This is a genomic window from Gordonia sp. ALPHA1B1, from assembly GCF_005502615.1.
Classification (GTDB): Bacteria; Actinomycetota; Actinomycetes; order Mycobacteriales; family Mycobacteriaceae; genus Gordonia; species Gordonia hongkongensis.
Genome location: NZ_SCOC01000002.1, coordinates 114,145 through 171,405 on the forward strand (window position 1 = coordinate 114,145; position 57,261 = coordinate 171,405).

Sequence of the window (57,261 nt, forward strand, 5' to 3'; positions counted from 1 at the left end):
CGACGGCACCGGCGTGCGCGACTACATCCACGTCGACGACCTGGCCGCCGGCCACGTCGCGGCCCTCGACCGCATCAGCACCGGCGAGACCGGCATGTCGACCTGGAATCTCGGTACGGGGCAAGGTGTTTCCGTCTTGGAGGTCGTGCACGCGTTCGAGAAGGCCAGTGGGCGCCCCATCCCCTACGAGGTCGCCCCGCGGCGGGCCGGCGACATCGCCGCGTCCTACGCCGATCCGACCCGGGCGAACGACGACCTGAACTGGCACGCCGCCAAGACAATCGACGACATGTGCGCCGACACCTGGCGCTGGCAGTCGGGCAACCCGAAGGGCTACCCGGACGCCTGACTCGAACCGGCAGGTCCTCGGGCCGGCGCGTGCGGATCGTCGGGATCGACGATCGAGTCGGTGACCCAGCCGATGTAGCGCCGCGCCGAACTGTCCACCACGTCCCGGGCGTTCTCGGCCACGACGACACCGAACGCGTCGTAGAGCCGGTCGAACCGAAGTTCGTTCACCCGGTCGACGATGTGGCGGACGAGCCGCGGTGACAGCGGGATCATGTTCGGGTAGCTGCGCATGAAGGTCACCATGCCGGGTTGCATCACGCCCTTGATGGTGTCGCCGGTCAGCACCGCACCCCGGCCGTCGGCGGCGTCGGGAAGGTGTAGCACCGCGCTGCCGGGGAAATGACCGCCGCACTGGACGAGTCGCACCCCGCCGAGGACTTCGGTGGTGTCCGACCAGAAGCGCACGACGGGGTCGGGTCGGGTGACCCATCGCCGGTCGGAGTCGTTGTAGTACACCGGAACTCGACCGAATCGATGACTGAGCGAGACGCTCGCGCCCACCAGATGGGGGTGACTCGCGGCGATGGCGGCGACCCCGCCGTGCTGCTCCAGCCAGTCGACGAGGGACGGCCCGAGGAAACCCGGCGGTTCCCAGAGGATGTTCCCGTCGGGAGTCGTGACGAGCAGGGCACGCTGCCCGATCCCGACGGAGGGCTGCACCGACAGCGCGGTCAGACCGGGCTCCAGTTCGTGGGCGGTCAGCGCGTTGTCGGCGGTCTCGTCGAGGCGGGTCCAGCTGGGCCCGCTGACCGGAAGCCACTGCCGGTCGTCGTCGCAGATCGGGCACATCGCGGGCGGCGTCTCGCCCGGCGGGAACTCGTTGGCGCAGAACACACACATCCAGGGCCGCATGTCCCGACGCTAGCCCGTGCCCGTGCGTCGAACGGGGTGAATCGCCGCTCCGCTCCGTAAGGAGCGAGACGCGGCCCCACTGCTCCCGAGGAGCGAGACGCGGCCCCACTGCTCCCTAATCCTAAAGAAGCGACCCCATTGCTCCCTGAGGTGTGAGGAGCGATAGCGACGAGCCACGAAGGGCCTGGTGAGACACGTTGCGGAGCCCTTCGTGGCTCGCTTCGCTCGCACCTCAGGGAGCATGAGTTCAGTCGCCCAGGATTGGTCTTTCGTGGCCCACGACGGCCGCCGGGCCGGAATTACTGACGAGCGGAGGCACTCAGGGCGCGGGCGGCGGCGGGTAGACGAGGTCGTTGACGCGGTAGACCACCGCGTCGCCGCGGCGGAAGACCTCGGTCAATCCGGGAGCGCCGTTCTGACGCAACGCCAGGAAGGGGTCGCCCTGGTGACCGCGGGCGGGGTCGGGCATGCCGCGCTGGAACTCCCAGTAACTCGGCGGCGAGTCGATCACGTAGTGCACGTTCATGTCTCGCACGATCTGGTCGATGGCCGGGTCGGCGCCGATCTCCGACACCCCCCAGAACAGGTCGCGCTGCCGCTCGGAGAACTCGTTGGCTCGGTAGAAGGGGAACATCGGGGTGACCCCGGTGACCGGGTACAGCCAGCCAGTGCCCTGGTCGAGGTTGTTGAGGACCAGGACGTCCTGGGCGTCGGGCTGCGCGGCGAGCCACTCGTAGGCGGCGAGATCGTCGGGCCCGACATACTTGCCGCCCCGCTCCTTCGACGCGATCTGCGCGTTCGGCGGATAACGCACGACGGCGGCTCCGGCGATCAGACCCAGCAACACCACGTATGTCGCGGCCACCACCCAGCGCGCCTTCCCCGAAGTCGCCTCGGCCGGTTTCTGACCGTCGGCCGGTTCCGATGCCACGCGGCGTCGGACCAGACCCGCGACGCCGAGCGCGAGAACCCCGATCGCGACGCCGGCCGCCGCGGCCGAGAGGATCGCGACCACGAACGTGAGCCGGTGGGGTGAGTTGTAGAAGTAGCCGCCGATCGCCCCGAGCGGGTACGACAGCGGCCCTAGGGACACCATCGCGTTGGCGGTCACCAGGGCGAACACGAACCATGCGACCAGTCCGGCCCAGCATCGCAGCCGTACGAGCGCGATCAGCCCGAGCAGGGTGACGACGATCAGCGGCCACACCGGGAAGTGGTCGAGCTCAAGCGGGATCGTCCCGTTGAACGCGCCCTTGACGAGCCCGTCGAGGACGCCGATCGTCTCCTCACGGAAGTCGAAGAACGGGAGTTCGTTGGTGTCGGCGACCCGGATGGTGCCCAGGATGACGGGTGCGATGAGGACCAGCGTCACCACCGCCGTGACGGCCAGCGTCGCGAGATCGCGCAGGCGACCGGCGACCGGACGCCACAGACCCTCGCACAGCCACCAGAGGCCGACGATCACGCCGACGACGATCAGGCCGGAGGGGTGGGTGGCGGTCACACCGGCCACGGCCAGCGCGGCCGGCAGCACACGCGATCTGTCCGACACCACGCTCATCACGAGGACGGCGGCGACCGGCGCCAGGCTCACGCCGACCGCGTTCGGCACCGAGGTCAGCTGGACCTCGACGTAGGGCAGGGACGGGAACAGCGCGCTCAGCGCACCCGCGGTACCGGCGATGAGAGCCGACGAGTCGACGTCGTAGCGGTGCCGCGCGAACCAGTAGGCCAGCGACGCGACACCGAGCGGAACGGTGATCGCCAGCACGGCGGGCGAATACGTGTTGTAGAGCTCGACCGGGTCGGCACCGGTCAGCGGGAACAGCAACGCACCCAGCGCATGCCAGGTGTTCGGGTAGTAGTTGAACCCCTGGGTGTCGTAGTTCATCAGCTCGCCCATCCTCATGGCCGAGCCGACGCCCGTCTCGTGGATCCAGCGCAGCGAACTGGCGTGCCACAACGAATCCCACACCTGCGAGATGTTGCCGAGACCGGCGAATGCGGTCGTCGCGATCGGCCGGATACAGGTGACGGCGATGACGAGTCCACCGAGTCCGAGCCCGGCGGCGACGCGCACCATCGCGGTCCGTCCCACGCGGGATTCGCCGTCGGCGTCGGGTACCGGCGCCAGCCGCTGACCCCACCGGGTGAGCAGCAGTGCCGAGTAGACCCAGGCACCGCCGACCGCGAAGACCAGACCCACCAGGGCCGAGACGGCATTCCACTCGAAGCCGACGACGGAGTACAGCACCGTCAGGATCGAGACCAGGGCGAACGTGATGGGTGGACCGGCGGCCAGCGCGACCGGCCACGGGAGGTTCATCCGTCGGCCGACGAACGAGCCGGGCAGGATGAGCACGAGCGCGGTCACGACGACGACCCATGCTCCCAGCATCATCGTCTGCGCCTTTCCACACTCACCCGCTGCACTCCCCGTCGCACCGCGGTGTCACTGCGCGGTGCCTGATCAAACTCTCAGCAGGTTACCGGGTGGTCGATCGACGACGCGTCACCGTGTGCGGGCGGCCCTGGGAGGCCGAGCCCGCCATCGCGGCGGTACCGGGTTCGTCGACGGGCGCACCGTGGCGACGATGTCCGAGGAGAGCGACGATCAGGCTCATCATTGCGGCGACGGCGCCGAAGCCGAACATGACCGGGTAGGTGATCGCCGGCCAGCTCTCCGAGATCCAGGCCAGAACCGCCGGAACCCCGAAGCCGAGGTAGGTCACGCCGTAGAACACGGCGGTGAGACCGGCGAGGTCATCGGGTCCGGCGATGCGCTGCACCTCCAGCAGGCCGACGATCATCGCCATGCCGTATCCGCAGCCGAGCAGCGTCGACGCCAGGAGCGCAACCCATACGGTCAGCACGTGTGCCGCCACGGCTGCGAGGACCATTCCGACCACGAGCACCACGAAGGCGACGATGACACCGCGGAGACTCCCGGGCCGGTCGATCCGCCGACCCAACGACTGGATGCCGAAACCGGCGGACAGGCCGAGGACGCAGCACAGGCCGGCGAACGCGATCGGCGCTCCCGCGGTACGGGCGGACATGAGGGCGGGGACGATCGCGTAACCCGATGCGGCGGCACCGAAAATCCAGGGCGCCAGTGGCAGCACGACGAACAGGAAACGACGATGGCCCGCGGACGGGATGCGCAGGTCGTCACGCAGACGCCCCGGCGAGTCTTGTCTGGGACGCGTCTCCGGCACCAGCACGATCAGGTTCGCCGCGACGACCGCGACGGCGATGTTGATCAGGTACGGCAGCACATGCGGCCACGGCCCCCACTGCGCGAGCACCCCGGCCACCCCGGCGCCGACGCCGAAGCCGGCGGTGAGACTCATGGCCGCGCGACCGGCGCCGGCACCCGTCCGCGCACCGTCGCGGTCCGAGAGTTCCTTGATCCAGCTCCCGCCCACGGCCATCGAGAGACCCAGCGCGATGCCGCTGCACACCCGCCCGGCGGTCAGCAGTGCCACCGACTCCGAGCCCGCGGCCAGCAGTCCCGAGCCGACCGCCGCGAACAGCGGGGCGGGCAGCATGAGTGGCCGTCGGCCCAGCCGATCCGACAACGGGCCGCCGATCAGCAGGGCGGGCACGATGCCCAGGACGTAGGCGAAGAGCAACGCGTCGACGACGACCGGCGACATGTCGGTGATCTGCCGGTACATGACCAGCAGCGGCGTGAATTCGTTGCCGCCCCACGCGGTGGCGAACACGGCGAGCGCGACGGCGGGCCATCCGAAGCGCGCGCGGTCGGCGCTCATGCCGGTGCCCCGGGGAGGTCGTGCCCGGGTAGATCGTGAACCGCGACGAGGTGGCCGGCGAGCAGGGTGTCGAAACGTTCGGCGTCGGCGGACTCGATCGCGTCGAGGAGCGCGCGGTGGTCGTCGAGGATTCGTGCCGCGACACTCGCGTCCCGGTGCACCGACGCCGTCGTCATCCGTCGATGCCGCTCCCCGAGCGTGGTGTAGAAGCCGGACAGCAATGCGTTGTCGCCGGCGGCGGCGATGAGCTGATGGAACTCGGCGTCGATGCGGGAGAACTCCCGGATGTCCGAGGCGTCGGACCGACGATGGGCGTCGAGGTTGGCGCGCAGACTCCGCACGAGTCCGGCCACCGCGCCCGGCCGGCCGACGACCGCACGCACCGCGTGCCGTTCGAGGAGCAGGCGTGCGTCCACGACGTCGCGGATCTCGCGCTCACCGATGGGGACCACGAGGGCTCCCCGTTTCGGGTAGAGACGCATCCAGCCTTCGGTCTCCAACCGCAGGAACGCCTCGCGCACCGGAGTACGGCTCACCGAGCACTTCGCGGCGATCTCACCCTCGCTGATCAGCTCACCGCCGGCGATCGCGTTTGTGAGAATTTGCTCCTTGACCTCGACATATACCCGCTCAGCAGCGGATTCGGACGTCGCATGCAACATAGACACAAGTTGTACCTTATCAATGATCATTGGACACTTCACCTGGGCCGACCCACCTTCCGGAACGATCCCAGACGGTGAGACACTTAATCCGGCCGTAACGAGCGTCACCCCGCTCACACGAGCCCGGCCCGCGTCCGCTGAGCTCACCTGCTCGCGTCGATGCGGATCACTTCTAGCTCGCGGGCAGCGTGGCCGGCGAGACGATGCAACCCGCATTTTCGCGGCTTTTCAGGAGGACCCGTGACGAGCACGGAGGACACACGTATGGGTGAGACCCCCTACACCGAACCCACGATCGCCGACCACCCCATCACCGACGAAGAGATCTTCTTGGCCCACGTCGGCGGCAAGCTCTCGGTGGAGCTGCGCGCACCCATCGACACCCAGCGCGACCTGTCGATCGCCTACACCCCGGGTGTGGCCCAGGTGTCGCGTGCGATCGACACCGATGCGACCCTGGTGAACAAGTACACCTGGACCGATCGCCTGGTCGCCGTGGTGAGCGACGGATCGGCGGTCCTCGGACTCGGCGACATCGGCCCCCGCGCCTCGCTGCCGGTCATGGAGGGCAAGTCCGCACTGTTCCGCAGCTTCGCCGGACTCAACTCGATCCCCATCGTTCTCGACACCCAGGATCCCGACGAGATCGTCGAGACCCTCATCCGACTCCGCCCGAGCTTCGGCGCCGTGAACCTCGAGGACATCTCCGCGCCGCGCTGCTTCGAGATCGAGCGCCGCGTCATCGAGGCGCTCGACTGCCCGGTCATGCACGACGACCAGCACGGCACCGCGATCGTCGTCCTCGCCGCCCTGAAGGGCGCGACGACCCACCTCGGCCGCGATCTCGCCGGCCTGAAGGTCGTGATCTCCGGCGCCGGTGCCGCGGGTGTCGCGTGCGCGAACATCCTTCTGGCAGTGGGCATCTCCGATGTCGTCGTGTTGGATTCCAAGGGCATCGTGTCCGCGGGACGTGACGGCCTGAACGAGTCGAAGAGCGAACTGGCGTCACGCACCAACCCGCGCGGGCTGACCGGTGGCGCGGTCGAGGCGCTCGCCGGCGCCGACGTCTTCATCGGTGTGTCGGCAGGTCTGATCCCCGAAGAGCTCATCGCGTCGATGAACGACGATTCGATCGTCTTCGCCCTGTCGAACCCCGACCCGGAGATCCATCCGGAGGCCGCCGCGAAGTACGCGGCGATCGTCGCGACCGGGCGCAGCGACTTCCCGAACCAGATCAACAACGTCCTCGCCTTCCCCGGCGTCTTCAAGGGTGCGCTCGACGCCGGTGCACGACGCATCAGCGAGGGCATGAAAATCGCTGCGGCCGAAGCCATCTTCTCGGTCGTCGCCGATGACTTGCGCGCCGACCGCATCGTGCCCAGCCCGCTCGACGACCGGGTCGCCCCGGCGGTGACAGCCGCCGTCGCCGACGTCGCCCGCGCCGAGGGGCACTGCTCCTAGGCGCTTTGCCCACCCGCGACTGAAAACCACCCTCTGGCGGGCTACTGACAGCTATCTGTCGGTGGTTCGCCTCTGGAGGGTGGTTTTCGGTACCTCGGCGTCGCTCACCACCCCATGAGTTCCGCCGACTCCTCGGCGATGGCCGGGCCGAGGGTCATCCCGCGGCCTCCGGGGCCGGTGACCGCCCACACCCCGTCCCCGATGGACTCGCGGCACACGATGCGATGGGGCTCGGTGCACTGGCTGTAGACGCCGGCCCAGCGGCGCTGGATCTTTGGCAGCGGCCGCCCGAGCAGCCCCTCCGTCACCTCGACGAGGTGGGCGTAGGGATCCTCCTCGACGTCGAAGGTGAACGGTTCGACGTACTCGTGGGTGTCGCCGATGGTCAGCCCACCGTGCAGGCGCTGCACGCACAGCAGCTGCATCCCGTGGTCGGCGGCGACCGGTCGCTGCGGTTCGGTGCGCCGAAGTTCCTCGAGGGCGGGGCCCGCGAAGCCCGGGTAGTAGCGGAGGCTGTCGCCGTCGGCGATCGAAGTGGTGAGACGTTGCCCGAGTGGTGCCGTCTGCATCATCTGCAATCGGACCCGACGGACCGGCAGCTCGCCGAAGATCTCGCGGAGCAGTCCGCGATGAGTTGCGCCGGGGCACAACACGACACAGTCGCCTGCGTGAACGGCCCCGGTGTCGTCACGAACCGAGGTGCCGGTGATCGCGCGCGCCTCGACGCCCGGAACGAAGGTGTATCGACCCGATCGCTCCAAGCGGAATCGCAAGGCGGGCATCGCCTGTCGGGACTCCACAGCGGCGTCGGACGCGCAGTACAGTCCGGCGAGGTAGTTCCCCTGTAGCGCAGGGTTCTTCTCCGCGACCTCGATCCGGCGCAACAGGGAGAATCCCTGACGCTGCGCGTCGTCGCGGGCGAGCACCTCTTCGGCGACGGCGAGTTCAGCCTCGGTACGTAACAGGGTGATCGAGCCGTTCGCCCGGAAGCCGACCTTCGGGACCTGGGTGCCGATCTGCTCCCAGAGGATGCGGGAGCGCAGCGCGATCTCCAGTTCGGGAGCGGATCGCCCCGAGACCCACACCAATCCGAAGTTGCGGACGGTGGCGCCCCGCGCGCCGAGTTCACGATCCAGATGGATCACCTCGTGTCCACGTTCGACGGCCATCCAGGCGTGTGCGGTTCCGATGATCCCAGCACCGACGATGATCACGCGCATGCGTTCACTTCTCCTCTGTCGAAAGATGGTGTCATTCAGGGCGCGACCGCGACGCGCAGAGCGGCCCCCGGGGCCGGTTGCAACGCACCCTTGATCTGGTCCAGTGGCAGCGGGATGGTCACCAGCTCCGACCACGAGTGACGGTCGACGGTCCGCGCCAGGAAGTCGACGGCCTGCTGTAGATGACGTGGCTCGTAGTTGTGGACCCCGGTGATCGTCCACCAGCGTCGGACCACCTGCTCCGGATCGATGTCCAGCACCGGGCCCGGGGTCACCGAACCGGCCAGCACGAGCGTCCCGGCGACGTCCAGCCGGGTGAGTCCCCGACGGATGAAGTCCGACGAGCCGGTGAAATCGAGTACGACGTCGACGTTCTCGCCGTCGTCGGGCCGCGCCCCGAATCCGGTGGCCTGCTCCACGCGCGCCCGGTCCCGGTCGGCGATCAGGACGTCGGCGCCGCGGTCGGCACACACCGCCGCCGCGGTCGTCCCCAGCATTCCCGCTCCACCGACGAGGACGCGGTGCCCGGACACCTCCCCGGCACGCTCGGCGACCGCCATCACGGTGGCGGTGGCGCAGGCCGCTGGGGCGGCCACTACATCGTCGAGAGCGTCGGGAATACCGACCGACGTGGTGCCAGCCGGCAGCAGAATGTGCGTGGCGTATCCCCCGGACAGCGGCCAATCACCGTCGAACGGTTCATGTCCGACCTTGCGCACCCGCCGGCACTTGGCGGTGACGCCGCGTCGGCACCGATCGCACTCACCGCACGAGACGGTGACTGACCAGACGACGCGATCCCCTGTGCGGGCGGTCGCTCCCGCGCCGGCGTCGACCACCTCACCCACCGCCTCGTGTCCGAGTACGGAGGGGCAGGGCGATTCTCGACGCCCGGTCACGGTGTGCAGGTCACTGCCGCACACCGTGGCCAGGCGCACCCGGACGAGAACCTCGCCGGGACCAACTGCAGGAAAGGGCATTTCGACGATGTCGATCCGATCGCCCCTCCAGACGGCGGCACGGGTCAGACGAGTCGTGAGCGTATCCAACCGGACAACCTCTCGATGGTGTAGACGATGACGAGGATGATGAGCACGATGGCCCCGGCGACCTCGAAGTCGAGGGTGCGGATCGATTCGAAGAGCAGGAAGCCGATACCGCCGGCGCCGACGATGCCGAGCACCGTGGATGTGCGGATGTTGACGTCGAGCAGGTACAAACCAGAGCCGACGATGGACGGCATGGCCTGCGGGATCACCGCAGCGAACAGGGTTCTCCACCACCCGCAACCAACCGCGCGGGCGGCCTCGACGGGCCCCGGGTCGATCTCCTCCACGGAGTCGGCGACGAGCTTGGCGAGGAAGCCGATCGAACCGATTGCCAGGGCGCAGGTTCCGGCCACCGGACCCAGCCCCAGCGCGGCGACGAACACCACCGCGAGAATGAGCTCCGGCACAGCCCGAACGACGAGGATCCAGGCCCGCGCACCCCAGTACACCGCCGTATGCGGAGTGACGTTGCGAGCAGCGAGGATTCCGACCGGGATCGACAGCACCGCACCTATCGCGGTGGACACGACGCCGATCGCGACCGTCTGGAACGCGGCGTCGAACAGGTCGGCGCCCAGAGTGCTGAAGTCGGGCGGGATCATCCGGCCGAACACCTCGACGGCCGGGGGTATCCACGCGATCAGCGCCCACGGCGTGATCTCCAGGACCACCATCGCGGCAACCGTCGCAGCGACCACCAGCAGCCCGAAACCCGTCCGGACGGCGCGTTCCAGACCGGGCCGCATGGGCGACGGCGTCAGCAGCACGCGGCGGATTCCGATGGCCAGCAACTCCATCGCGGCGATGATCACGAGGATAACGAGCACGATGCCGAGGGCTCGCGGATAGATCAGACCACGGAGCGCGTCCTGCAGTGCGAAGCCGATTCCGCCCGCGCCGACGAACCCGAGCACGACCGACATCCGGAGGTTGATGTCGATGCGGTAGACGAACGCCCCGATCCACGCCGGGACACATTGCGGTACGACCGCATTGACCATCTCGCGGACATAGCCGACGCCCGTGCTGCGCACAGCTTCGCGCGGCCCCTCGTCGACCTGCTCGATCGCGTCCGCGAACAGCTTGCCGAGCATGCCGATCGAATGCAACGCCAGGGCCAGGATGCCCGGCAGCACACCGATACCCAGAGCACGGACGAACAAGACCGCGAACAGGAGGTCGGGCATCGCTCGGCAGAACGTGATGATGGCCCGCGCCACCGCCTGGACCGCAGGATGCGGACTGGTGTTGCGAGCGGCCAGGAACGCCAGCGGCACCGACGCGATCGCGGCGAGCACGGTGCCCAGCACCGCCATCAGCAGAGTCTCCAACGCCAGCAAGCTGATCCGGCCGGGATCACCGAGCCGAGGTGGCAGCATCCGCTCGATGAGCGCGACGATGTCCTCGATCCCGTAGATCAGTGTTCCCGGCGCGAAGTCGATCCACCACGCGCAGATCAGCGTGGCGACAAGGCCTCCGACCGCGATGCCGGGCAGGACCGCGCGGTTCCACCCGGGTCGCTTCCGCGCAGACGGGTCCGCCCGCGGTCGATCGAGCAGCGGGGTGTTCATCGGCGTCGCGCCGCGTTCGTCGACGCCGACACCGGGTCGACCCGTCGGTAGACGTCCATCACCTCGTCGCGGTCCAGTCCGACCGTGGAGCGATCCAGAACCTTCTGCCCACTGCGCAATCCGACGATGCGGTGCGCCCATCCGAGGGCCAGGTCCACCTGGTGCAGGGTGCAGAGGATGGTGAGCTTCTCCTCGACGCACACCTGGAACAGCAGATCCATGACGACGCCGGCGTTCTCCGGGTCGAGGGAGGCCACCGGTTCGTCGGCGAGCAGGAGCGTCGGTTTCTGCATCAGCGTGCGTGCGATGGCGACGCGCTGCTGCTGCCCGCCGGAGAGGGTGTCGGCGCGACGGTCGGCGAGGTCGGCGAGACCGACACGGTCGAGGTGCTCGAAGGCCTCCTGGCGCATGTGCTTCGGGTACGTGAGCGCACCGTAGCGCGGGCACCGGAGTCGGCCGAGCCCGCCGAGCAGGACGTTCTCGAGACAGCTGATCCGGCCGACGAGGTTGAAGTGCTGGAAGACGAACCCGACGTCGCGTCGTAGAGCTCGCATCTCGGCGCGCCCGGCGCGATCGACCCGGTGCCCCACGACGTCGACGACGCCGGACGTCGCGGGATGCAGTCCGTTCAGGCAGCGGAGGAAGGTGGACTTCCCGGACCCGGAAAGGCCGAGGAGCACAACCAGTTCGCTGCGATGGACGTCGAGCGACACGTCGTCGACCGCCAGGGTGTTCCCGAATCGCTTGGTCAGACCATCGACGTGGACGACGAGGTCGTCGCCTGCGACCTGCGGATGGACGGCCATCTCAGCTCGCACACTTTTCCGACTTGGTGACGTCACAGACGTGCCGCACACCGGCGTAGTCCTCGTCGGAGGCAGGCACGACGCCCCAGGCGCGCTCGTCGGTGATCAGGCACTCGTCTCCGGAGCAGAATCCCGCCGCTTCCATCGACTCCTTGTTGACCTGCTCGGTGAACACCTTGGTGAGCGTGTCGATGGCTTCCGGGCCCAGCGAATTGTTCGCCGCGAACACCGATCCCGCGATCATCTCCGACTTCCAGACCGTCTTCAGCTGTCCTTGCTGGAGGTCACCCTTCTCGATGAGGGTCTTGTCGACCATCGAGTCGAAGGCGAATCCGGCTTCGCAGTCACCGGAGGCCACCGACAGCGCCGACGCGTCGTGTCCGCCTGCGTAGATCGGGGTGACGCCGGCGGCGAGGTCGGTCTCGGTGCCGGACTTGATCACCCCGGCTTCGATGAGACCGGCGCTCGGGTAGAGGAAGCCGGAGGTGGACCCGGGGTCGACGAAACAGACCGTCTTGCCGGCGAAGTCATCGATGCTGTTGACGGACGCGTTGTCGGCCTTGGCGATTCCGTAGAACTGGTATCCCGGTTCCGCGCCCTTCTCCGACACCACGGCTCCGATCGGGGTGATGTCGGCCCCGTTGAGGCCGGCGACGACGTAGGCGAAGGGACCGAAGAAGGCGAGGTCGACGTTGTCGGCGATCATCCCCTCGACAACGCCGGCATAGTCGGATGCCTGCACGAACTCGACCTTCGACCCGGTTTCCTGTTCGATCACCTTGATGACCGGGTCGTAGCTGGCCTTGAGATCGGAGGAGTTCTCGGCCGGGATCGCGGCGAGGGTGAGGGTCTCGGGAAAACCATTGTCGTTGACCGCTTCCGAATCGCCGCCGGAACATCCGGCGAGGACGAGGGCGGTGGTGGCGAGGGCGGCGGTGATCGCGAGCGGAGATTTACGGATCATCATCGGGGGTCAGCCTTTCGGGACGTTGCGGGGTCGGTTCGAGGAGCGGGTCAGGGGGCGGTGATCAGAGCGGGGAGATCGGCGACCGACGCGAGCACCCGATCGGCACCCGCGGCGCGCAGGGTGTGCTCGTCGTGGGCGCCGGTGAGCACGCCCACGGCCAGGCCGGCGCGGGCGCGCCGTGCGGTGTCGATGTCGCTCGACGTGTCGCCGACGACGACGACGTTGGCCATGTCGTCGACCTGCGCGGTGAGAGCGGCGGCGAGTACGAGGTCCGGGTACGGGCGACCGCGCAGTCCGGCGGTGGGAGCGAGGACCTGGTCGACGACCTCGGCCCACCCCAGTGAGTCGAGAATCCGCTGCTGGGTGGCCGGGCTGAACCCGGTGGTGAACGCGGTAGTGATCCCGCGCGATCGCAGGTCCGCGAAGGTCTCCGCCGCTCCCGGGATCGGCTCGACACCGTCGTCGATCAGTTCTCCGTAGGCCTCTTCGAACGCTTCGTTGGCCCGGCGGGCCGCGTCGTCGGAGCCGAGAAGCGCGCGGAACACCGCGATCTTGGACTGTCCCATCGTGTCGAGGACGTAGGTGCGGGCGCGGTCGCGTTCCACGCCCTCGGCCGGGATGCCGACCGCGGTCGCGGCGATCTCGAACGCCTGGGTGACGAGCCCGTCGTCGACAATCGTCGTGCCGGCCATGTCGAAGACGACGAGTTGGACGGACGAGGTGCCGTCGTGTGAGGTGGTTGTCCCCGCAGGTTCCGAAGCGGGCTCGGTGAAGTCATCGGTTGTACGCATGCGCCCAATGTCGCGTTTGGTATAGACCAATTCGGGTGTCTTACCCCAACGCAAGGTGAACACTCCGTTGCCATTTGGTCTAGACCATTTTTTGCTATGTTGGTCGCATGACCCTGTCCGAGCAACCGCGCGTTCTCAAGCACCAGGTGGTCAGGTCCCGGCTGGAGGAACTTCTGGACGACCTCGTCGAGGGTGATCCCTTTCCCGCGGAACGTGAACTCGCCGAGAGCTTCTCGGTCTCACGCGAGACCATCCGACAAGCACTTCGAGAGCTGTTGCTCGACGGCCGGATCGAGCGCCGCGGCCGGATGACCGTGGTGGCGGGACCCAAGATCCGGCAACCGTTGTCGATCGGCTCCTACACAGAGGCAGCCCGCGAGCGCGGGATGGAGACCAGTCGCATCCTGGTGGGATGGACGAATCTGACGGCCGACGCGGTGCTCGCCGAGCACCTGGCGATCGCCGTCGGCGACCCGGTCATCCAGCTCGAGCGTGTCTTCACGACCGACAAGGTACGGGTGGCACTGGAACGGACACGCCTGCCGGCCTTCCGGTACCCCGACCTCGAACGCGACTTCGAGGTGACGTCGTCGTTGTATGCCGAATTCCGTAGGCGCGGGGTGCGTTTCGGGCGTACCGAGGACACCATCGAGACGACGTTGCCCGACGCGCGTGAGGCCGCTCTGCTCAACGTCGACGCTCGTACGCCGATGTTCTTGCTGAACCGCTTGTCCTACGACAAGGACGACGTCCCCATCGAGTATCGGCGTTCGCTGTACCGGGGCGACCGGATGGCGTTCACGCAGACGATGTACGCCGACTGATCAGTAGTTCTGGTCCTGCCAGGTGCACAGGCACACCTCGTTGCCCTCGGCGTCGGCGAGAACCCAGGAGGCCGGGGCGTACTCGTCGGTGAGGAGTTGGCCGCCGGCGGTGATGGCCGACTGCAGCCGCTCGTGAAGTTCGTCGGTCGGGATCCACAGGTCGACGTGCATCCTGCTCCGTTGGGGGCGAGGTTCGTCCATCTGCTGGAACCAAACGCTGGGTAGGCGCCCGGCCGGATCGACGAGGTCGACGGGTTCGCGATCGGCCGCGTCGCCGTAGCCCAGGACTGCTTTCCAGAAGGGCCTGATGGCCGGGATGTCGAGGGCGTCGATGGCGAGGTTGAACTGGGTGACGGGCGCGGACACCGGCTCGAGGCCGAGGTCGGCGGCGATGCCGGTGATCCGGTTCGCCAGGGCGACATCGGCTTCCGTGAGCTGGTGCGCGCTGTGCGTGGTGAGCACGAGATGCACCGTGCCGTAACGCAGGTCGATGTCGGGGTGGTGGTTCGCCTCTTCGGCGGCGTCGATGATCTTGGCGACGAATTCACCGCCCCGCACCATCGATCCGGTGTTGTAGGCGGCGGCGAGTCTGTCGGCGATGACACGCCAGGGATCGGCGACCATCTCGGCGGCCTCGGCGGTGGTGAGCGGTGAGCGAGTGGACCCGGTCATGTCGCCCCATGCTGCCCCGTTCCGGTGGATTGCGAAAGGGGGCGCGCCTCAGTGCCTGTTGGTGGTCGCCGCCGCCAGTGTCGCGATCGCCTGGTGCGTCGCCGGGAGGAGCCCGCGGCGCGCCTCCTGGTCCAGGGCGGTGCCGGCCCCGATGACCGGGTCGTAGTCGAGCCCGATGACTCCGCCGACCGCACCGAACACCACGTTCACCAGCATGTCGGCGAGTCCATCCTGATGGGTGGCCGCTAGTTGGGCGGAGATCACGACGATCGTCTTCTCCAGCACCCCGGCCCGGTCCCATTCGGTGAAGACGACCCGGGCGCGGTTGAGCAGGTCGGGTCGTGCCGCGACGACGAGTACCGGAGTGAGGTTCGGGAGGTCGTCTTCGGCGAGTTCGGGCAGCAGCGTGAGCGGATGCGCGCCGGCGTCGACGACGGGAACCGCGCCCTGCCGCCACGTCTCGACGACGGCGTCGGTGACCGTCGCCTCCTCGGGCGGAAGCCACAGACCCGTGCCCGACGCCGTGCGCAACAGTTCGGGGTTACCCGACCCGCAGAGCCGCAGCTCGATGTCGCAGTCGTTCCCCGACGCATCCACCCACCACGAGAGAAGGCCGAGCGTCGACGACGCCCGATGCTCCGCGAGCAGCGCCGAAACAACCGACGTGCCAACGCCTCCCGCTGTCCCGCACACGACGACGGCCCGCTCGGCCCAGGCCTGCGGGTCGCCGTCGCGTGGTGTGGTCGGGTTGGTCATGTGGATTCAGGGAACGAGCATGTAGATGGTCGAACCGTAGCCGGAAGGGACTCGAACAGGACTATTGGGCGAAAACCCACCGAACCCAAGGCTGACTGGACCTGAGCCGGTGTTGATCTCCCAAACCTTCTTCTCGCCCGGACGCGGGCCGAACGTTGCGGTAACCCACTTTTCCAGGTTGTAACCCCGCACGCTGGTGTAGTAGTTCCCAAACAGCACTCGGCAATTCGGATTACGCTTCCAACTCGCCCCAGCCCCGGTGAACCCGTGCGACCGCACCGTGACCCTGACTACACCCCGCTTACCCTTCGGCGCATCCACAGTCGCGTTAACCGCACCCCGGCAGTAGGAGTGGTCGCCAAATATCCCGAAGTTGTAGCCGGTGGTCGAAACCTGGGGAATCGGAGCCGCAGACGCCTGACTGACGCCCGCCATGCACAACGCGCCAACGATAAGGCCGACAAACATAGTCGCGAGTAATCGTTTCACTTGATCCCTCCTTACCTTCTGCGGGCGCTCAGTTACGGGACCAACAGGTAGAAACCCGCCCCGTACGACTGGGGTGAGGCGATCGGGCTGTTAGTCGAGTAGGCAGTTACGCCGAATACGACTACACCCGAACCCGTATGGACGTCCCAAGTCTTGCTCTCACCGTGTCGCGGCCCGAAGCCAGCTCTCACCCACTTCTGAATGTTGAGTCCTCGACCGCTTGTGTACGTTGTCGCGAAGAGGACTCGACACCTCGGATTCTTCCTCCATCCCGGGCCGTCGCCTGTGAACCCGTGCGACCGTGCAGTTACTCGAACCACGCCGGGCTTCCCTGCCGGCGCATCGAGACCGATGTTGACAGCTCCGCGGCAGAAGGAGTGGTCACCAAAGGTGCCAAAATTGTTCCCGGTCGTTGATAGCTGGGGAATGGGGGCTGCGGTTGCGTGACCACCGCCAGCAACCGTAGCGAAGCTTGCCAAGACAAGCGCGACCACAAAGATCAAGAGCTTTTTCATTCAGATCCTTCGTGCAACAGATCGACGCCTACGGCACCGTCATGAAGAAGGAGGGTCCAGCAGGGGATTGCAGGACGCGAACGGCACTGTTGACGGCATATGTAGTGATGCCCATCCAAGCGGGGCCGGAGCCGGTCACGACGTGCCACGTCTGCTTCTGCCCTGGTTTCGGCCCGAAAGAACCAACCGTCCACTTCTCTATATCGATCCCTCGGACACTTGTGACAGCGGAGCGAAATAGGAAGCGGCAATTCGGATTCCGATTCCATGAAGGACCCTGACCCGAGAATCCGTGTGAAGTCGCGGTGACCTTGACAACGCCACGTTTCTTAGCCACGGCGTCGACTCTGTATGTAATAGCACCGCGGCAGAAAGAATGGTTACCAAACGTACCGAATGTCGTGCCGTTTGTACTGAAGTTCTGCAACGGCGCAGCAGACGCCTGGCCCGCGCCGACAATGACACCTAAAGTAGCGATTACGACAACGAACACGGATACGATTGCCTTTTTCACTTCACAACCTCTTTGCTGATCGACCGAGATTAACGTAATCCTTCGCGCGCTTCATATCATTTCCTAGCAGCGCTAGCGTGGTCGGCCTCGCCGGGCCACTGCACGTCACTACCCGGGACCGCATCCTTGAGAGTCTCGGATTGCGCCCGCGTCCAGTCACGGACTGATCGTTCGACTTGAGGCCCGAACACCGCGTAGGGCGAGCGTGCTTGCATGCCAGACCATTTGAAGGTCGAGGCTCCGACGGTCGCATCGACGTCACCGCGATGATTTACCACGTAGTCAACAGCCGGCAGTCCAGAGCGACGCGCATGGTCCGATGTCAGGTGGAATTCGAATTGGTTCGGGCCAGACTCGGGCAGCGCGTGCCGCGGGCCCTGCTGACGCCACGGCTCGGTTGGGTCGGCACCCGGGTCGCCCGCCCCGAGCGAGTACGCCAGTAGGCCACCTGCAGTACCCCCAATAGCGGCACCGACCACAGCCCCCGCAGCTCCAGCTCCGATTCCACCAACCGCTGCGCCTATTCCAGCTCCACCGAGTGCGTTAATGCCCGATGTAGCACCACCCGTCGTGACGGCACCGACTATCGCACCCGCCACCGCACCAATCGGGGCGCCAACCACCGCGCCCACAACAGCCGACGGAATACCAAGCGCGACAGCACCAGCCGTGCCACCGGCCATGACGCCGATGATCGTCGCGGCCGCACGACGAGTCGCCTCATCCTCAGGAACACCAGCAGAAATCAGTCCCTGCGCGATCTTCGCCTCGCCATAGGCCGACCACGCATTGATCGAGTTCACATCACGCTTCGACATCCCCTCCGGAATGTCAGTGACGAAGTTGCCCACACGGATCTTCTCCGGCGGCGGCGCGATCGGCCGAACCGGCGGAGCAACCCGCGGAGCCACCCGATTGTTGATCAACGGAGTGTAGGGCTCGTCATACGAATACGACCCAGGCGCGGTGTACGCCTGATAAGGCGCCTCCACCGGCGGCCCCGGAATACTGCCCGGCCCCGGAACCACGACCGGCTCGACCGTCGCCTCAGCACCGGCACCACCATCCGGCGACACATCACTCGGACTCGTGCCACCCTGCCCCGGAGCCGTGTCGCCCGGACTCGTGCCACCCTGCTCCGGCACCGCAAACGCCGCCCCGGCGCCCGCAGTGATCGACACCGCGACCACCGCCGACGTCACCGACAGCAATGGACCACTCGGCACCCGACGCTTCCGATGCCGACCCCGACTATGACTCATTACTCGACTACCTCTCTGGTGCGCCCACGGCGGGCGAGATCTCACTCAACGGATCGGATGGACTGGATGTAGGACTTGCCGCCGATGGTCGTCGTGCGGATGACCTGGCGGTAGGTGATGGGCGCCGCGTCGGGCTGCAGTTCGGTGAGCACCACCGAGTACTCGCCCGGGCCGCGCTCGGCGACCGTCAGACAGTGCCGGGTACCGAGTGGACGCTGATTGATGTACTGCTGCATCACGTACTCAGAGGCCACCGCGCCCGGCGCCGCGGCCGCCCGTGCCGCCCTCGCCGAGCGCAGAACGTAATAGGCGTGGTTGAAGGCGCGGATCGCACCGGCACCCGACTCTTGATTACCGGCATCGTCGCCGTCGGACACCGTCGTCCCCGACCCCACCGGGCGCTGCGTACAGACGGGCTCGCTCGCCACAGCGGACGTGGACGGCAACAGCGAATCGGAGGCGTCAGCGGTGGACGTCGATGCCGTCGTCGATGCGGGCTCGCCGCCGCGCGTCAGGACCACACCCAAGGCTGTGGCGACAATCACAAGAATCGCTGCTGCCGCACCTGCGATTCGCAGTGGTGAACCGAGACGTGCGGGCTTCTCACCGCGTGCGGCCGATCCGCTCTTCCGCTTCGCACGGACCGACTTTTCCGCCTCCGCCAGGAACGCGTCAAGCTCCGACGCCGGGCGCGGCGCGACGACCTGAGGTGCCGCGGCCACTGGCCGGACCGGCTTCTCGAGCATCGGAACCGGGCGCTCGAGAACGGCCACCGCGGACGGCTGCGAGGCCACCTGAGCTGGGCCGACGGAGCGGTATCGGGCCAGGTGAGCGGCCAGATCGGCGGCTGGCGTCGCGTCGGAAGCGGGCGACGGCGGGACGTCGGGGAACCACAGTGCGGAAGCGCGCGGCGGCACCAAAGATCCCTCCCCCCGGCCGGTGATCATGTCGTCGTGAAGTTGCACTCAACGACGGCACGACGCAGGGGGTCCCCCGATGACGTCGGCATATGCCGTCGCTGACCTCGGGACACCCTACAACAGCTCTCAGGACGTTCTCAGCTGTCATCCACAGGGGTGACACGCGATCCTGCCGCTGCGAATTCATGCACACAGATGTCGCGCTGACTAGGGTCGCGAGTGTGCTTCTCACGGCCGCAGTCGCCCGCGGGGTCGCGGACGGTACCGTCGACCTCGCCTTCCGGCGATGGGGCCATCCGCGCATACATCCGGGTTCGAGCTTCGTCGCGCTGACTCACGTCATCGAGGTGACGTCTCTGGAACGCGTCGACCCCGAACGGATCACGCGCGACGAGGCGCGGCGCGCAGGATACGACGATGCCGACGCCGTCCGGGCCACCCTCTGCGTCAACGTCCACAATCCGACCTACCGCATCGGACTGCAGTGCATCGGCGAGGACCCGCGCATCGCCCTACGCGCCGACGACGATCTCTCCGACTCGGACGTGGAGGAGATCCGAACCCGCCTCGACCGGATGGACGCCCGGTCCAAGAACGGGCCGTGGACCCGCGAAACCCTCGACATCATCGCGCGCCGCCCGGGCGTGGTGTCGACCGACCTCGCGGCTGAACTCGGCACCGACCGAGCAGGATTGAAGCAGGACATCACCAAGCTCAAGAAGCTCGGGCTGACCGACAGCCTCGTCGTCGGGTACGAACTGTCGCCGCGCGGCGTCGAGTTCCGGCGTCGCGACCGCGACTGAGGTCACCGAACATCCGACGGCGACGTGTCGACGTGGGCATCATCAAGTTCATGCCCAGCGCACACCCGGCCCGTCACCTGCTGCGCGCCAAGGATCTCGCGGACGTGCGATTCGCCGAGCCGCTGACGGTCGACGACATGGCCGCCGCGGCGAAACTGTCCCGCGCCCACTTCTCGCGGGCCTTCGCAGCCGCATACGGACAGTCGCCACACGCGTATCTGCAGACTCGACGACTGGAACGGGCAGCGGCCATGCTGCGAACGACAGACCGTACCGTCGCCGACATCTGCATGGCGGTGGGTCTTTCCAGTGTCGGTTCGTTCACCACGAGCTTCACTCGCGCATTCGGCAAGACGCCGACCGCATATCGGGATTCGTTCCCGCCCGCCTCCACGTACGCACGGATACCGGCATGCGTTCTGCGCGTCTACTCGCGCCCGGCGCCGACGAGTCGGACCGAGTACCCCCCCGGGAAGTGAAGCAACACGCGACGGACCAGGTGAGGACAGCACACGGGGAGAAGACCTCGACGGCCGCAGCGACCTACGTTGATCTCACCACCGCGACATCCCCCAAGCGAAGGAAGACAACATGATTCGCATCGCCAGCGCCCAACTGTGGGTACACGACCAGGACGAGGCGCTCGACTTCTGGACGTCGAAGGTCGGGCTCGAGATTCGATCGGACGCGTCCCTGCCCGAGATGGGCGGATTCCGTTGGCTCACCGTCGGTCCGCCCGAACAGGACGACGTGAGCATCGTGCTCATGGGCATCCCCGGCCCACCGGCCATCGACTCCGGCGTCGCCGAGGAGATCCGCAGCCTGATGTCGAAGGGTTTCGCCGGCACGGTCTTCCTCACCACCGACGATTGTCGGCGGGACTATGAGGCCCTGGCCGCGCGGGGCGTCGAGTTCACCGAGGAACCCGAAGAACGGCCGTACGGCATCGACGCGGGTTTCCGCGACCCGTCGGGAAACAGTGTTCGCCTGACGCAACTGGCCGAGGTACTCGCCTAGACCGCCCGGCGTTCCGGCAATCGCGGGTCGCGTCGCCGCGTCGTCGGCGACAATCCGACCATGAACAGCATCCGATCCGGAGTCACGGCGGCTGTGCTCGCGCTCGCCGCCGCAGGTCTGTGCCTCGTGGCCGGCACCGCGAACGCCGCGCCGTTCCCGGTGATCACGGATGCGCCGACTGCCATCGCCTCTCGATATCTCAGCCCGGCAACCGAGTCGCCCGCCGGCGCCAACCGCTTCAGCTGCCGCGACCGGGACGGACGCAATCCGGTCGTGCTGCTGCACGCGACGGCCATGAACCAGAGTGCCAACTGGGCCTACCTCGCGCCGACTCTGGCCAACGCGGGGTACTGCGTCTTCAGCCTGACCTACGGCCAGACCAGTTGGAGCGGCAACACGGGAGGGCTGGGCAACAAGGAGCAGTCCGCCCGTGTGGTCTCGGCTTTTGTCGGACGGGTTCTGGCTGCCACCGGTGCCGAGAAGGTCGATGTCGTCGGCCACAGCCAGGGCGGCGCCATCGCCCAACTGGTCACCCAGCTACCGGGCCGCGCCGACCAGGTGGGCACCATCGTCGGCCTCTCCGCCTCGAACCGCGGTTACTCTCGCGTCGGCTCGACCACTGACCGGCTCCCCGCGCGAGCGCCTGGACAAAGCTACTGGGGACCGACTCATCCGACAATCCGGTACGTCAACCTCGCGACGCGGTACGACGAGATCTCCACTCCTTACGCGCTCACGTTGATGCCACCCGGCCCCAACATCACCAACGCGCTGGTCCAGGATGTGTGCCCGGCGTCGAGGATCGGGCATGTCGGGATGGCCTACTCCCCGACCGTCGCTGCGCTCGTCCGCAACGCACTCGATCCGCAGCGTCGGGTGCCGGTCGTCTGCGGTTCCGACTTCCCGGGTTGACCTGGGCCCTCTGGCTTCGACGACCCGAGTTTTGTTCGATCCCCGACCCTCGCTAGACTCGTCTGCGCTGCCTCGCGTAGCACGCCGCCCTAGCTCAGTCGGTAGAGCAATTCACTCGTAATGAATAGGTCAGGGGTTCGATTCCCCTGGGCGGCTCCATCTCCTCCCGGCCACTCATGCCTCGGTTCTGGCCCACCCCTGCGTCGTCAGAAATCCGCCGCGCGGCCGCCTCGACGCACTGACCGCAGGCCGTTTAGTTCACTCGTTCAACCAGGAACAGGCGGGCGTGTGGCAGCCCCGCGGTGCGCGACCCCCGTCGACCGACCCTGCGAACGCAGCCCTGGGCATCATTGGAACAATAGAGGCCACTCCGACTGTTCCTTATTTTATCTATCTCCGTCTCTGTATAACATAGGCCATACAGGCCACCCCGCTTTTGCGTATGGATGCGGAGATAGATCAAGTGTCATACAGAACGCTCAAGTCCGTCTTCCACCAGCGCGATCAAGTCGGCGCCGACGCTGAGGAACGGGTCCGACGCGAGTCTCCCGCCGCCCTCCGCTGGGACTTGATGATCGGCGAGTACCCGATGTTCGCGCTGCTGACCCCCGAGATCGCAGTGCTGATCGAACGAATCATGAGCTTTGAGCCGAAGATTCAGTCCGAGTGGAAAGATCTGCCAGGACGAGCACGGACCCACTATCTCCATCGCATGGTCATCGACGAAATCCAAGCGACCAACGAGATCGAACAGGTCCGTTCGACCCGACAGGAGATCGGTGCTGCGATCAGGGCCGTCCGGGCGCGACAACCCATCGAAGACAAGCGCTTCGCGGAGATGGCGCGTCTTTACCTCGACATCGGCAACGACGAGGCCGAAAGTCCGCATACGCTGGACGACATCCGGGCTGTCTACGACGCGGTGACCGCGGGAGAGATCCGTGATGAAGACGCTCCCGATGGGCGGCTGTTCCGGCAGGGACCGGTATCGATCGAATCCGGGACCAAGATCGTGCATACCGGAGTCGTGCCCGAGTCAGCGATCGACGCAGCGCTCACCCTGATGCTGAGCCAGGCGCGCGACGATTCGGTCCCCCAACTCATCAGGGCCGTGGCTGCGCACTTCATCTTCGAGTACACGCACCCGTTCTACGACGGCAACGGCCGAACCGGGCGCTACCTTCTCGCACTCGACCTCCGACAGGTGATCGCTCCGTACGCGAGCCTCGCGCTGTCGGCGACCGTCGCCGACAACAAGGACCGTTACTATCGCGCGTTCGCGGACGTGGAGAATCCACTGAATCGCGGGGATCTGACGCCTTTCTTGATCAGAATGTTGGAGATCATCGCCGAGGCACAACATCGGCTGCTGCTCGACCTCTCCGAACGTCGGCAGAAGATCGAGGCGCTCAGGGCACGCCTTCGCGATCTGGTTGATGACGAACAGTTTCCGCTCAGCGTAGGGCTCGACCGCGAGTCGTCACCGCCGATAAGTCCTGACGACTTCGGCGCGATCTTGTACACCCTCGGCCAGGCCTACTACTTCGATGTGAACCGCGCCGTCCGATCGAACACCCTGGCCGACGTGCTGGGAAGATCCAGTCAGTTCGTCCGACCGCGACTCCAGCTCTTGGACGACGCCGGGATCATCGAGACCGTCACGAGGAAACCGCTGCGTTTCCGGCTCACCCAGCGGGTGGCCGCGCTGCTGGATCTGGAAGGACCGTGATCTCCAGTAGCTGACCCTCCGAGTAGATGTCCCGATTTGTGTCATTCAGACGACAGCGAGCAGCCCACTCGTCGTCTAATATCTGATCGACAAAGAGGGGGCCCAGGGGTGGCAGGATATCGGCGCGGCACACGACGCGCCGTCGAGAACGACGGCGTCGGTCCTCTTCGACGACCCTCGGGCCTCTCCAACGCCTCTCTCACCCTCGGCGCGCTCTCGCTGGCCACCGTCATCCCGACCGCGGTCGCATCGATCAACGTGACCCCCCTGGTCCACGCTCTCGCCGCGCCGGACACCGTCCAGGTGGCCACCGAATCGACCACCGGGTGGAGCCAACCGATCCCGTTGTCGCCGGGCGCCGGCGGCCCCGCTGCCCCGTCCGTCGCTGCGACACCGACTGGTGGGCCGGCCGCTCCCATGACACGCGACCTGTCTTCCACGGGTACACCGAGAACGCTGGTCATCGACTTTCCGCACTCGGTCGGCCCCATCATCGCCGGCGGTCCCCGAACCCGCGCAGTGTTGTCGACGGAGCTCGACGACGAACTCAAAGAACGTGCGGTGCAACAGAACCTGGCGGTCATGACCGTCATCGCCGGACTCGACGCGAACAGTCCGTTCGTCGTCTACACCGGCGACGCCCAGGGCTCCGGCGGGCCCGGCGCGCCCGGTGTACCCGAGGGCGGCACCAGCCTGACTCCGCCCCCGCCGGGTACCGACGGGCCGGTCATCGTGCTGGTGTCGGATCCGCGCGGGCCGTGGAGCATTCGAGTCTGGCTGGAGACCATCCCGCTCGTCTCGGCACTCCTGAAGTCGATCGGATGGAAGGTCGACCCGCCCCGGACGGACCGCCCTGTCGAGACGCCACGTCCCGATGCCGGCACGGGCAGCGAGCCGGAGGTCACCGAACCACCCCGCGGACGGCCCATCGAGCCGACCACCGACCGTGGCGACACCACATCCGACGCCGGAGCCGATGCCGAGACGCCCAGGAACACCGTCGAGACACGGGACGTGGGCCGGGAAACCCTGCGGGACATCGTGGTCGACGATGACCAGGACTTGCCGACCGAGTCCGCCGATGTCGAAGACGACGGGGACACCGGATCGGATTCAGGCGAAGCGGGCGACGACGGTCCGTCCGAGGGTTCGGGCAACTCGCGATCCGACTCGACGAGCGGTGACCGTTCCGGCGCGGGCGACGACAGCGACTCTTCCGACCACGGTGGTTCCGACAGCGGATCCTCGGAATCCGCCGCCTGATTCGTCGTCGTAGATCAACTGCTCAACCGAACACGGACCCGAGTGGTGCTGCCGAGTCGGGCGACAACGGCGAGGTCAGCATCACCGGCCCCTGCGCCATGAATCGTGGAGTCGTACCACGATGTTCGTCGGCCGCGTGCACGGTGAACGGATGGACCACGTAGACGTCACCGGGACTGCCGGTCGCGTAAGCGACGCGACGCTCGCGACTCGCGGCGTCCAGTAGCGGACCGGCGTCGAAGGGGCTCATCCCGTCGTCGTCGAGGACGGCGACTGCGTCGCGATGTGACCCCACCCGGATGCGTGTCGGTGCGTCGGTCGGTCCGACTTCGGAGAGCAGGGTCAGGATCAGCACGGTGTGGGGCCGTCGACTCACCACCCACGATCCGTCCTCGCGCGGTGTGTTGGCGTCGATGTGCCAGCCGCGGTCATCGACCGTCGGCGGCAGCGGGAAGCGGACCGGTATGTTGCCCAGGGCGCCGCGCGGTGTCCAACCGCCGACGCCACAGATCGCATCGAGCGCCTCGGTCAGCTCCGGACTGTTCGCGAGCAACCCGAATGGGCCGGCCCCCACCATGTCCGACGCCCAGCGCACCGGATCGGTCCAGGCGTCCGGGTCGTCCTCGGACAGACCCAGCTGAGCCCACAATCCTGCCCGCGCCCGGTCCGCGGCCTCGCGCAGCGACGGACGCTCGATCTTGAGGAAACCGTCTGCGCTGAACCTGTCGACGTCGATCACCGTCGCAGCCTCCCACCATCGGGCGTCTCCCGCGAGCGATTTTCGCCGCACCAAGGGCGGCAGATCACGAACCGTCGAGAAGCTCACGGCCGCAGGCCCTCTGGAATCGACTACGGGAGAGCTTGGTCGATCAGGACTTCGGCGGCAGCTCGTGCATCGTCGGCGGCACGCGCCGAGCCCGCGATCGCCGCCGTGGTCTGGGCCCCCTCGGCGAGGATGGACAGCTGCGCGCCGAGGCCGTCGGGGCCTCCCAGTTCGGCCACCAGACCCGCGACGTAACGCTGGAAATCAGCTTTCTGCGCACGGACCGCGGCGGCGACCGAGGGCATCTCGGCCCCGAGTTCGCCGTAGGCGTTGATGAACGCGCACCCGCGGAACTCGTCGGTGCCGAACCACTGGAGCAAGAAGTCGAACACGGCGAGCAACCTCTCCCGCGGTGTTGACAGCCCCTCCGCGCACGCGGCGATCCCGCTGTTCCACTGCCGGGTCCGATCGTCGAGCACCGCGAGGATCAACGCCTCCTTCGACGGGAACATCGAGTAGATCTTCTTCAGCGACACCCCCGCCGCATCGCGGACCTTGTCCATCCCCACCGCGTGGACCCCGTGCGCATTGAACAGCTGGTCAGCGGCGCGGACCACCTGCTCGCGTGGGTCCACGGCGTCGGTCACCTCGATCTCCTCTACTGCCGGTTCCCGGCTGGGGGTTGCGCGGGGAACGATCGTTCTCTAGTGTAGCAATCACCGGTGAGAACGATCGTTCTCCCGCCCGCCGCATCGATTCCGATCCCGATCGGGTCGCCTCAACAGAGAGAAGTGATCGCAATGGGCTACATCAAAGTCGGCACCGAGAACTCCACCGACGTCGAGCTGTACTACGAAGATCACGGCACCGGCCAGGCCGTCGTGCTGATCCACGGCTATCCGCTCGACGGCAACAGCTGGGAACTGCAGGCGCGCGAGCTCATCGACGCCGGCTACCGCGTGATCACCTATGACCGTCGCGGGTTCGGGAAGTCGAGCAAGGTCGGCACCGGCTACGACTACGACACCTTCGCCGCGGACCTGAACACCGTCCTGGAGACGCTCGATCTCCGCGACGTCATCCTCGTCGGATTCTCCATGGGCACCGGCGAACTCGCCCGTTACGCCAAGAACCACGGCATCGATCGGGTCGCGAAGTTCGCGTTCCTGGCGTCGCTCGAACCGTTCCTGGTGAAGACCGACGACAATCCCGAAGGCGTCGACCGGTCCGTCTTCGACGGTATCGCCGCGGCCGCCAAGGAGAACCGCTACGCCTGGTACACGCAGTTCTACAAGGACTTCTACAACCTCGACGACAACCTCGGCACCCGCATCACCCAGGAGGTCGTCGATGCGAACTGGAACACCGCGGTCGGCAGCGCGCCGGTCGCCGCCTACTCGGTCGTCCCCGCCTGGATCGAGGACTTCCGCGAAGATGTTGCCGCAGTGCGCGACTCGCGCAAGCCGACCCTGATCCTGCACGGCACGGCCGACAACATCCTGCCCATCGACGCCACCGGACGCCGCTTCCACCAGGCCGTTCCGGAGGCCGAGTACGTCGAGATCCCCGACGCCCCCCATGGCCTGCTCTGGACTCACGCCGCCGAGGTGAACGAGGCGCTGCTGAGGTTCGTTCAGAAGTAAGCGGCCCGGGCGAGTTCGCCCAGCGAGCACACCCGCGTGACAGCAGGACGGCCGCCGGATGGATTCTCCATCCGGCGGCCGTTTGCCGTCTGCTTCCCTACCGCGACTCGCCCTCGACCGGCGCCGAATCGTCGGCACTCTCGTCGGACGTCTCGGCATCCTTGTTGTCGGCGAGGGGGTCGTAGCCGGGAACACCCTCGAGCACCGTCAGTTCCTGATCGATGGCGGCCGAGACGGCCTTGGCATCTTCCTTGATCTTGCGGATGAAGTCCGACATCGCTCGCTCCTCGCTCATCGTCCGGCCGCGGCACGCGACCCTGACCTCATGATAGGTCGAGGCCCGCGTCACCCTCCGGCGATCGGAGTCCGGGCGCGCGACCGATCAGTCCCGGAACATGTCCGCGTACGACGACGACAGCGCCGGGTAGTAGGCGTCCCAGTCGACCTCGGCGACGCTACGGCCGGCCTCGGCCGCCACCAGACGGTCGAGGTAGTACTCCCATCCCGGGCCCACGTTCTCGGCCATGTCGGCCGTTGGCAGTCCCTGAGCGAAGGTCAGTGTCGTCGTTCCGTGGGCTTCGGCCAGGTCCAGTTCCAGCCGCCACACGTCCTCACCCCCGTCCTGGGCCGGGGATTTCGATTCGACGACCAACCGGCGCGGCGGATCGCATTCCAGGATCGTGAACCGTTCGGACTCCACGTCGTCGCCCTCGGCGGTCATCCGGAAGTCGACGAACCCGTCGGCCGGATCGCCCGCCCACGTGCCGATCCAGCGTTCGAGCCGGGAAGGTTCAGTGATCGCCGCCCATACGGCGTCGATCGGCGCGGCGAACGACCGCTCGAGGACCACATGGGGCACGCCCGCACGGATCTCGCGTCGGCCCGTGGCCGTGATGTAGGCAGTCATCCTGTCTCCTTGTGTCGTTTGCCTGAGTCGGGCTGTGCAAGAAGGGAGTCCGCGGATTTCTCATCGTCGAACTCGCGCACGGTACGTCGCACCTCGAGGTCGAGCGCGTCGAGATGACGCTCGTCGAATCTCGGCTGCACGGCGTCCGAGTCCACGGCATCCGAGTCCACGGCGTTCGAACCCGCAACCGCCGAGTCCACCGCGTCGAGCCACGCCCGGACTCCGGCCAGCGCGCCGGACGCCAGCTCGTAGTGCCGCTCCCGGCCATGGTCGACGGCCGTCGTCACGCCCGCTTCGCCGAGCACGCGAAGATGACGCGAGATCGCCGGCCGGCTGATCGGGTGGTCGGCCGCGAGATCGACGACGCGCGCCGACCCGCGAGCGAGCCGCTCGATCAGCGCACGGCGCACAGGGTCGGCGATCGCCTCGAAGTCATCCACGTCCTATTGGTAACACACGAGTTACCAATAGGGAAGGGTGGAGCTGTCTACGCCCCGACCGGACGCGCAAGCGCGAGTCCGATCCGCGCGACCATGTCGTCGACGGCGAACTTCGGCTTCACGTTCATGTCGAGCGACTCTCGGCACGCGAGCACGGCTTCGACGCACTGCAGCAGCTGCTCGGGCTTGGCGTAGCCGGCGAGCGGGTTCGCGAGGTCGTCGGCCTTGTCCGGATGCATCGCGGTGACCTGGGCGCCCACGCCGACGACGAGCGCGTCGCGGAACAGCGCGGCGAGGTCGACCAGGGCACGGTCGAGGACGTCGCGTCCGACCCGGGTCGCCCTCGACTTCTGCCGCTTCTCCAGTTCCTTGAGCGCGCCGGCACTTCCGCGCGGCATCCGCGCGGTGCCCTTGCCTGTACCGCCCGCCCCGAGCGCGGTCTTCATCTCCTCGGTCTCGGCCGCGTCGAGTTCGGCACTGATCGCCTTGGCGGCCTCATCGGCCGACCGGACGAGCTCCTCGGCAGCGGCATAGGCGGTCGAGTCGCGGGCGGCGGCACGCGCCAGCCCGAGCGCCTTCTCGCGTTGCGTGCGCGCCTCGGGATCCGTCGCCAGCCGACGCGCGCGCCCGATGTGGCCGCCGCACACCGACGCCGCCCACCGAGCCTGCTCCGGATCGAGACCGTCGCGCTCGACGAGAACCCGCTCGATGTCGGCGGTCGTCGGCGTCACCAGTGCGACGTGCCGGCAGCGCGACCGAAGGGTCACCGAGATGTCCTCCGGGTCCACCGACGGCGCACACAGCAAGAACACCGTGCGTGACGGCGGCTCCTCGACGACCTTCAGCAGCGCGTTCGCGGCCTGCTCGGTGAGCCGGTCGGCGTCCTCCACGATGACGATCTGCCAGCGCCCCGTCCCCGGCCGGCGCGCGGCGGCCTGCACGATGTCGCGCATCGCCCCGACGGCGAGACTCAGCCCCTCCGGCACGACGTGGCGGACATCGGCATGGGTCTTCGCCATCACCGTGACGCACGCACGACACTCGCCACAGCCGACGTTCGCGGCGTCGGGCGCCTGGCACTGGAGAGCCGCGGCGAAGCACTGCGCGGCCACCGACCGACCGCTGCCCGGCGGTCCGGTGAACAACCACGAGTGGGTCATCGACGCCCGCGACCACCCCGCATCGACGGCCGGGATCTCGTCGTCGGCGAGGAACAGGTCGTCCGACGTACCCGCGTCGAGCCTCGCCGCAAGAGCACGGGCGGCCCGTGCGGCGGCCCGCAGATCGTCGGCGATGGCCTCTTGCCCGGTCAGCCGATCGAAGACATTTGTCACAGCAACACCCTAATCCGCAGTTCGGACACGCCTGAGGCGCGGAACCGTGTTTAACGATTGCAAGCAGCCAGCTACCGTAGTCTCCGTGGTTCAACAACGGTCGCGGTGGTCAAAGGGCCTGCATCTGGCCCGATGGCTGATTCATACGCCGTGGCCCATTCTCGCGCTGGACATGCTGCGGGCGAACCTCGTCGGTGCACTGTTCACCTTCGCGTTCCTGCGCTTCGGCATGCCGATCCAGGATTCGATCAGCCTCGACGAGATCACCGCGCTGAACCAGGTCATCTTCGCTGCCTACCTGTTGATCGCGATGGTCATCGGCGGCTTCGCCAGCATCCAGCTCTCGCTACCGGTCCTCATCTGGCATCGGCGTCGCACCCGACTCGACAACGAGGCCGCACGACGCCGCGCCCTCGCGCTACCGATGCTGCTGACCGCGGTGAACGCCGCACTGTGGGTCGTCGGCGGCACGCTGTTCACGCTCGTCAACCTGACCGTGTCGTCGAAGAACGCCTTCATCGTCGCGATCGCCAGCACGATCGGCGCGATGGTCACGTGTGCGCTCAGCTACATGCAGGCGGAGAAGGTCATGCGGCCGATCACGGTCGCGGCGATGGCCAACAATCCCGACAACGCCATCGCGCCCAGCGTCACCACCCGCATCACCGCGTTCTGGGTGATCAGCGTGGTCGCCCCGATGCTGGTGATCATCGGAATGATCGTGCTGCACCGGCTCGGCATCATCGAGGCCGACTCCACCGGCCTGGAGCGGCCGATCCTGTGGATGGCGATCTCGGCGCTCGCGTTCAGCGTGATCGCGATCGTGCGCGTTGTCGCCGCCATCAACGACCCGATCAAGCAGCTGCGGCGCGCACAGTCCAAGGTCAGCGAGGGCGACCTCAACGTCGCGGTGAAGATCTACGACGGCAGTGATCTCGGCCTGCTGCAGGCCGGATTCAACGACATGGTCGCCGACCTGCGCGAACGCCAGCAGCTGCGCAACCTGTTCGGCCGCTACGTCGGCGAGGACGTCGCGCGGCGGGCCATCGAGACCGGCACCGAACTCGGTGGCGAGGAACGCTACGTCGGCGTCCTGTTCGTCGACATCGTCGGCTCGACGCGCCTGGCGGTGAATCGGCCGCCCCGCGAGATCGTCGAACTGCTCAACGAGTTCTTCCGGGTCGTAGTCGGCGTGGTCGGTCGCCACGGCGGGTTCGTCAACAAATTCCAGGGCGACGCCGCGCTCGCCATCTTCGGGGCGCCGCTCGACCTCGACGACTTCGCCGGCCGGGCGCTTGCCTCCGCGCGTGAGCTGCGGGCCGAGCTCTACGAGACCCTGGGTGACACCGACATCGGCATCGGGGTGTCGGCCGGCAAGGCCATCGCCGGCCACATCGGCGCCGAACAGCGACTCGAGTACACGGTCATCGGCGACCCGGTCAACGAGGCGGCCCGCCTCACCGAGCTCGCGAAGGACGAACCCACCCGCGTCCTCGGGTCCGCTCGCGCGGTGTTCCTGGCATCTCACGAGGAAGCCGAGCATTGGGAGATCGGCGAGGGCGTCGAACTCCGCGGCCGCGGGATCGAGACGCTCCTCGCGCGCCCGCACCTCGAGCCGGACCGGCGGGACTGAGCTACCCCCCTCCCCTGCCCCCTGAGGTGCGAGCAGGGACTCGCCGTCGCTTGCCCCAGCGATTAGCGATTATTGAGCGCTCTTACTCGGCGTCCGGCGTCGCCTTCTTGGCCGCCGTCTTCTTGGCGGTCGACTTCTTGGCTGCGGTCTTCTTCGCCGTCGTCTTCTTGGCTGCGGTCTTCTTCGCCGCCGTCTTCTTGGCCGCTGCCTTCTTGGCGGGGGCCTTCTTGGCGGGGGCCTTCTTCGCCGCCGCCTTCTTCGTGGTCTTCTTGGCAGCCTTCTTGGCCGGGCCACGAGCCCGACGATCGGCGAGCAACTCCATCGCGCGCTCCGGCGTGATCGAGGCGACCTCGTCGCCCTTGCGCAGGCTGGCGTTGGTCTCGCCGTCGGTCACGTACGGTCCGAACCGACCGTCCTTGATGACCATCGGCTTGCCGCTGACCTCGTCGTCCTTGCCGAGCTCACGCAACGGCGGCGCGGCGGCCTGACGACCGCGACGCTTGGGCTCCGAGTAGATCTTCAGCGCCTCGTCGAGGGTGATCTCGAAGAGCTGCTCCTCGGTGCCGAGGGACCGCGAGTCCGAGCCCTTCTTGAGATACGGGCCGTACCGGCCGTTCTGCGCGGTGATCTCGTCGCCCGACTCCGGGTCGACGCCGACGACGCGCGGCAGCGACAGCAGCTTCAGAGCGTCCTCGAGCGTGACCGTCGAGATGTCCATCGTCTTGAACAGCGAGCCCGTACGCGGCTTGGGACCGGCCTTCTTCGCCGCCTTCTTCGCGGTCTTCTTCGCCGCCGGCTTCGTCTTGGTGGCCGTGCCCCCGCCGGGCGAGTCGAGCGGGACGACGTCGCCGTCGGCGGCGTCCGAACCTCCGGTACCGCCCCCCGACCCGCCGTCACGCGGCGTCGGGCCCGCGGGAATGGTTGCGGGCGTGTCCCCGTCGTCGTCATCGTCGTCCGACGGCAGGACCTCGGTCACGTACGGACCGAAACGTCCTTCCTTGGCGACGATCTCGTGACCGGTGGCGGGGTCCGTACCGAGCGAACGCCCCTCTTGCGGTGTCGCGAAGAGCTTTTCGGCGACCGCGAGGGTCAACTCGTCCGGGGTGATGTCAGCGGGCAGGTTGGCGCGCTGCAGATCCTCTTCCGCACCGTCCGCGGCGACATTGCGCTCGAGATACGGCCCGTAACGGCCGACCCGCACGTAGATCGGGCGGCCCTCTTCGTCGTTGAACAGACGGATGGAGTTGACCTGCCGTGCGTCGATCTCCTCGAGATTGACGCCGACGAGCTTCTTCAGACCGCCGTATTGCGCGATTGCCGAGTGGGCGGAACGGGTTTCACCGTCGGCACCCTGGTGATCATCGCCGAAGTAGAACTCCGACAACCACTTCGTGCGGTTCTCGTTACCCGTGGCGATCTGATCGAGGTCGTCTTCGAGGGTCGCGGTGAAGTCGTAGTCGACGAGGCTCTGGAAGTACGCCTCCAGCAGACCGACGACCGCGAATGCGATCCACGACGGCACCAGGGCGTTGCCCTTCTTGACCACGTACCCGCGGTCCTGGATGGTGCCGATGATCGACGCATACGTCGACGGTCGGCCGATCCCGAGTTCCTCGAGCACCTTCACCAGCGACGCCTCGGTGAACCGCGCGGGCGGGTTGGTGGAGTGACCGTCGGCCGTCAGGTCGGTGGCCGTCAGCGACTGCCCCTCGGTGAGCTGCGGCAACCGGTTCTCGGCGTCGTCGGCCTGGCCGCCGCTGAGCTCGTCGACCGTCTCCACGTAGGCCGACAGGAAGCCCGGGAAGGTGATCGTGCGACCTGACGCGGCAAAGGTGCAGCGCTCTCCGGAAGAGGCGGTACCGGCAATACGCAGGCTCAGAGTGGTGCCCTTGGCGTCGGCCATCTGCGACGCGACCGTGCGCTGCCAGATCAGTTCGTACAGGCGGAACTCGTCGGCCTCGAGCTGCCCGGCCACCTGGCCGGGGGTACGGAAGGTCTCACCGGCGGGTCGGATCGCCTCGTGAGCTTCCTGGGCGTTCTTGACCTTGCGGGTGTACTGACGCGGCGTCGGGTGGACGAAGTTGTCGCCGTAGAGCTCGCGGGCCTGGGCGCGGGCGGCGTTGATCGCCGACTCGCTGAGGCTCGTCGAGTCGGTACGCATGTAGGTGATGAAGCCGTTCTCGTACAACCGCTGCGCGATCCGCATCGTGCGGTCGGAGGTGAACCGCAACTTGCGGCCGGCCTCCTGCTGCAGCGTCGAGGTCATGAACGGCGCGTACGGACGGCGCGTGTAGGGCTTCTCCTCGACCGAGGTGACGGTCATCCCCGCACCTCGCAGGCCGGTGGCCAGACTCTCGGCGCGGTCGGCGTCGAGCACGATGACGCCGTCGGACCTCTTCAGGACACCCGTCGACTCGAAGTCGCGTCCCGTGGCGACCCGGGCTTCGTCGACGTTGACCAGCCGCGCCTTGAAGGTCTGCGGATTGGAGCTGTCCGCACTCTCCGCGCTCGCGTCCATCGTCGCGGAGATATCCCAGTACTCGGCCGACACGAACGCCATGCGCTCGCGCTCCCGCTCGACGATGATGCGCGTCGCCACCGACTGCACACGGCCCGCCGACAGCTTCGGCATGACCTTCTTCCACAGCACCGGCGACACCTCGTAGCCGTAGAGGCGGTCGAGGATGCGTCGGGTCTCCTGCGCGTCGACGAGGTCGATGTCGAGGTCACGCGGGTTCTCGGCAGCCGCCCGGATGGCCGGCTCGGTGATCTCGTGGAACACCATGCGCTTGACGGGGATCTTCGGCTTGAGGGTCTCGAGGAGATGCCAGGCGATCGCCTCCCCCTCGCGGTCACCGTCGGTGGCGAGGTAGAGCTCGTCGACGTCCTTCATCAGCGACTTGAGTTCGCTGACGGTCGACTTCTTGTCAGGCGACACCACGTACAGCGGCTCGAAGTTCTCGTCGACGTTCACGCCGAGACGTGCCCAGGACTGCCCCTTGTACTTGGCCGGCACGTCGGCGGCACCGCGCGGGAGGTCGCGGATGTGCCCTCGGGAGGACTCCACCACATAGTTCGCCCCCAGGTACCCGGCGATCTTGCGGGCCTTGGTCGGGGACTCGACGATCACGAGGCGTCGAATACCCCTGTTCGAGCGGGATGCGGTGCTGGTCTCTGCCACCGGGGCGTCCTTCGGTTGACTGGGTGGAGAACGTTCCTGCGTGTCAGTTCAGGTGTGTTCGATGGGTTTGTACCTTATGTATAGCGCCGTTTGCACATCTGAATTCCGTCTCGGACCCGGCGAGGTGACCGATCCGACACCGTTCCGACCCGTTGTAGCAGCTCAACGGCTCGAATGCGGGATGACTAATGCTCGTCGACCGGAGGCCAGTCGGCGACGGCCTCGACACAGGGCGGGACGCCGACGTACTCGTGCAACCGGGACAGGCGCCGGTGGCCTGCGATCCGCAGGGCCGGGGAATGCCCGCGCGTACCGACGAGGGTTGGTGCGATGCCGACCCGCATCAGCGCCGTGGCGAGTGCCGCGTGCGACTCCGGAGCGTGGGGATCCAATCCGAGCTGGTAGCGGCCGGCATCCGAGTGACCGGCGGCGATCACCCACAGGCGCAGGGCCCGGAAACTCGGAACCCAGCCGGGGGGCATCGCCTTGACCGCTCCCGCGGACCAGGCCGCGTGCAGGGGATCGAGTTCATGGCAGGGCGCGGTCCGGGCCAGCGGCGTGCCCTCGTCCGAGACCGTCGACTCGGCTTCGAGGCCGGCCGCACGCATCTCGACGACGATCTGCTCTGCCCGCCAGCGGTCGGCGACCACGATCGAGACCCGCGTACCGGTTTCGGAGCGGACGGCCTGTCCGTGCGCCGCGAGCAGCCCCGCGAGGTCGGCGTACGCGGGCTGTTCGGTCTCCGCGGAGAAAAACGACAACTGGCCCACGATTCGAGACTAGTGCTGTGTCTCGGAAATAGGTGGGCGGTTCAGGTGGCGCGTTCGCGACGCGCGGAGCGCTGCGGAACGGGAGCCAGACAACAAACCGCTCCCGCCTCGACGAATCGAAACGGGAGCGGTGGTTTGCCCCGACTGCTTGGTGCAGTCACACGCGGGTCTTCTCAGACAGCGCGGACGCCGGTGGCCTGCGGCCCCTTGGTGCCCTGACCGACCTCGAACTCGACCCGCTGGTTCTCCTCGAGGGTGCGGAAACCGGATCCCTGGATCTCGGAATAGTGGACGAACACGTCGTCGGAACCCTCATCAGGCGCGATGAAGCCGAAGCCCTTTTCCGCGTTGAACCACTTCACAGTTCCCTGTGCCATTCTTGCAATCCTTTACATATCAACTGTCGCGACACGATGGGTCATCGTGTCGTGGCCGGTCGACCGCCATACCTCAAAGAGCCCCGCGAAGATCTGCATCGATCCGCCAAACTAACCTCAGTACCACGGCTGCAACATGCTTGTCGCCCACCGGGCGGTGGGTCGCGAAAGCTGCGGCCGGAACCAGTCAATCATGTTCGGCCCCCCAGCGATAGTCACACGAACCAAAGTGAGTCAAAACCTCGTCAAACTTCAGACCAACGACACCAGCCGGTAACATCGACGCAGGTCGGAGACCCGTCGCTGCAACACTATTTCGAAGAGTTCTCACCAGAAGATGCAGTACTCCACATTCGGGACAGGCCTGTTGGCCCGCACCCTCGCGGGGTCCGACGCCGACCCCTCCCCGCTCACCCACCTCTCGGTAATCCCATCGCGCTCACCATCTTTCGACGCCTGGCCGGAGTGGGTGCCGCAGCCCCTGATCGACGCCTACGCCGACAACGGCATCGAGAAGGTGTGGACTCACCAGGCGCGCGCGGCCGACGCCGCATTCCGCGGCAATCATGTGGCTATTTGCACCGGGACCGCATCGGGCAAATCGATGTCGTATCAAATGCCCATTCTCACTTCTTTTCTGAACGAAAAGAATGCGACCGCGTTATACCTCGCGCCGACAAAAGCTCTCGGGGCCGACCAGATCCGGGCGGTGTCCTCGATCATCGCCGGGCGACCGGAGTTCGGGCACCTCCAGCCGTGCGCATACGACGGCGACACCGACCCCGAGATCCGGCAGTGGGCGCGCGCCCATTCGCGCTGGATCTTCACCAACCCCGACATGCTGCACATCGGCATCCTGTCCCATCACCACCGATGGCGTCAGTTCTTCCGGCATCTGCGGTTCATCGTCGTCGACGAATGTCACCACTACCGAGGCGTGTTCGGGTCTCACACCGCCCTGGTGATGCGGCGTCTGCTGCGGATCGCGCGGGCCGCCGGTGCCGATCCGGTCGTCATCGGCGCGAGTGCGACGGTCGCCGAACCGGCCGAGGCGCTGGGCCGGTTGATCGGTGAACCGGCCGTCGCGGTGACCGAGGACGCATCTCCCCGCGGGGAGCGGACCGTCGCCCTCTGGGAGCCCGATTTCCTGCCGGTGGTCACCGGCGAGAACGGTGCACCCGTCCGACGCTCGGCCGGCGCTGAATCCGCCCGACTGCTGGCCGATTTCGTGGTGGAAGGTGCTCGTACACTGTGTTTCGCCCGGAGCCGGCGGGGCGTCGAACTGACCGCACTCAGCGCACGACACCTGTTGTCACAGAGCGCCCCCGAGCTCGAGTCCCGGATCGGCGCGTACCGGGCGGGATACCTGGCCGACGATCGGCGACGTCTGGAGAAGGCCATCTCCGACGGCGAACTGCTGGGCGTGGCCACCACCAATGCGCTCGAACTCGGCGTGGACATCAGCGGACTCGACGCCGTGATCGTCAGCGGGTACCCCGGAACGGTCGCCTCGTTCTGGCAGCAGGCCGGGCGCGCGGGACGCCAGCGCGAGTCCGGCGACTCACTCGTCGTGCTCGTCGCCCGCGACGACCCGCTCGACACCTACCTCGTGCATCATCCGGAGTCACTCCTCGGCAAACCCGTCGAGGCCACGGTCACCGACCCCGCCAACCCGTACATCCTCGGTCCGCACCTGCTGTGCGCCGCCATGGAGAAACCGCTGTCGGACAGCGAGATCGACGCCTGGAACGCCCGCGACGTGGCGCAGGACCTGGCCGCCGACGGCCTGCTGCGCAAACGTAAGTCCGGCTGGTACGTCACGGCCGGAACCGAACCCCACGCCGACGTCGACATCCGCGGCGGCATCGGCGGGCAGGTCCTGATCGTCGACACCACGACGTCGCAGCTGCTCGGTACCGTCGACACCGGCCGGGCCATGTCGACGGTGCACCCCGGCGCCGTCCACATTCACCAGGGCGAGACCTATCTCGTCGACGAGCTCGATCTCGACGACGGTCTCGCGCTGGCGCATCCGGAGGACCCGGACTGGACGACGTCGGCGCGGGAGACGACGGACATCAGCATCACCGCGACGCTCGCGAGCCGGCGATTCGGCCCGCTGACGGTCGCATTCGTGGAGGTCGACGTCACCCATCAGGTCGTCGGTTACCTGCGCACGTTGCGCACCGGAGAGGTGCTCGACGCCGTCGAGCTCGACATGCCCGAGCAGACCCTGAGCACCCGCGCCGTGATGTACACCCTCACACCGGAGGCACTCGCCGACGCCGGTGTCGACGAGACCCGGTTGCCCGGTTCGTTGCACGCCGCGGAACACGCGGCCATCGGCCTCCTCCCTCTGGTTGCGACCTGCGACAGGTGGGACATCGGTGGACTCTCGACCGACCTCCACCCGGACACCGGTCTGCCGACGGTCTTCGTCTACGACGGGTACATGGGCGGTGCCGGTTTCGCCGAACGCGGGCATTCGGCGTTCCTGACCTGGATCGACGCCACCCGAGACGCCGTGGCCAGCTGCGGTTGTGAGAGCGGTTGCCCATCCTGCGTCCAGAGTCCCAAATGCGGCAACGGTAACGATCCGCTCGACAAGAATGGCGCAGTAGCCGTCCTGGATCTTCTCCGTCGGGAATACTTGGCCCATGCATGACGAGGCATCCGACCGGGGGACCCACACGTATCGTCAGGTCACCCGACCCTCTCGTGCCTTCTTCCTGCTCGCCCGCCCGACGCAGAACACCGACCAGTTGCCGTCGTCCATCGGCGAGCGCGACGTGTTCTTCTATGAAGACGAGGCGCTCGACGCCCTGGACCTCCACTACGCCTGGTGCGCGGCCCGTTCCGGAGGTTTCACCGATGTCGTGACCACGGCACAGTGGTATCTGCAGACGGCGATGGTCGGTCCGCGGGTCACCGCCTCCCTCGGTGAGGTCTATCTGGCGTCCACCGATGCCCACTCCGGTGAAACCTGGGCAGCAGCAGGCGGTTTCCTCACCGAGGGGGAACTCATCCACTGGTCGTCGTTCGTCCGGGCCGCCCGATCGTGGATTCCGCTGAACACCGGGACCGATGCGCTCGAACTCGCCTATCGCGGCGACACCGACGTGCACTTCCACCAATTGTGGTTCGCGCCCATGCAGTCCATCCGGGTGTACCCCAAGCGGATCTCCGTCGAATCCGACGGTCTCGGGTAGGGCCGCCCTTCGGCACGGGGTCAGTCCACCGGTCCCGCGCGCGCCTGGGCGGTGGCGTCGCTCGTCCCGAAGCTCCCGAGTGCCACCGGCACCCGAACCGTCACCACCACATCGTCTCCGGCGGTACGGCACTCCACGAGCTCGGCCCCCGAGTCCTGTCGGCGGCTCAGATCTCGTGCCGCCGCGCATGGATTCGGCTCACCCGCGGCATGCTCGATCGCCGCGGCCAGAGCGGACAGATCGGCCGCCGACTGGGCGCGGTGGCGGGCGAGCACCGCTGCCCCGACATAGATCACCATCACGAGAACCGCAGCCAGCGCCGCGATCACGAATGCGCCCAACACCGTTGCGTGACCGTCGTCGTCGGCGATCAGCCCACGACGGCGCGTCATGGCCCCACCCCCGGCGCGAACACCACCTGATCCGCACCTGTCGGCTCCTTGGCCGCGACCGCCCGGGCCGACACCGTGAGACCCGGCAGCATCGCCACACCCGATCGGACCTCGACCACGACGACCCGATCGTCCGCATCCGAGATCGACACGCGCGCACCGTCTCCGACCAGCCGTTGCGCGACCTCGCGCCCCGAAGCATCACCCGCAGCGGACAGGCGAGCCACCTCGCGCGCCGCATCGGTACAGCGGATCTGGGTGGTCACCGCGGCGACCGCACCCACGGCGATGAGCACCATGACGACGATCGCGGCGATCGCGTACGCGGCCTCGACCGTCACCATGCCTGATTCGTCGGCGAGCAGGCGTCGCAGCCACTTTCGGCGGTTCATCAACCGACCGAGGTGTTGAGCGCCTTTCCGATGATGCCCGTCAGGGCACTCACGATGTTGTCACCGGTGACGACCGTGTAGAGGATCGCCCCGAACGCCGCCGCGGCGATGGTGCCGATCGCGTACTCCGCCGTGGACATGCCTTCCTCGTCGGTCATCAGGCGCGTCATGTGCGCGCCGAGACGTCCGATCACATCGCTTCGATCGTGCGGCGCCGCGGCCTGGGTGGCGTCGTGGGTCCGGAACATGGTGCGTGACATGGTCTCTCCTGGGAGTCGATGGAACCGAGTGAACGGTGTTGCACGTACTTGGACGCAGCGCGTCGCCGTTCGGATCCCTCGGATTTGCCGACCATGCCGTTCCGGCGCAAACCCGGACGATCGTCAGTTACGAGGTCGACCACACCCCGAGTTCGTTGCCGCTGGGATCGGTGAAGTGGAACCTACGACCACCGGGGAAAGCATAGGGGCCGTTCACGATCTCGCCACCCGCCGCGCGCACCCGCTCCGCTGAGGCGTCGAGATCGTCGGAGTAGAGCAGCACCAGGGGACCACCGCGTACGGCCGCGACCTCGCTCGTCGCGAGACCCCCGACCTCGGGCAGGTCCGGGCCGCCCGGATTCGCGATTCCCGCGTATGCGGGACCGTAGTCGTTGAACTGCCAGCCGAACGCAGCCGCGTAGAACGCCTGCGCCGCGGCCGAGTCGGTGACGGTGAGTTCGATGTAGTCGATGGCATGGTGTCGGTGCCCGGAGTCGGTCATGGAGAACATTCTGCGTCGTCGCACCGACAGATACGTCAGATCGAACCCAGAACCGACGAGGCGAGCCCGACGACGACCGGGACGATCCCGAGACAGATGAACGCGGGCAGGAAGCACAGTCCGAGCGGGCCGCTGATCGCGACACCGGCCCGTTCGGCGGCGGCGAGTGCGTCGTCGTGCGCCCGGCGTCGAACATCATCGGCGAGTTCGGCGAGACCGCCCGCCAGCGACGAGCCGGCCCGCGCCGACCGGCGCGCCATCGCGGCGAGTGCATCGAGATGGTCGTCGGACGTCTCGCCGTCCGGTCCGTCGAGCAGGGCCGACCATGCCGCGTCCGGATCGGCGCCCAGCTGCAGCAGGTCGGCGACGTGAGCGAGGGGCGCCGCCATCGACGCCGGCGCGCGTTCGGCGACCACCGAGGCCGCGGTCCCCACCGGCAGACCGGCGCGTAGGCACACCGCGAACAGATCGAAGGCCGCCGCGACCGCGAACGGGTCGTCGGCGGTGGGACCGGCACCGAGCCACCACGGCGTGCGATCGGGCGGCGGCGGATCGGTCACCCGATAGAGCAGCCAGCGCGGCGCGGGCCAGATCCACAGCGCGGCCGCGAGCAGCACCGCCGAACACGCCGTGCCGGTGAGGCCGCCGGCGATCATCGTGCCAGCACCTTGCCGGTGATGCGCTCGGACCAGCCGATCCCCGCGGCGACCAGAGCGCACCCGACCACCAGCAGGATCCCACCCAGGCCACCGCCGAGGAGGACCTGGATCGGACCCGCACCGGTCGCCTGACCCAGGGCGATCCCGAGCAATGGCAGACCGGCGAGGACCGCCGCCGTCGCCCGCGGTCCGGACAGTCCGGCTCGCGTCCGATCCGCGAAGCCACGCCGCGCCTGAAGATCCGAACGCACTGCACCGAGCAGGTCGACCATCGGCAGGCCGCGGTCCTCGGCGATCTGCCAGGCCACGCCGATACGACGCCAGGACGCCTCGCCCGAGACCCTGCCCGCCAGGCCGGCCCCGGACACCGGGTCGATCACCGACCCGCCCAGGGCGGCCCGGAACGCCATCGACTCCAACCCGTTCGCGATCTCCGCTCCGGTGGCCGGGTCATGGGGCTCGCGACGACGGAGTTCGGCGACCGCGACCTCGCAGGCCCGGACCGGTGGCGCGCCCACCGACAGTTCGGCGATCATCAGCGACAGCCCCAGGAGCAAGTCATCCGACTGGCGGACGAGGCGCTTCTCGGCCGACCGCCGCCGACGTACCCACAGCACGACGGTCACAACGATCGCGGCAGCGACGGCGGCCGCCAGTCCGCCGATCAGGAGCGCCCCGAACGGGACCGTCATCGGGATCAGCACGGCCGGTGCCGATCTCCGGGCGGGGCGGGGTTGTCCGGACACCGTATGGAGTCGGTGTCTCGCTCGCGGCGCGGCCGACAGCTGCAGCGCGACGCCCACGGCTCCCACGACCAGCGCGACGGCGACCGGCGTGGACATCATCGTCGGTCCCCCGACACCGGCCCACGCCCGGCGACCAACCGGTCGAAGTGATCGCGCTCCGCCGTGAATCCGCTGTTCCGCAACCAGATCGGCACGATGGTCACGCGTCCGGCGTCGTCGCGCCGGACGACCCCGACCTCGGCGAGTCCGCGGGTCCCGCCCGCGTTGCGCGCCACGCCGAGCACCACCTGCAGTGCGGCACCCAGCTGACTGTGGAGAGCGTCGCGGGCCATGCCTCCGAGGGCGGCGAGGGCCTCCATCCGCGCCGGCACCTCCGACGTCGAGTTCGCGTGGACCGTGCCGGCACTCCCGTCGTGCCCGGTGTTCAGCGCGGTGAGGAGGTCGATGACCTCACCGCCGCGAACCTCTCCGACGATGATCCGGTCGGGTCTCATCCGAAGTGCCTGACGGACCAGGGTCCGCACCGGCACCTCGCCCACGCCTTCGACATTCGACGCGCGCGCGACCAACCTCACCACCTGCGGATGGCGCGGGGCCAGTTCGAGCGCATCTTCGACGCAGACGACCCGCTCACGCGGATCCATCGCTCCGATCAATGCGTTGAGCAGGGTCGTCTTGCCGGTCCCGGTACCGCCGATCACCAAAAATGCCAGGCGGTTCCGAAGGATGTCCCCGATGATCGGCACCACCTCGGACGGGATCGCGCCGCTCTCGACGAGGCTCGGCAGATCCTTGGATGCCGAACGCAGGACCCGCAAGGAGATACATGTACCGTCCGCGGCAAGCGGCGGGATGATCGCGTGCAGCCGCACGGTGTATCCGCGCCGACCGACGTTCGACAGCTGCCCGTCGACCCAGGGCTGGGCGTCGTCGAGCCGCCGCCCGGCGCCCAGGGCCAGCCGACCCGCGAGGCGGCGTACCGACGCCTCGTCCGGGAAGCGGATCGTCGTCTGCTCGAGTCCGGATCCGCGGTCGACCCAGACTTCGTCGGGACCGGCGACCAGGATGTCGGCGATGTCGGGTTCGGCGAGGAGTTGCTCGAGCTTGCCCGCTCCGGTCAGCTCGGTCTGCAGGAAGCGGAGGGCGGCGAGCAGGTCGGTGTCACCCAGCACTCCCCCGGCCTCGGCGCGGATCGCGTCGGCGATGACGGCCGGACTCGGGTCGGCCGCGTCGGCGGCCAGTCGCGAGCGAACCCGGTCCAACAGCGCCTCGTCGGCCGGCCCGTCGATTCGCGCCTGGGTCACGACGCACGCTGTCGGCGCTCGGCGACTCTGGCGTGCACGGTGTGCGCCGCGCGTCCGAGCGGACTGCGGCGTCGCAACCGCAACGGACCACCCTCCAGCCGCCCCGCGAGACGGGGCTCCGGCCGATAGGCGGCGAGCAGTGGGAGTCCGATGGCATCGGCGACCTGTTGCGGACGCAACCCGCCGGGCGACGGGCCGCGCACCACCAGCTCGACGGCCACCTCGTCACCGACGACACGGTCGACGATGCGTCGAGCCGCGGCGCATCCGCCGACGGTGGGCGTGGTCACCACCACCACGACATCGGAGGACGCGATCGCGGCGCGCACCACCGGCGCGTCGGACCGGGGCAGGTCGAGCACGACGAGATCACCATGGGTGTGCCCCGCGTCGATCACCGCGGTGACCGCCTCGACACTCAACCCGGCGCTCGGCCGGCGTTGTGAGGTCAACACCGCCAGGCCCTCGCCCGCGCTCGGCAGCGCCTGGTGGAGCGCCGTACCGCCGACGACGCCGCCATCGAGCGAGAGATCCTGCCACCGCAGCCCGCGGCGGCGCTCGATGCCCAGCAGGAGATCGGCTCCGGCGCCCATGTCGTCGAGGTCGAGCAGCAGCGTGGGCGACTCGGCACCTGCCGACGTCAGCGCAACCGCCGCGGCCAGGGTCGACGCCCCGGCACCACCGTGAGCACCGATGAGCGCCACGACACCCGCGGGTCGGCGTCTGGGCACCCGGCACTCCGTCAGCACCCGGACGAGGCGTCCTTCGTCGGCCGGGAGCGTCGATGCGTCTTCGATACCCAGTTCCATCGCCATCCGCCAGACGTGTGCTCCCGGTTCGGCCGCACTCACCAGTACGAGACCGGGTCGCCGAGGTGGGCGCACCCGGTCGAGAACAGCGATCGCGGACGGGTCGGCCGCGACGGCCCGGGCGGTCAGCCATTCGCGACGGCAATCGTCCGCCGGCGCGTTGAGGACGTGGTATCCGGCTGCGGCGGCGCAGCGAGCGACGTCGTCGTGGAGGTCGGGATCTACGAGAACCAGGAGTTCATCGGGCATGCAGCCGATCATGCGGCAGGTGCGGCATTCCGACGCTTGGGATCGCGGGCGGTTGGGGACGGCGACGAAGGCTGTGGACAGACTCTCGCGACCGGCGGGGTCTCGGGATACAAAAGACCCCAGACAGAGGACAACCCCGGCCAGGGGGGGAGGAGGCCGGGGTCGTCACGTTTCAGCCCCGGGGGGTCGGGCTGAAACGTGACGGTATGAGAACCGGGTACCGATGACTATACACACGGTTTTGGTTTATTTGCAAGCACAACAATCCCATTCACTAATGTCCGTTCTACTGCCGAGTAACCAGGTGGTCGAATGCGACGCCCGTTCCGGGCGCATATTCGGGAATCGCGATTCAGCCTCGCGAATCGCGCAACGTCTTTGCAACGTTCCCGCTCGAGGCCGCCGAACCCCCTAACCGGACACCCACCGCCCCCGAACCGCCGGCGGATTCCGTCGAAGATGCTGCGTCACAGAGTGTTTCGTCGCCATCCGCAAGTTGCTCAATATTCCGGCGCCGAACGCTTGATGTGATCGGCGTCACGGTGTAGAACAGTGGTTACGGAATCTCGGAAGGCCAAGTTCGATCCGGAAGAGAAGGAACGGACCCCCACGCCGAGCACTTCCCAGCACGGGCGGCAAGCACCCACGCGGAGCACGCCGCATATGGCAAAAGTGTTGTGCGCCTGCGACATCACAGTCAGGACGACCGACCGCCACCACTCGATGCGCCACCGCCTTCCTCTCGTGAGGCGCCAGGCCCGAGAGGAATGGCCCACAGCTGGCAGCACGTGGACGGTCAGTAATCCCGACTCGCGATCAATCGCCGAGGCGGTGACCACAACCCACCAAGCACGCTTGGTAACTTGAGTCCGTGCTACGCGGGCGGCAACCGCGTCGTTTACGACGCCGGCGGCCGCCCGCAGTGCTGTCCGGGCCGCGTTCGAGACCGCGCGAGACTAACCCGACCGGGCCGCGTCCGCGATCGACTTCGCCTCGGCCGCACCGGATTCCAGGGCCTCGCAGCAGAAGATGATCCAGTCCCGCAGGCCCGACTCGGTACCAGCCCCGAAGTTCGTCGCCAACGTGCGATACTCGCCGACCCGCTTGAACCAGGTCACCTCCGGCACGCCGAGGCAGTGCGGGTCCAGCCCGGTCGCGGCGCCGACGAGCCGAGACGCGGCACGAGCGACGACACCGTTGGCAGCGGGGAAGGCGTCCACTGCCAGCAGCTCGCCGTGCACCACCGCCACGAGCACCGGCGCCGGGACCGAGGTGGCGCCGGTTGTCAACTGCCCCAACAAGTTGAGACGTTCGGCGACATCCGTCCCACTCCGGGGCCGCCCGAGATCTTCCGGGTCGTCGACGAGGTCCGCGGCGGCGAGGGTGTGCAACCTCGCCAGCGCCTGCGCGGGAGCCCGGCGGATCACCGAGGTGAGTGTGACCAGCGAATCGCCGTCGAGGGCCTGCGACACCCGCATCGCGCCGGCCAAAATCGGGTCGTCGAAGTCGCCATCGCGTCGGAGCTCGACACTTCCGCCGTCGATCGCGGCCGAGGACCGGCCCGCCCGCCACGACGCCTCGGTGGCGGTCTTGTCCCATCCTCGCAGGTTGGCGGGGTGCCGGTGCACTGCGGAGAGGGCATCCCGTGCTCGATCGGCGGCGGCGGCGACGCCGGGCAGCTCCAGCAGGGGCAACAGTGGGTCGGTGGTCACGAACCGACGATAGTTGCGGCCGCGGACCGCTCACCAGGTCGCCCTCGGTTCGGTCGATCAGGGCTACGGATTCGGACACCCACGGTGTCAGCCGAATGGGCGCCGATGATCCATTGTTAGTCACCGTTTCAGATAATGCGCACCTGTAATTGTTCACGGTGTTCGTCAGTTGACTGACTGAAACGCATCGCTCCCGACGTCGGCGCGGTCCAGAGGGCATCCCGACCGCTCGTCGCCGCTTACCCGCCGTTCGTCGCCAATCGGCCGCGCTCACATACCGGACGGTTCCAGCCTGGACCGCGACGTGACTACGCTCACACTGATTGCCCGTTCTGACGCCAGGTCACCCTACTGTTGAGTGACCGCCGTCGACAGCGAAAGGCCCTTGTCACCGATGTCCTCCACCGTCCAGGCATTTCCTCCCTCCGACGAGTTCGCCGCCCAGGCCAACGGCACCGCCGAGATGTATGACCATGCCGATGCCGACCGCCTCGAGTTCTGGGCCGAGCAGGCCCGGCGGCTGGACTGGGCCACCGAGTTCACCACCACCCTCGACTGGTCCGACGCCCCGTTCGCCAAGTGGTTCGTCGGAGGCAAGCTCAACGTCGCGGTCAACTGCGTGGATCGGCACGTCGCCGCAGGCAAGGGCGACCGCGTCGCCATCCACTGGGTCGGTGAACCCGGCGACACCCGCGACCTCACCTACAGCCAGCTGCTCGCCGAGGTCAGCAAGGCCGCCAACTACTTCTCGTCCATCGGGCTGGTCGCCGGGGATCGCGTCGCCATCTACATGCCGATGGTCCCCGAGGCCCTGATCTCGATGCTCGCCTGCGCCCGCCTCGGCCTCACCCACTCCGTGGTCTTCGCCGGCTTCTCCTCCGGAGCGCTGCGCTCCCGCGTCGACGACGCCGAGGCCAAGCTCGTCATCACCACCGACGGACAGTACCGCCGTGGCCAGCCGGCGCCGTTGAAGACCCAGGTCGACGAGGCGCTCGGCACCGGCGACGACGCCGCGGAATCCGTCGAGAAGGTCCTCGTCGTGCGTCGTACCAACCACGACCCCGACCTGAACTGGGTCGAAGGCCGCGACGTGTGGTGGGAAGACACCGTCGACGAACAGTCGGACACCCACGACGCCGAGGCCTTCGATGCCGAACACCCACTCTTCCTGCTCTACACCTCGGGCACCACCGGCAAGCCCAAGGGCATCGTCCACTCCTCCGGCGGCTACCTCACCCAGGTCAGCTACACGTTCCACTACGTCTTCGACCACAAAGAAGGCCGCGATGTCTTCTGGTGTGGCGCCGACATCGGCTGGGTGACCGGCCACTCCTACCTCGTCTACGGTCCGCTCTCCAACGGCGCGACCGAGGTCGTCTACGAGGGAACCCCCAACTCCCCCAACGAACACCGCCACTTCGAGATCATCCAGAAATACGGCGTCACCATCTACTACATCGCGCCGACCCTGATCCGCACCTTCATGAAGTGGGGACGGGAGATCCCCGACGCCCACGACCTGTCCAGCATCCGGCTGCTCGGCAGCGTCGGCGAACCGATCAACCCCGAGGCCTGGAAGTGGTACCGCGAGGTCATCGGCGGCAACTCCGCACCCATCGTCGACACCTGGTGGCAGACCGAGACCGGCGCCATCATGATCTCGCCGCTTCCCGGCGTGACCGCGACCAAGCCGGGATCGGCGATGAAGCCCCTGCCCGGCATCAGCGCCAACATCGTCGACGACCAGGGCAACCCGGTCGGCGCCGGTGAGCAGGGCTACCTCGTGCTCGACCAGCCGTGGCCGTCGATGCTGCGAGGGATCTGGGGCGACGACGAGCGCTTCCGCGACACGTACTGGTCACGGTTCGCCGAGCAGGGCTGGTACTTCGCCGGCGACGGCGCCCGCTACGACGAGGACCACGCACTCTGGGTCCTCGGACGCGTCGACGACGTCATGAACGTCTCCGGCCACCGCATCTCCACCGCCGAGGTCGAGTCCGCGCTCGTCGGGCACTCCGGTGTCGCCGAAGCCGCGGTCATCGGCGCCGCCGACGAGACCACCGGCCAGGGCATCGTCGCCTTCGTCATCCTGCGCGAGGGCGTGGAGAACACCGGGGACCAGCTGATCGCCGAACTGCGCCAGCAGGTGTCGGTGGAGATCTCGCCGATCGCCAAACCCCGCGAGATCAACGTCGTGCCCGAACTGCCCAAGACACGCTCGGGCAAGATCATGCGCCGTCTGCTCAAGGACGTCGCCGAAGGCCGCGAACTCGGCGACACCTCCACCCTCGTCGACCCGTCGGTCTTCGAAGCGATCCGCGCGAAGAAGGCCTGAGGCCGTTCGAGTTCTCCAGGGCCTGCCGACCTGAGGTCGGCAGGCCCTGCCCGTCTTCGCGCCACTCCATTCGATGGGTGGCTCGCCACCCCATTCGACGGGTGGCTCGCCACCCGGATCGCCCGCGCATGGCAACATATGGCCATCAGCCGAACAACGGAGGATTCTGTGAGCCCCAACGAGCACGGCCTGCCCGACGCGGGCCGGGACTCCGTCCCGTCGATCCCGCTCTCCGACGCCAACGCCGGCCGCAACGGCGAACCGACGATCGGAAGCCTGGTCAAGGACGCGACCGCCAGTGTCTCCACCCTGTTCCGATCCGAGGTCGCGCTCGCCAAGGCCGAGCTGGTCACCGAGGCCAAGAAGGCCGGCGCGGGCACCGGGCTGCTCATCGTCGCCGGTGTGATGGCGCTCTACGCGAGCTTCTTCTTCTTTTTCTTCCTCGCCGAACTGCTCGACGAGTGGGTCTGGCGCTGGCTGGCGTTCCTCATCGTGTTCCTCATCCTGGTGGCGGTCACCCTGATCGCCGCGTTCGTCGGATACCTGTTCTTCAAACGCGTGCGCGGACCCGCGAAGACGATCGAGACGGTCAACGAACTGCCGACCGTCCTGCCCCACCGCGGCGCGGCGCACGACACCACCACGCACCCGAGAATCCCGCCCGCCCGCGAAGGGTGATCCGTGAGCGAGGAGCCCGACCCCTCGACCGTTCGTCTCCCGGGTGATTGGGAGCATCTCGACGTCCGCGCCAACGGAGTCCGTTTCCACGCCGTCCAGCCCGCCGGCGTTCCCGCTGACGACCGCCCGCTGGTGCTGCTGCTCCACGGTTTCGGCGAGTTCTGGTGGAGCTGGCGACATCAGCTGACCGCGCTCACCGACGCCGGCTTCCGCGCCGTCGCCGTCGACCTCCGCGGCTACGGCGACACCGACAAACCGCCGCGCGGCTACGACGGCTGGACCCTGGCCGGCGACACCAACGGCCTCGTCCGCGCGCTCGGACACACCCGGGCCACCCTGATCGGACACTCCGACGGCGGCCTGGTCTGCTGGGCGACCGCCACGCTGCACCCGCGCGTCGTCGACCGGATCGTCGTCATCGCGTCCCCGCACCCCCGCGCCCTGCGTCGACGCGTGTTGCGCGACAAGGCACAACGCACACAGTTCCTACCTCTGTTCCTGCGCAACCAGATCCCCCGCCTCGGTGAACGGCAGGTCACCCGCGACGACGCGGCCTTCGTGTCCGACTACTTCGCGGAACGGTCGTCGGCTCCATGGCGCGGTGAACCCGACTACGCGCACACCGTCGAACTCAACCGGTCGGCCATGCTGATCCCCAACGTCGCGCACTGCAGCCTGGAGTACCGGCGCTGGGCGTTCCGTTCGCAGTTCCGACCCGACGGCGCCCGCTTCATGGAACTGATGGACCAGCGGCTGCATCTCCCCGTGCTGGCCCTGCGGGGCCGCGACGACCCGTACATCCTCGACGACGCGATGGCCGACAGTCACCGATGGGCCGCGCACCAGACGTATCGGCAGGTCGAGGGCAGCGGCCACTTCGTCCATCAAGAACAACCGGCCGCGGTGACCGAGCACATCCTCGAGTTCCTACGCCACGAACCCGCACCCACGGCCGACGGCGCGCGCCGATCGGCCCGCAAGGTCAGGCGAGGACGCAACGTTGCGTACTCACCCGCTCGCTTCGTCGCTCGGATTCGTCGAAGTCGGAGCGCACCTGACGGGCGGTGAGCACGAAACCGGTCTCGTCGGCGGCATTCTCGGCCGCACCGAAGACCACACCGAGCACCTCGCCGTCCGAATTCAGCAGCGGTCCACCCGAATTGCCCTGCCGGATCAGACCACGGACGGCGTAGACCTCACGGGTCACCTGCCCGGTCCGGTAGATGTCGTCACCGGTGTGGGCGAAGACCGCACGCACCCGCAGCGGGCTCACGTAGAACGGTCCGGCCTCGGGGAAACCGAGTGCGATGGCGTCGTCCCCGGTCGACGCGGGGCGTGAGGCGAACCGCAGGGCCGGCGCCCGGAGGCCCGGGACGTCGAGAACCGCGATGTCGTTCTCGCTGTCGAAGAGCACGACGCGCGCCGGGAGCTGCGCCCCCGTCGAGGTCTGGACCTCCAGCCGTTCGGTGCCCGCGACCACGTGCGCGTTCGTCATGACGCGCTCCGGAGAGACGACGAACCCGCTCCCCTCGAGAGCCTGCCGGCAGCTCGGTGCCACGCCTTCGATCTTCACCACGCTGGGACGCGCCTGCGTCACCACCGGCAGTTCGGCCAGCGCCTGATCGGGAGGGTCGACGTTCGTCGACGGGGTGCTGACGAACGGGAGCTTCGGGAGTCCCGAACTGTCCAGGAGCGCCTTGAAGTCGTCCGGGATGTCGTCGACCCACTGCGGCGACACCGCGTCGACCCCGGTGAGCACCTTCGAGTCCCGAACCGCCCCGGCGATCGCCGGGTCGGCGGACTCGCGCAGCGGGATCGCCAGCAGGCCCGCGGCCAGCAACACCGCGACCACCTGCAAGAGCGAGCCGACTCCGCTGTCGACGGCGCGCAGCCCGGGCGACCGGATGCCACCGCGAGCCGCACGTCCCAGAACCATGCCGGCCACCTCGCCGACGACCACGAGCACGACCAGCACCAGAATCCCGGCGAGCACCCGCACCTGCAGATCGTCGAACTGCTCGATCAGGCGGGGCGCGAGCAGCAGACCGGCTACGGCGCCGAGTGCGACTCCGATGAACGCCAGGGCCGAGGCGACCGCACCCGACCGGTACCCGCTGGCCGCCGCGAGCAGGGCGATGCCGATCACGATGATGTCGACCCACGTCGAGCCGGTCATCGGGTACCTCCGGGCTCGGCGTTACCGGCGTCGACCACGTCGCGGTCGTCCGGGTGCAGCTCCGCGAACCCGGATTCCTGCCGGCTCCCGGCGAGCTCGATCATCTTCTCCAACGAACGAACGTCGGCGGAGTCCCACGGACGGTCCCAGCCGGACACCTCGCTGATGGCGGCGATGAGCCCACCCGTGAATCCCCAGACGAGCAGCTGTTCGACGAAGAACGCGGGCCCCTTGTAGACGATGCCGACCGCCTTGCGGCGGACCTGGAACCGGTTGTCCGGGTTCAGCAACTCGCGCAGTTTGATCCGGTCCACGCGCGCGGTCTCGCCCTGGTCGACGACGCGCACCTCGCTCGGGCGGTGCCAGTAACCGATCACCGGGACGACGTCGAAGCCCGAGACCCCGACGGGAAAGCTCGGCAGGGTCGCGAGGATCGTCACCCCGGATGCGTCGAGGCCGGTCTCCTCCGCCGCCTCGCGCAGCGCGGTGCCCACCGGGAAGTCGTCGCCGGGATCGGCCGCGCCCCCGGGGAACGCGACCTGCCCGCTGTGCTGGCGAAGTGTGGGAGCGCGCTCGGTCAGCAGGACCTCGGCGTCGGCCGGCACCCCGCCGGGATGATCGTCGGCCGACTCCCACGAACCCGAGAACAGGATCAGAACGGCCGCCGACCGGGAGTTGGTCGGCAACATCGACGCCCAGCGCGATCGATCCCCGCCGCGGTTGTCGACGCTTTTCCTGACGGCGCTGACATCGTCGGTCAACGCCCGCAGCCACGGCGGGATCTCGTCCCTCGGGACCAGCGGTCCCGCATCGGCGCGCGAACGCCCGCTCATATCCGCACGCCCAGATGCTCGGCCACCGAATCGGCGATCTCCTCCGGACTGTCGAAGACACCGGGATAGACCTCGGCAACCGTGCCGTCGGGTCGAAGAAAGACGGTCGAGGGGAACACCCTGGGCGCGTTGATGGCCGCGGCCACCTTTCCGTCGAGGTCGAGCACGGACGGCAAGCGGACTCCGATCTCGGTGAGCAGCGTCAGCGGGAAGAACGGGTTGCTACCGCCTTCCTTGGCGTGCAGGGCCAGCACGGTGACCCGGTCGCCGGCCCGCGCGGCGAACTCCTCGAAGTAGGGCAGCTCGGTCTTGCACGGACCGCACCACTGCGCCCAGACGTTGATGACGAGCGGCCGGCCGGCCGTCGAGGCACCGAGGTCGTAGGGCGCTCCGGTACTCAAGCAGGGTTCGACGACGCCGTCGAGGACGGAGTCCGGCGACTCCGGCAGTCCGGTGACCGGGCAGTCCGGCAGGTCGGCGGTGCTGCGCGCCTCCGCCAGACGCGCCTCGTCCACCGGCGCATCGATCGGGCGGACTCCACTCGACGAGGGCGGTGCGCTCGACATCGGCGACGGATCGTCCCCGCGCGGCCAGATCGCCACGATCAGCGCGATCATCACGACCACGAAGACCACGGTCCATCGCGCGGCGGGCGGGAAACGAGAACCCCGGGGCGACGCCGGGCCGCTTGGTTCGCTCACGGGGCCGCGATCCCGGCCAGCGCGAGGAGATGCTCGGTCTCCGGCCCCTTCACCAGGGCCGCGGCCTCGGTCTTGTCCATCGGTCCGGTGCCCACCGACGGACAGTCCTTGGCGAGGACGCACACCCCACACGCCGGCTTGCGCGCATGACACACCCGTCGGCCGTGGAAGATCACCCGGTGCGACAGGTCCGTCCACTCCCGCCGCTCGATCAGCTCGCCGACCGCGTGCTCGACCTTCACCGAATCGGTCTCCTCGGTCCACTGCCAGCGCCGGACCAGGCGGCCGAAGTGGGTGTCGACGGTGATGCCGGGCACACCGAACGCGTTGCCCAGCACCACGTTCGCGGTCTTGCGCCCGAACCCGGGCAGCGACACCAGATCCTTCAGATTGTCCGGGACCTCCCCGTCGAACCGCTCGACGAGCGCCTGCCCGAGTCCGATGATCGAGTTCGCCTTGTTCCGATAGAAGCCGGTGGGACGGATCATCTCCTCGAGCTCGGTGCGGTCCGCCCCGGCATAGTCCGCGGCCGTCCGATACCTGGCGAACAGCGCGGGGGTGGTCATGTTCACACGCACATCGGTGCACTGCGCCGACAGGATCGTCGCCACCGAGAGCTCGAGCGGGTCGGTGAAGTCGAGTTCGCAGTACACGTGCGGGAAGGCGACCTGGAGGGTCCGATTCATCCGCCGAGCGCGCCGGACCAATCCGAGATGGGTCTCCTGCTTGCGTGCCGGGGTCGGTCCCGCGGCCGCAGACTTGCGTGCGCTCACCTGATTCAGGTTAGCGATGCGCACGGCGAAGCCCGATTCCGCTGGCCCCCGACACGGGGCGAAGCACTCTCACACACCCCCTGAATGGAACATCACCGCAGGTCAGAACCGCGTGTTCGCCCTGGGAGAAGGGCTGGTCACGGCCACATCGGCGTGCTCACGCGCAACCTACGGTCAGGTAACAAGTCAATGACGGCGGCCCTCTCGATGCGGTTCCGGGCGGGTCGATTGTGTTTACTTGTCCCCATGCACGGTCTCGCGGCGCTGCTGTTCCCGGCTGTACTCATGTTGTTCGCCATGGGCATGGACAAGGTCCAGTCCCGGATCGACCGCTCGGCGGTCTCACGCGATGAGGTGGAGGACTTCCTCGACTCGGCCGACGCCCAGAACGTCCAGACCCTCGCCCGCGAGGGCATGCCGGCCGCGCTCGACGAACTCCGCGACCGACGGGTCACCCGTCACGAATCAGCGGTGTCCGGCCACACCGAATCGCCGCAGCGGGCCAGCTGACCGGCCGTCGCCGCCCCCGCTTCCGTACCGCCCGACCACCGCGTCGACACTCCGCCAATCGGACACACCCGCAATGAGCTTCCAGTGACCCATCCAACACATATGCTTGTGCGCGGGGTAGCGTAGCCAACGGCGCGATCTGACGCGGGCTGTAGAGAGATTCGAGAAAGGTTCCCTAGGTGGAAGAAGTACTGGCGCGGGCGGGCATATTCCAGGGCGTCGAGCCCTCCGCCGTCGCGGCGCTGACCAAGCAGCTTCAGCCCGTCGACTTCCCTCGCGGACACGTGATCTTCCACGAAGGCGAGCCTGGCGATCGGCTCTACATCATCATGTCCGGCAAGGTGAAGGTCGGCCGACGCTCGCCCGACGGACGCGAGAACCTGCTGACGATCATGGGCCCGTCCGACATGTTCGGCGAACTCTCCATCTTCGATCCCGGCCCCCGTACCTCGTCGGCGACGACGGTCACCGAGGTCCGCGCGGTGTCGATGGACCGTGACGCGCTGAAGGCGTGGATCAAGGACCGTCCGGAGATCGCCGAGCAGCTGCTGCGCGTGCTGGCACGCCGCTTGCGCCGCACCAACAACAACCTCGCCGACCTCATCTTCACCGACGTGCCCGGTCGCGTCGCCAAGCAGCTCCTGCAGCTTGCGCAGCGCTTCGGCACCCAGGAGGGCGGCGCGCTGCGCGTCACCCACGACCTGACCCAGGAAGAGATCGCCCAGCTCGTCGGCGCGTCGCGCGAGACCGTCAACAAGGCGCTCGCCGACTTCGCCCAGCGCGGATGGCTGCGCCTCGAGGGCAAGAGCGTGCTCATCGCCGACTCGGAGCGTCTCGCGCGCCGCGCGCGCTGACTCGAGTTCACCACGAAGCCGCTCGCTCCTCCGGGAGCGGGCGGCTTTGCTCTTCCCTCGAAGGGTCAGGCTTCGCGCAAATACTCCAACTGTGCCTTCACCGACATCCGCGCGGCGGGCCACAGCTTCTTGTCGACGTCGGAGTACACCTTGCGCACCACCTTCATCGGCTTCGCGTCGCGGGCCGAGACACCCATCGTGTCCAGAGCGGCGACGATCTGGTCGATCCGCTCCTCGCGATGCGCCTTGTAGTACCGCGCGACGGGGCCCAGATCGGGATGGTCCGGACCGTGCGCCGGGAGCAGTGCCGCTCCTTCCCCTTCGACGATCAGACGGTTCAGCGAGTTCAGATAGTCGCGCAACCCGCCGTCGGCGGGATCGAGCACGGTCGTGCCACTCCCGAGGATCGTGTCGCCGGTCAGGACCGCACGTTGTCCGTCGTGTTCGACGAGGAAGCTGACGGAATCCCCCGTATGTCCCGGGGTGAACAGCACCGTGATCCGCAGACCCGCGGCCTCGATCACCTCACGATCCCGCAGTGGCGCCCCGTTGCGGCAGTGCTTCTCCAACCGAGCGCGTACCGGCGCACCCGTGCGCTTGTGCAGGCGCGACACCCCGCCGGTGTGGTCGAAGTGCCGGTGGGTCACCAAGACCAGTGCGACCCCGGGCAATTCGGCGAGGCGCCGGGCGTGGTGTTTGTACTTCGGCGGTCCCGGGTCGACGACCACGCATTCCTCACTGCCGGGAGCGCGCAGCACGTAGGTGTTCGTGCCGTCGAGTTCCATCATCCCGGAGTTGTCGCACAGCAGGACCGACGCGAAGGGGGTCACTTCCCGCAGCACCCCGTAGGCAGGGTGCGTGGGTGCGGCGTCGTTCGGTGAGCTCATGGTCCCCGAGCCTATCCACTCGGTGCGGAGAACCGGGCGAAGCCCGACGATCCGACCATGCCGAGTCGATCCCCGGGTCAGACCCCGCCGACCGTCGCACCGTTCACGGACTGCTCGCCGGCCGACCCGTCCACCACCGTGGGCGCCACCTGATCCTGCAGGCTGCGCAGCAGCGCGGCACCCTGGGTGATCACACCGGTCATGATCTCGTTGACGCCCTCGGCCCCGTTGTACACGGTGAGGTTCGCGGTGCTGAGGCCCTTGGCGACCTCGCCGACGAGCGTGGGCAGGGCCTCGATGAGCTGCTGATCGAGGGCGATGCGGTTGTGCTGTGCGGCGGCCGCCGACTGGATCTCGACCGCCTTGGCCTCCGCCTCGGCGATGATCTGTCGTCGTAACGCCTCGGCCTCGGCCGGTTTCACCACTTCGGAGATCAGTTCCTGTTCACGGAGTTCGGCCTGCGCCTGCGCGAGCACGGACTGTTCGCGGATGACCTCCTGGTTGACCCGCGCCTGCGCGAGCGGACCGGCCTGGGCGGCTTCGGCATTGGCCTTGTCGGTCTCGGCCTTGATCGCAGCCCGCTTGATCGCGGTCTCCCGCTCGTAGTCGGCCTGGTTCCGCAGCGACTCCTGCTGCGCCTTCGCCGACTCCTGGTCGGCGCGAGCACGCTCGACCGCCGCCTCGCGCTGCACCTTGGCGATGTTCGGGGCAGCCAGCGCGTTGATGTAACCGGAATCCATGTCGTCGATCGACTGGATCTGGAACGAGTCGACGACGAGACCGATCGATCCCATCTCACGCTTGGACGCGTCGAGCACCTGACGAGCCAGGGTGTCGCGCTCGCGGATGATCTGCTCGACGGTCATCGAGCCCACGATGGAACGCAGGTGACCCGAGAAGATCTGTCCGGTCAGCTGATTCATCTCGTTCTCCTGCTCGGAGATGAAGCGCTGTCCGGCGTTGACGATCGACGCCACGTCATTCCCGACCTTGTGGGCGATGACCGCCCGCACGTTGAGTTGGATGCCCTGGGTCGTCACACAGACC

At 67.8% G+C, this 57,261-nt stretch carries 57 protein-coding genes and 1 tRNA gene (2 of these 58 cut by a window edge); 19 read left to right on the top strand and 39 right to left on the bottom strand.

Annotated elements, in window-relative coordinates:
• Positions 1-349 carry the final stretch of a UDP-glucose 4-epimerase GalE gene (gene galE / locus FFS52_RS01680; RefSeq protein ID WP_137808616.1) on the top strand. The gene continues 671 nt to the left of window position 1, outside the view, so 349 of the gene's 1,020 nt are visible here — the last part of the coding sequence; its start codon lies off the left edge, out of view; its stop codon occupies positions 347-349.
• Here galE and FFS52_RS01685 read toward each other — a convergent pair.
• From FFS52_RS01685 to FFS52_RS01700, 4 genes are all read right to left on the bottom strand, one after another.
• Positions 334-1,203 (bottom strand): hydrolase, encoded by an 870-nt coding sequence (locus tag FFS52_RS01685; RefSeq protein WP_065630507.1) that lies wholly within the window; start codon positions 1,201-1,203, stop codon positions 334-336. The two genes, galE and FFS52_RS01685, sit on opposite strands and share 16 nt — an antisense overlap.
• A 319-nt stretch (positions 1,204-1,522) precedes the next feature.
• The gene (locus tag FFS52_RS01690) at positions 1,523-3,604 is read right to left on the bottom strand and encodes a DUF6541 family protein (protein ID WP_137808617.1); all 2,082 of its coding nucleotides are present in this window, start codon (positions 3,602-3,604) and stop codon (positions 1,523-1,525) included.
• A gap of 85 nt (positions 3,605-3,689) precedes the next feature.
• Complete coding sequence (locus tag FFS52_RS01695; RefSeq protein ID WP_249356266.1) at positions 3,690-4,979, bottom strand: MFS transporter; 1,290 nt, start codon at positions 4,977-4,979, stop codon at positions 3,690-3,692.
• The gene (locus FFS52_RS01700; protein ID WP_065630510.1) at positions 4,976-5,641 is read right to left on the bottom strand and encodes a GntR family transcriptional regulator; all 666 of its coding nucleotides are present in this window, start codon (positions 5,639-5,641) and stop codon (positions 4,976-4,978) included. The genes FFS52_RS01695 and FFS52_RS01700 overlap by 4 nt, the downstream gene beginning before the upstream one ends.
• Positions 5,642-5,908: 267 nt before the next feature.
• Between FFS52_RS01700 and FFS52_RS01705 the strand changes: the two genes are divergently transcribed.
• The gene (locus tag FFS52_RS01705; RefSeq protein WP_137808618.1) at positions 5,909-7,105 is read left to right on the top strand and encodes an NADP-dependent malic enzyme; all 1,197 of its coding nucleotides are present in this window, start codon (positions 5,909-5,911) and stop codon (positions 7,103-7,105) included.
• Between the two features lie 104 nt (positions 7,106-7,209).
• Here FFS52_RS01705 and FFS52_RS01710 read toward each other — a convergent pair whose 3' ends face one another.
• Genes FFS52_RS01710 through FFS52_RS01735 form a run of 6 tightly spaced genes read right to left on the bottom strand, consistent with a single transcriptional unit; the run spans position 7,210 to position 13,509 of the window.
• Entirely contained in the window at positions 7,210-8,325 is a 1,116-nt protein-coding gene (locus FFS52_RS01710; protein WP_137808619.1) for a TIGR03364 family FAD-dependent oxidoreductase, read from the bottom strand.
• Positions 8,326-8,360: 35 nt separating this feature from the next.
• Complete coding sequence (locus FFS52_RS01715; protein ID WP_137808620.1) at positions 8,361-9,374, bottom strand: zinc-binding dehydrogenase; 1,014 nt, start codon at positions 9,372-9,374, stop codon at positions 8,361-8,363.
• Entirely contained in the window at positions 9,350-10,945 is a 1,596-nt protein-coding gene (gene phnE, locus FFS52_RS01720) for a phosphonate ABC transporter, permease protein PhnE (RefSeq protein ID WP_137808621.1), read from the bottom strand. Before phnE ends, FFS52_RS01715 begins: the two co-directional genes overlap by 25 nt.
• Positions 10,942-11,751, bottom strand: a complete 810-nt coding sequence (gene phnC, locus FFS52_RS01725; protein ID WP_137808622.1) for a phosphonate ABC transporter ATP-binding protein — start codon at positions 11,749-11,751, stop codon at positions 10,942-10,944. The genes phnE and phnC overlap by 4 nt, the downstream gene beginning before the upstream one ends.
• A gap of 1 nt (position 11,752) precedes the next feature.
• Entirely contained in the window at positions 11,753-12,718 is a 966-nt protein-coding gene (locus FFS52_RS01730; protein ID WP_137808623.1) for a phosphate/phosphite/phosphonate ABC transporter substrate-binding protein, read from the bottom strand.
• Positions 12,719-12,765: 47 nt separating this feature from the next.
• Positions 12,766-13,509, bottom strand: coding sequence for a phosphonatase-like hydrolase (locus tag FFS52_RS01735; protein WP_137808624.1), 744 nt, complete (start codon positions 13,507-13,509; stop codon positions 12,766-12,768).
• Between the two features lie 107 nt (positions 13,510-13,616).
• Between FFS52_RS01735 and FFS52_RS01740 the strand changes: the two genes are divergently transcribed.
• On the top strand, positions 13,617-14,333 hold the full coding sequence (locus FFS52_RS01740) for a GntR family transcriptional regulator (RefSeq protein WP_137808625.1): 717 nt from the start codon (positions 13,617-13,619) through the stop codon (positions 14,331-14,333).
• On the opposite strand, the gene FFS52_RS01745 is transcribed toward FFS52_RS01740, so the two are convergent.
• The 5 genes from FFS52_RS01745 to FFS52_RS01775 form a co-directional block, all read right to left on the bottom strand.
• A complete protein-coding gene (locus tag FFS52_RS01745) occupies positions 14,334-15,005 on the bottom strand; it encodes a VOC family protein (protein ID WP_137808626.1) in 672 nt (223 codons plus the stop codon).
• A 48-nt stretch (positions 15,006-15,053) separates the two neighbouring features.
• Positions 15,054-15,761, bottom strand: a complete 708-nt coding sequence (locus FFS52_RS01750; RefSeq protein WP_137808627.1) for an ATP-binding protein — start codon at positions 15,759-15,761, stop codon at positions 15,054-15,056.
• Between the two features lie 6 nt (positions 15,762-15,767).
• A complete protein-coding gene (locus tag FFS52_RS01755; protein WP_137808628.1) occupies positions 15,768-16,250 on the bottom strand; it encodes an enoyl-CoA hydratase in 483 nt (160 codons plus the stop codon).
• Positions 16,251-17,335: 1,085 nt separating this feature from the next.
• Positions 17,336-18,541 carry a hypothetical protein gene (locus tag FFS52_RS01770; protein ID WP_247451138.1) on the bottom strand — a complete coding sequence of 402 codons (1,206 nt, stop codon included), beginning with the start codon at positions 18,539-18,541 and terminating at the stop codon, positions 17,336-17,338.
• Between the two features lie 41 nt (positions 18,542-18,582).
• Entirely contained in the window at positions 18,583-19,458 is an 876-nt protein-coding gene (locus tag FFS52_RS01775) for a hypothetical protein (protein ID WP_247451136.1), read from the bottom strand.
• Between the two features lie 224 nt (positions 19,459-19,682).
• On the opposite strand from FFS52_RS01775, the gene FFS52_RS01780 reads away from it, so the two are divergent.
• From FFS52_RS01780 to FFS52_RS01810, 7 genes are all read left to right on the top strand, one after another.
• Entirely contained in the window at positions 19,683-20,264 is a 582-nt protein-coding gene (locus tag FFS52_RS01780) for a hypothetical protein (RefSeq protein ID WP_137808632.1), read from the top strand.
• A 50-nt stretch (positions 20,265-20,314) separates the two neighbouring features.
• Complete coding sequence (locus FFS52_RS01785; protein ID WP_137808689.1) at positions 20,315-20,743, top strand: helix-turn-helix transcriptional regulator; 429 nt, start codon at positions 20,315-20,317, stop codon at positions 20,741-20,743.
• A 112-nt stretch (positions 20,744-20,855) separates the two neighbouring features.
• Positions 20,856-21,281 (top strand): VOC family protein, encoded by a 426-nt coding sequence (locus FFS52_RS01790; protein WP_137808633.1) that lies wholly within the window; start codon positions 20,856-20,858, stop codon positions 21,279-21,281.
• Between the two features lie 60 nt (positions 21,282-21,341).
• Positions 21,342-22,193: an alpha/beta fold hydrolase gene (locus tag FFS52_RS01795; RefSeq protein WP_137808634.1), complete on the top strand. Its 852-nt coding sequence runs from the start codon at positions 21,342-21,344 to the stop codon at positions 22,191-22,193.
• Between the two features lie 83 nt (positions 22,194-22,276).
• Positions 22,277-22,352, top strand: a tRNA-Thr gene (locus FFS52_RS01800).
• A 304-nt stretch (positions 22,353-22,656) separates the two neighbouring features.
• Positions 22,657-23,922 (top strand): Fic family protein, encoded by a 1,266-nt coding sequence (locus FFS52_RS01805; protein WP_137808635.1) that lies wholly within the window; start codon positions 22,657-22,659, stop codon positions 23,920-23,922.
• Positions 23,923-24,030: 108 nt separating this feature from the next.
• Positions 24,031-25,185: a hypothetical protein gene (locus FFS52_RS01810; protein ID WP_137808636.1), complete on the top strand. Its 1,155-nt coding sequence runs from the start codon at positions 24,031-24,033 to the stop codon at positions 25,183-25,185.
• 22 nt (positions 25,186-25,207) lie between these two features.
• Here FFS52_RS01810 and FFS52_RS01815 read toward each other — a convergent pair whose 3' ends face one another.
• Both FFS52_RS01815 and FFS52_RS01820 read right to left on the bottom strand, forming a co-directional pair.
• Complete coding sequence (locus FFS52_RS01815) at positions 25,208-25,924, bottom strand: phytanoyl-CoA dioxygenase family protein (protein WP_171011524.1); 717 nt, start codon at positions 25,922-25,924, stop codon at positions 25,208-25,210.
• A 110-nt stretch (positions 25,925-26,034) separates the two neighbouring features.
• The gene (locus tag FFS52_RS01820; RefSeq protein WP_068970198.1) at positions 26,035-26,595 is read right to left on the bottom strand and encodes a TetR/AcrR family transcriptional regulator; all 561 of its coding nucleotides are present in this window, start codon (positions 26,593-26,595) and stop codon (positions 26,035-26,037) included.
• Positions 26,596-26,748: 153 nt separating this feature from the next.
• Here FFS52_RS01820 and FFS52_RS01825 point away from each other — a divergent pair, with 153 nt between their 5' ends.
• Positions 26,749-27,591 carry an alpha/beta hydrolase gene (locus tag FFS52_RS01825; RefSeq protein WP_137808637.1) on the top strand — a complete coding sequence of 281 codons (843 nt, stop codon included), beginning with the start codon at positions 26,749-26,751 and terminating at the stop codon, positions 27,589-27,591.
• 97 nt (positions 27,592-27,688) lie between these two features.
• Here the strand turns inward: FFS52_RS01825 and FFS52_RS01830 are convergent, their stop codons facing one another.
• The 4 genes from FFS52_RS01830 to FFS52_RS01845 form a co-directional block, all read right to left on the bottom strand.
• Entirely contained in the window at positions 27,689-27,868 is a 180-nt protein-coding gene (locus tag FFS52_RS01830) for a hypothetical protein (RefSeq protein ID WP_065630547.1), read from the bottom strand.
• Positions 27,869-27,973: 105 nt separating this feature from the next.
• On the bottom strand, positions 27,974-28,498 hold the full coding sequence (locus FFS52_RS01835; RefSeq protein ID WP_137808638.1) for an SRPBCC family protein: 525 nt from the start codon (positions 28,496-28,498) through the stop codon (positions 27,974-27,976).
• A complete protein-coding gene (locus FFS52_RS01840; RefSeq protein WP_137808639.1) occupies positions 28,495-28,938 on the bottom strand; it encodes a metalloregulator ArsR/SmtB family transcription factor in 444 nt (147 codons plus the stop codon). Before FFS52_RS01840 ends, FFS52_RS01835 begins: the two co-directional genes overlap by 4 nt.
• A gap of 47 nt (positions 28,939-28,985) precedes the next feature.
• Positions 28,986-30,272: a DNA polymerase III subunit delta' gene (locus FFS52_RS01845; RefSeq protein ID WP_137808640.1), complete on the bottom strand. Its 1,287-nt coding sequence runs from the start codon at positions 30,270-30,272 to the stop codon at positions 28,986-28,988.
• Between the two features lie 172 nt (positions 30,273-30,444).
• Here FFS52_RS01845 and FFS52_RS01850 point away from each other — a divergent pair, with 172 nt between their 5' ends.
• A complete protein-coding gene (locus FFS52_RS01850; protein WP_078111767.1) occupies positions 30,445-31,905 on the top strand; it encodes an adenylate/guanylate cyclase domain-containing protein in 1,461 nt (486 codons plus the stop codon).
• 82 nt (positions 31,906-31,987) lie between these two features.
• On the opposite strand, the gene topA is transcribed toward FFS52_RS01850, so the two are convergent.
• The 3 genes from topA to FFS52_RS01865 all read right to left on the bottom strand — a co-directional run bounded on the left by topA (position 31,988) and on the right by FFS52_RS01865 (position 36,233).
• Complete coding sequence (gene topA, locus FFS52_RS01855; protein WP_137808641.1) at positions 31,988-35,086, bottom strand: type I DNA topoisomerase; 3,099 nt, start codon at positions 35,084-35,086, stop codon at positions 31,988-31,990.
• 185 nt (positions 35,087-35,271) lie between these two features.
• The gene (locus FFS52_RS01860; RefSeq protein ID WP_137808642.1) at positions 35,272-35,856 is read right to left on the bottom strand and encodes a hypothetical protein; all 585 of its coding nucleotides are present in this window, start codon (positions 35,854-35,856) and stop codon (positions 35,272-35,274) included.
• A 173-nt stretch (positions 35,857-36,029) separates the two neighbouring features.
• Entirely contained in the window at positions 36,030-36,233 is a 204-nt protein-coding gene (locus FFS52_RS01865) for a cold-shock protein (protein ID WP_004022110.1), read from the bottom strand.
• Positions 36,234-36,570: 337 nt separating this feature from the next.
• Between FFS52_RS01865 and FFS52_RS01870 the strand changes: the two genes are divergently transcribed.
• Entirely contained in the window at positions 36,571-38,898 is a 2,328-nt protein-coding gene (locus FFS52_RS01870) for a DEAD/DEAH box helicase (protein ID WP_068970205.1), read from the top strand.
• Positions 38,891-39,442, top strand: coding sequence for a hypothetical protein (locus FFS52_RS01875; RefSeq protein ID WP_137808643.1), 552 nt, complete (start codon positions 38,891-38,893; stop codon positions 39,440-39,442). Before FFS52_RS01870 ends, FFS52_RS01875 begins: the two co-directional genes overlap by 8 nt.
• A gap of 20 nt (positions 39,443-39,462) precedes the next feature.
• Here the strand turns inward: FFS52_RS01875 and FFS52_RS01880 are convergent, their stop codons facing one another.
• From FFS52_RS01880 to FFS52_RS01920, 9 genes are all read right to left on the bottom strand, one after another.
• The gene (locus FFS52_RS01880; protein ID WP_065630534.1) at positions 39,463-39,834 is read right to left on the bottom strand and encodes an Rv3654c family TadE-like protein; all 372 of its coding nucleotides are present in this window, start codon (positions 39,832-39,834) and stop codon (positions 39,463-39,465) included.
• The gene (locus tag FFS52_RS01885; protein ID WP_065630535.1) at positions 39,831-40,226 is read right to left on the bottom strand and encodes a TadE family type IV pilus minor pilin; all 396 of its coding nucleotides are present in this window, start codon (positions 40,224-40,226) and stop codon (positions 39,831-39,833) included. The genes FFS52_RS01880 and FFS52_RS01885 overlap by 4 nt, the downstream gene beginning before the upstream one ends.
• A complete protein-coding gene (locus FFS52_RS01890; RefSeq protein ID WP_078111772.1) occupies positions 40,226-40,486 on the bottom strand; it encodes a DUF4244 domain-containing protein in 261 nt (86 codons plus the stop codon). The genes FFS52_RS01885 and FFS52_RS01890 overlap by 1 nt, the downstream gene beginning before the upstream one ends.
• A gap of 127 nt (positions 40,487-40,613) precedes the next feature.
• Positions 40,614-40,988, bottom strand: coding sequence for a VOC family protein (locus FFS52_RS01895; RefSeq protein WP_078111969.1), 375 nt, complete (start codon positions 40,986-40,988; stop codon positions 40,614-40,616).
• A gap of 35 nt (positions 40,989-41,023) precedes the next feature.
• Positions 41,024-41,644: a type II secretion system F family protein gene (locus FFS52_RS01900; RefSeq protein WP_137808644.1), complete on the bottom strand. Its 621-nt coding sequence runs from the start codon at positions 41,642-41,644 to the stop codon at positions 41,024-41,026.
• Positions 41,641-42,492 carry a type II secretion system protein F gene (locus FFS52_RS01905; protein ID WP_171011525.1) on the bottom strand — a complete coding sequence of 284 codons (852 nt, stop codon included), beginning with the start codon at positions 42,490-42,492 and terminating at the stop codon, positions 41,641-41,643. The genes FFS52_RS01900 and FFS52_RS01905 overlap by 4 nt, the downstream gene beginning before the upstream one ends.
• Complete coding sequence (locus FFS52_RS01910; protein ID WP_078111775.1) at positions 42,489-43,697, bottom strand: TadA family conjugal transfer-associated ATPase; 1,209 nt, start codon at positions 43,695-43,697, stop codon at positions 42,489-42,491. Before FFS52_RS01910 ends, FFS52_RS01905 begins: the two co-directional genes overlap by 4 nt.
• Positions 43,694-44,755, bottom strand: a complete 1,062-nt coding sequence (gene ssd / locus FFS52_RS01915) for a septum site-determining protein Ssd (protein ID WP_137808645.1) — start codon at positions 44,753-44,755, stop codon at positions 43,694-43,696. Before ssd ends, FFS52_RS01910 begins: the two co-directional genes overlap by 4 nt.
• A 956-nt stretch (positions 44,756-45,711) precedes the next feature.
• Positions 45,712-46,467 (bottom strand): oxidoreductase, encoded by a 756-nt coding sequence (locus FFS52_RS01920; RefSeq protein WP_137808646.1) that lies wholly within the window; start codon positions 46,465-46,467, stop codon positions 45,712-45,714.
• A 394-nt stretch (positions 46,468-46,861) separates the two neighbouring features.
• Here FFS52_RS01920 and acs point away from each other — a divergent pair, with 394 nt between their 5' ends.
• From acs to FFS52_RS01935, 3 genes are all read left to right on the top strand, one after another.
• Positions 46,862-48,802, top strand: a complete 1,941-nt coding sequence (gene acs, locus FFS52_RS01925; RefSeq protein ID WP_065630685.1) for an acetate--CoA ligase — start codon at positions 46,862-46,864, stop codon at positions 48,800-48,802.
• A 168-nt stretch (positions 48,803-48,970) separates the two neighbouring features.
• A complete protein-coding gene (locus FFS52_RS01930) occupies positions 48,971-49,480 on the top strand; it encodes a phage holin family protein (RefSeq protein ID WP_065630684.1) in 510 nt (169 codons plus the stop codon).
• A 3-nt stretch (positions 49,481-49,483) separates the two neighbouring features.
• Positions 49,484-50,548 (top strand): alpha/beta hydrolase, encoded by a 1,065-nt coding sequence (locus FFS52_RS01935; protein WP_137808647.1) that lies wholly within the window; start codon positions 49,484-49,486, stop codon positions 50,546-50,548.
• On the opposite strand, the gene FFS52_RS01940 is transcribed toward FFS52_RS01935, so the two are convergent.
• From FFS52_RS01940 to nth, 4 genes are read right to left on the bottom strand one after another with little or no spacing between them, the layout of a single operon-like run.
• Positions 50,463-51,656, bottom strand: a complete 1,194-nt coding sequence (locus FFS52_RS01940; protein WP_065630682.1) for a MarP family serine protease — start codon at positions 51,654-51,656, stop codon at positions 50,463-50,465. The two genes, FFS52_RS01935 and FFS52_RS01940, sit on opposite strands and share 86 nt — an antisense overlap.
• A complete protein-coding gene (locus FFS52_RS01945) occupies positions 51,653-52,489 on the bottom strand; it encodes a CoA pyrophosphatase (RefSeq protein ID WP_137808648.1) in 837 nt (278 codons plus the stop codon). Before FFS52_RS01945 ends, FFS52_RS01940 begins: the two co-directional genes overlap by 4 nt.
• Positions 52,486-53,190 carry a TlpA disulfide reductase family protein gene (locus FFS52_RS01950; RefSeq protein ID WP_065630680.1) on the bottom strand — a complete coding sequence of 235 codons (705 nt, stop codon included), beginning with the start codon at positions 53,188-53,190 and terminating at the stop codon, positions 52,486-52,488. The genes FFS52_RS01945 and FFS52_RS01950 overlap by 4 nt, the downstream gene beginning before the upstream one ends.
• Positions 53,187-53,876, bottom strand: a complete 690-nt coding sequence (nth, locus tag FFS52_RS01955; RefSeq protein WP_249356304.1) for an endonuclease III — start codon at positions 53,874-53,876, stop codon at positions 53,187-53,189. The genes FFS52_RS01950 and nth overlap by 4 nt, the downstream gene beginning before the upstream one ends.
• A gap of 333 nt (positions 53,877-54,209) precedes the next feature.
• On the opposite strand from nth, the gene FFS52_RS01960 reads away from it, so the two are divergent.
• Both FFS52_RS01960 and FFS52_RS01965 read left to right on the top strand, forming a co-directional pair.
• Positions 54,210-54,473: a hypothetical protein gene (locus FFS52_RS01960; RefSeq protein ID WP_058251089.1), complete on the top strand. Its 264-nt coding sequence runs from the start codon at positions 54,210-54,212 to the stop codon at positions 54,471-54,473.
• A 179-nt stretch (positions 54,474-54,652) separates the two neighbouring features.
• Complete coding sequence (locus tag FFS52_RS01965; RefSeq protein WP_004022089.1) at positions 54,653-55,327, top strand: Crp/Fnr family transcriptional regulator; 675 nt, start codon at positions 54,653-54,655, stop codon at positions 55,325-55,327.
• A 65-nt stretch (positions 55,328-55,392) separates the two neighbouring features.
• On the opposite strand, the gene FFS52_RS01970 is transcribed toward FFS52_RS01965, so the two are convergent.
• Complete coding sequence (locus FFS52_RS01970; protein ID WP_078111781.1) at positions 55,393-56,214, bottom strand: MBL fold metallo-hydrolase; 822 nt, start codon at positions 56,212-56,214, stop codon at positions 55,393-55,395.
• Between the two features lie 77 nt (positions 56,215-56,291).
• A protein-coding gene (locus tag FFS52_RS01975; protein WP_058251087.1) for a flotillin family protein crosses the window boundary here: on the bottom strand, positions 56,292-57,261 show its 3' portion. Its footprint extends 173 nt past the window's final position; only the last 970 of its 1,143 coding nucleotides appear in the window; its start codon lies off the right edge, out of view — the gene reads right to left on this strand; its stop codon occupies positions 56,292-56,294.

Coding starts and splice junctions, on each gene's coding strand:
- FFS52_RS01790 (WP_137808633.1), top strand. CDS start 20,856: ATGATTCGCATCGCCAGCGCCCAACTGTGGGTACACGACCAGGACGAG.
- FFS52_RS01730 (WP_137808623.1), bottom strand. CDS start 12,718: ATGATGATCCGTAAATCTCCGCTCGCGATCACCGCCGCCCTCGCCACC.
- FFS52_RS01740 (WP_137808625.1), top strand. CDS start 13,617: ATGACCCTGTCCGAGCAACCGCGCGTTCTCAAGCACCAGGTGGTCAGG.
- FFS52_RS01700 (WP_065630510.1), bottom strand. CDS start 5,641: ATGTTGCATGCGACGTCCGAATCCGCTGCTGAGCGGGTATATGTCGAG.
- acs (WP_065630685.1), top strand. CDS start 46,862: ATGTCCTCCACCGTCCAGGCATTTCCTCCCTCCGACGAGTTCGCCGCC.
- FFS52_RS01835 (WP_137808638.1), bottom strand. CDS start 28,498: ATGACTGCCTACATCACGGCCACGGGCCGACGCGAGATCCGTGCGGGC.
- FFS52_RS01895 (WP_078111969.1), bottom strand. CDS start 40,988: ATGACCGACTCCGGGCACCGACACCATGCCATCGACTACATCGAACTC.
- FFS52_RS01685 (WP_065630507.1), bottom strand. CDS start 1,203: ATGCGGCCCTGGATGTGTGTGTTCTGCGCCAACGAGTTCCCGCCGGGC.
- ssd (WP_137808645.1), bottom strand. CDS start 44,755: ATGCCCGATGAACTCCTGGTTCTCGTAGATCCCGACCTCCACGACGAC.
- FFS52_RS01825 (WP_137808637.1), top strand. CDS start 26,749: ATGGGCTACATCAAAGTCGGCACCGAGAACTCCACCGACGTCGAGCTG.
- FFS52_RS01770 (WP_247451138.1), bottom strand. CDS start 18,541: ATGAGTCATAGTCGGGGTCGGCATCGGAAGCGTCGGGTGCCGAGTGGT.
- FFS52_RS01875 (WP_137808643.1), top strand. CDS start 38,891: ATGCATGACGAGGCATCCGACCGGGGGACCCACACGTATCGTCAGGTC.
- FFS52_RS01705 (WP_137808618.1), top strand. CDS start 5,909: ATGGGTGAGACCCCCTACACCGAACCCACGATCGCCGACCACCCCATC.
- FFS52_RS01890 (WP_078111772.1), bottom strand. CDS start 40,486: ATGTCACGCACCATGTTCCGGACCCACGACGCCACCCAGGCCGCGGCG.
- FFS52_RS01695 (WP_249356266.1), bottom strand. CDS start 4,979: ATGAGCGCCGACCGCGCGCGCTTCGGATGGCCCGCCGTCGCGCTCGCC.
- FFS52_RS01960 (WP_058251089.1), top strand. CDS start 54,210: ATGCACGGTCTCGCGGCGCTGCTGTTCCCGGCTGTACTCATGTTGTTC.
- FFS52_RS01880 (WP_065630534.1), bottom strand. CDS start 39,834: ATGACGCGCCGTCGTGGGCTGATCGCCGACGACGACGGTCACGCAACG.
- FFS52_RS01970 (WP_078111781.1), bottom strand. CDS start 56,214: ATGAGCTCACCGAACGACGCCGCACCCACGCACCCTGCCTACGGGGTG.
- FFS52_RS01795 (WP_137808634.1), top strand. CDS start 21,342: ATGAACAGCATCCGATCCGGAGTCACGGCGGCTGTGCTCGCGCTCGCC.
- FFS52_RS01690 (WP_137808617.1), bottom strand. CDS start 3,604: ATGATGCTGGGAGCATGGGTCGTCGTCGTGACCGCGCTCGTGCTCATC.
- FFS52_RS01750 (WP_137808627.1), bottom strand. CDS start 15,761: ATGACCAACCCGACCACACCACGCGACGGCGACCCGCAGGCCTGGGCC.
- FFS52_RS01905 (WP_171011525.1), bottom strand. CDS start 42,492: ATGATGTCCACGCCGGTCGCCGTCGCGCTGGTCGTGGGAGCCGTGGGC.
- phnE (WP_137808621.1), bottom strand. CDS start 10,945: ATGAACACCCCGCTGCTCGATCGACCGCGGGCGGACCCGTCTGCGCGG.
- FFS52_RS01710 (WP_137808619.1), bottom strand. CDS start 8,325: ATGCGCGTGATCATCGTCGGTGCTGGGATCATCGGAACCGCACACGCC.
- FFS52_RS01885 (WP_065630535.1), bottom strand. CDS start 40,226: ATGAACCGCCGAAAGTGGCTGCGACGCCTGCTCGCCGACGAATCAGGC.
- FFS52_RS01735 (WP_137808624.1), bottom strand. CDS start 13,509: ATGCGTACAACCGATGACTTCACCGAGCCCGCTTCGGAACCTGCGGGG.
- phnC (WP_137808622.1), bottom strand. CDS start 11,751: ATGGCCGTCCATCCGCAGGTCGCAGGCGACGACCTCGTCGTCCACGTC.
- FFS52_RS01850 (WP_078111767.1), top strand. CDS start 30,445: ATGCTGCGGGCGAACCTCGTCGGTGCACTGTTCACCTTCGCGTTCCTG.
- FFS52_RS01900 (WP_137808644.1), bottom strand. CDS start 41,644: ATGATCGCCGGCGGCCTCACCGGCACGGCGTGTTCGGCGGTGCTGCTC.
- FFS52_RS01785 (WP_137808689.1), top strand. CDS start 20,315: ATGCCCAGCGCACACCCGGCCCGTCACCTGCTGCGCGCCAAGGATCTC.
- FFS52_RS01870 (WP_068970205.1), top strand. CDS start 36,571: ATGCAGTACTCCACATTCGGGACAGGCCTGTTGGCCCGCACCCTCGCG.
- FFS52_RS01865 (WP_004022110.1), bottom strand. CDS start 36,233: ATGGCACAGGGAACTGTGAAGTGGTTCAACGCGGAAAAGGGCTTCGGC.
- nth (WP_249356304.1), bottom strand. CDS start 53,876: ATGAATCGGACCCTCCAGGTCGCCTTCCCGCACGTGTACTGCGAACTC.
- FFS52_RS01745 (WP_137808626.1), bottom strand. CDS start 15,005: ATGACCGGGTCCACTCGCTCACCGCTCACCACCGCCGAGGCCGCCGAG.
- FFS52_RS01945 (WP_137808648.1), bottom strand. CDS start 52,489: ATGAGCGGGCGTTCGCGCGCCGATGCGGGACCGCTGGTCCCGAGGGAC.
- FFS52_RS01830 (WP_065630547.1), bottom strand. CDS start 27,868: ATGTCGGACTTCATCCGCAAGATCAAGGAAGATGCCAAGGCCGTCTCG.
- FFS52_RS01940 (WP_065630682.1), bottom strand. CDS start 51,656: ATGACCGGCTCGACGTGGGTCGACATCATCGTGATCGGCATCGCCCTG.